At 71.3% G+C, this 41,808-nt stretch carries 37 protein-coding genes (1 of these 37 running past the window's edge); 26 read left to right on the forward strand and 11 right to left on the reverse strand.

Features of this window, described 5'->3' with window-relative positions:
• From ACIQVI_RS26235 to ACIQVI_RS26250, 4 genes are all read right to left on the reverse strand, one after another.
• Nucleotides 1–239 carry the 5' end (the start) of a glycerol-3-phosphate dehydrogenase/oxidase gene (locus ACIQVI_RS26235; RefSeq protein ID WP_161372153.1) on the reverse strand. Its footprint begins 1,366 nt before the window's first position, so only the first 239 of its 1,605 coding nucleotides appear in the window; it begins with the start codon at nt 237–239; the stop codon falls past the left edge of the window.
• A 27-nt stretch (nt 240–266) separates the two neighbouring features.
• Nucleotides 267–1,802 (reverse strand): glycerol kinase GlpK, encoded by a 1,536-nt coding sequence (glpK, locus tag ACIQVI_RS26240; protein ID WP_351970825.1) that lies wholly within the window; start codon nt 1,800–1,802, stop codon nt 267–269.
• 35 nt (nt 1,803–1,837) lie between these two features.
• Nucleotides 1,838–2,596 (reverse strand): MIP/aquaporin family protein, encoded by a 759-nt coding sequence (locus ACIQVI_RS26245; RefSeq protein WP_383408370.1) that lies wholly within the window; start codon nt 2,594–2,596, stop codon nt 1,838–1,840.
• A 266-nt stretch (nt 2,597–2,862) separates the two neighbouring features.
• The gene (locus tag ACIQVI_RS26250; protein ID WP_152369796.1) at nt 2,863–3,627 is read right to left on the reverse strand and encodes an IclR family transcriptional regulator; all 765 of its coding nucleotides are present in this window, start codon (nt 3,625–3,627) and stop codon (nt 2,863–2,865) included.
• 243 nt (nt 3,628–3,870) lie between these two features.
• Here ACIQVI_RS26250 and metH point away from each other — a divergent pair, with 243 nt between their 5' ends.
• From metH to ACIQVI_RS26270, 4 genes are all read left to right on the forward strand, one after another.
• Nucleotides 3,871–7,416 (forward strand): methionine synthase, encoded by a 3,546-nt coding sequence (metH, locus tag ACIQVI_RS26255; protein ID WP_351970824.1) that lies wholly within the window; start codon nt 3,871–3,873, stop codon nt 7,414–7,416.
• A gap of 147 nt (nt 7,417–7,563) precedes the next feature.
• Nucleotides 7,564–8,262, forward strand: coding sequence for an HAD family phosphatase (locus ACIQVI_RS26260; protein ID WP_161372154.1), 699 nt, complete (start codon nt 7,564–7,566; stop codon nt 8,260–8,262).
• A 442-nt stretch (nt 8,263–8,704) separates the two neighbouring features.
• A complete protein-coding gene (locus tag ACIQVI_RS26265) occupies nt 8,705–10,294 on the forward strand; it encodes an ABC transporter substrate-binding protein (RefSeq protein ID WP_351970823.1) in 1,590 nt (529 codons plus the stop codon).
• A 64-nt stretch (nt 10,295–10,358) separates the two neighbouring features.
• A complete protein-coding gene (locus ACIQVI_RS26270; RefSeq protein ID WP_403600111.1) occupies nt 10,359–11,942 on the forward strand; it encodes an ABC transporter substrate-binding protein in 1,584 nt (527 codons plus the stop codon).
• Between the two features lie 112 nt (nt 11,943–12,054).
• Here ACIQVI_RS26270 and ACIQVI_RS26275 read toward each other — a convergent pair whose 3' ends face one another.
• Entirely contained in the window at nt 12,055–12,729 is a 675-nt protein-coding gene (locus ACIQVI_RS26275; RefSeq protein WP_121828658.1) for a response regulator transcription factor, read from the reverse strand.
• Between the two features lie 70 nt (nt 12,730–12,799).
• Complete coding sequence (locus tag ACIQVI_RS26280; RefSeq protein WP_403600114.1) at nt 12,800–13,702, reverse strand: RecB family exonuclease; 903 nt, start codon at nt 13,700–13,702, stop codon at nt 12,800–12,802.
• 181 nt (nt 13,703–13,883) lie between these two features.
• Here ACIQVI_RS26280 and ACIQVI_RS26285 point away from each other — a divergent pair, with 181 nt between their 5' ends.
• The 3 genes from ACIQVI_RS26285 to ACIQVI_RS26295 all read left to right on the forward strand — a co-directional run bounded on the left by ACIQVI_RS26285 (nt 13,884) and on the right by ACIQVI_RS26295 (nt 16,790).
• A complete protein-coding gene (locus ACIQVI_RS26285) occupies nt 13,884–15,017 on the forward strand; it encodes a site-2 protease family protein (RefSeq protein WP_202527216.1) in 1,134 nt (377 codons plus the stop codon).
• Between the two features lie 18 nt (nt 15,018–15,035).
• Nucleotides 15,036–15,923, forward strand: a complete 888-nt coding sequence (locus ACIQVI_RS26290) for a tRNA (adenine-N1)-methyltransferase (protein ID WP_015032448.1) — start codon at nt 15,036–15,038, stop codon at nt 15,921–15,923.
• 288 nt (nt 15,924–16,211) lie between these two features.
• Nucleotides 16,212–16,790: a hypothetical protein gene (locus ACIQVI_RS26295; protein WP_351972149.1), complete on the forward strand. Its 579-nt coding sequence runs from the start codon at nt 16,212–16,214 to the stop codon at nt 16,788–16,790.
• Between the two features lie 4 nt (nt 16,791–16,794).
• Here the strand turns inward: ACIQVI_RS26295 and ACIQVI_RS26300 are convergent, their stop codons facing one another.
• Nucleotides 16,795–17,106, reverse strand: coding sequence for a ferredoxin (locus ACIQVI_RS26300; RefSeq protein ID WP_351972148.1), 312 nt, complete (start codon nt 17,104–17,106; stop codon nt 16,795–16,797).
• Nucleotides 17,107–17,346: 240 nt separating this feature from the next.
• Between ACIQVI_RS26300 and arc the strand changes: the two genes are divergently transcribed.
• The 5 genes from arc to prcA all read left to right on the forward strand — a co-directional run bounded on the left by arc (nt 17,347) and on the right by prcA (nt 22,979).
• Nucleotides 17,347–19,113, forward strand: a complete 1,767-nt coding sequence (arc, locus tag ACIQVI_RS26305) for a proteasome ATPase (protein WP_121828662.1) — start codon at nt 17,347–17,349, stop codon at nt 19,111–19,113.
• A 183-nt stretch (nt 19,114–19,296) separates the two neighbouring features.
• The gene (gene dop, locus ACIQVI_RS26310; RefSeq protein WP_351972147.1) at nt 19,297–20,808 is read left to right on the forward strand and encodes a depupylase/deamidase Dop; all 1,512 of its coding nucleotides are present in this window, start codon (nt 19,297–19,299) and stop codon (nt 20,806–20,808) included.
• A 160-nt stretch (nt 20,809–20,968) separates the two neighbouring features.
• Nucleotides 20,969–21,181, forward strand: coding sequence for a ubiquitin-like protein Pup (locus tag ACIQVI_RS26315; RefSeq protein ID WP_030213091.1), 213 nt, complete (start codon nt 20,969–20,971; stop codon nt 21,179–21,181).
• Nucleotides 21,182–21,342: 161 nt separating this feature from the next.
• Nucleotides 21,343–22,182, forward strand: a complete 840-nt coding sequence (gene prcB / locus ACIQVI_RS26320) for a proteasome subunit beta (protein ID WP_121828664.1) — start codon at nt 21,343–21,345, stop codon at nt 22,180–22,182.
• A gap of 44 nt (nt 22,183–22,226) precedes the next feature.
• Nucleotides 22,227–22,979: a proteasome subunit alpha gene (gene prcA, locus ACIQVI_RS26325; protein ID WP_121828665.1), complete on the forward strand. Its 753-nt coding sequence runs from the start codon at nt 22,227–22,229 to the stop codon at nt 22,977–22,979.
• A gap of 79 nt (nt 22,980–23,058) precedes the next feature.
• Here the strand turns inward: prcA and ACIQVI_RS26330 are convergent, their stop codons facing one another.
• Nucleotides 23,059–24,078: a LacI family DNA-binding transcriptional regulator gene (locus ACIQVI_RS26330; RefSeq protein ID WP_403600121.1), complete on the reverse strand. Its 1,020-nt coding sequence runs from the start codon at nt 24,076–24,078 to the stop codon at nt 23,059–23,061.
• A gap of 124 nt (nt 24,079–24,202) precedes the next feature.
• On the opposite strand from ACIQVI_RS26330, the gene ACIQVI_RS26335 reads away from it, so the two are divergent.
• The 13 genes from ACIQVI_RS26335 to ACIQVI_RS26395 all read left to right on the forward strand — a co-directional run bounded on the left by ACIQVI_RS26335 (nt 24,203) and on the right by ACIQVI_RS26395 (nt 38,422).
• Nucleotides 24,203–25,483 carry an MFS transporter gene (locus ACIQVI_RS26335; protein WP_403600124.1) on the forward strand — a complete coding sequence of 427 codons (1,281 nt, stop codon included), beginning with the start codon at nt 24,203–24,205 and terminating at the stop codon, nt 25,481–25,483.
• 69 nt (nt 25,484–25,552) lie between these two features.
• On the forward strand, nt 25,553–26,914 hold the full coding sequence (gene pafA, locus ACIQVI_RS26340; RefSeq protein ID WP_351972144.1) for a Pup--protein ligase: 1,362 nt from the start codon (nt 25,553–25,555) through the stop codon (nt 26,912–26,914).
• Between the two features lie 197 nt (nt 26,915–27,111).
• Complete coding sequence (locus tag ACIQVI_RS26345; RefSeq protein WP_403600127.1) at nt 27,112–28,092, forward strand: FKBP-type peptidyl-prolyl cis-trans isomerase; 981 nt, start codon at nt 27,112–27,114, stop codon at nt 28,090–28,092.
• A gap of 68 nt (nt 28,093–28,160) precedes the next feature.
• Nucleotides 28,161–28,541: an FKBP-type peptidyl-prolyl cis-trans isomerase gene (locus tag ACIQVI_RS26350; RefSeq protein ID WP_403600130.1), complete on the forward strand. Its 381-nt coding sequence runs from the start codon at nt 28,161–28,163 to the stop codon at nt 28,539–28,541.
• A gap of 151 nt (nt 28,542–28,692) precedes the next feature.
• Nucleotides 28,693–29,649 carry a YafY family protein gene (locus tag ACIQVI_RS26355; protein ID WP_121828671.1) on the forward strand — a complete coding sequence of 319 codons (957 nt, stop codon included), beginning with the start codon at nt 28,693–28,695 and terminating at the stop codon, nt 29,647–29,649.
• Nucleotides 29,650–29,665: 16 nt separating this feature from the next.
• On the forward strand, nt 29,666–30,685 hold the full coding sequence (locus ACIQVI_RS26360) for a helix-turn-helix transcriptional regulator (RefSeq protein WP_403600135.1): 1,020 nt from the start codon (nt 29,666–29,668) through the stop codon (nt 30,683–30,685).
• Nucleotides 30,686–30,772: 87 nt separating this feature from the next.
• A complete protein-coding gene (locus ACIQVI_RS26365) occupies nt 30,773–31,036 on the forward strand; it encodes a hypothetical protein (protein ID WP_403600138.1) in 264 nt (87 codons plus the stop codon).
• Nucleotides 31,037–31,071: 35 nt separating this feature from the next.
• Nucleotides 31,072–31,269, forward strand: coding sequence for a hypothetical protein (locus ACIQVI_RS26370; protein WP_053640245.1), 198 nt, complete (start codon nt 31,072–31,074; stop codon nt 31,267–31,269).
• 184 nt (nt 31,270–31,453) lie between these two features.
• A complete protein-coding gene (tatA, locus tag ACIQVI_RS26375) occupies nt 31,454–31,747 on the forward strand; it encodes a Sec-independent protein translocase subunit TatA (RefSeq protein WP_053640246.1) in 294 nt (97 codons plus the stop codon).
• Between the two features lie 105 nt (nt 31,748–31,852).
• A complete protein-coding gene (gene tatC, locus ACIQVI_RS26380) occupies nt 31,853–32,752 on the forward strand; it encodes a twin-arginine translocase subunit TatC (RefSeq protein ID WP_403600564.1) in 900 nt (299 codons plus the stop codon).
• A 40-nt stretch (nt 32,753–32,792) separates the two neighbouring features.
• The gene (locus tag ACIQVI_RS26385; protein WP_403600142.1) at nt 32,793–33,827 is read left to right on the forward strand and encodes a diacylglycerol kinase family protein; all 1,035 of its coding nucleotides are present in this window, start codon (nt 32,793–32,795) and stop codon (nt 33,825–33,827) included.
• Between the two features lie 79 nt (nt 33,828–33,906).
• Nucleotides 33,907–36,735 carry a DEAD/DEAH box helicase gene (locus ACIQVI_RS26390; protein ID WP_351974186.1) on the forward strand — a complete coding sequence of 943 codons (2,829 nt, stop codon included), beginning with the start codon at nt 33,907–33,909 and terminating at the stop codon, nt 36,733–36,735.
• Between the two features lie 184 nt (nt 36,736–36,919).
• Nucleotides 36,920–38,422 carry a cytochrome P450 gene (locus tag ACIQVI_RS26395; protein ID WP_403600146.1) on the forward strand — a complete coding sequence of 501 codons (1,503 nt, stop codon included), beginning with the start codon at nt 36,920–36,922 and terminating at the stop codon, nt 38,420–38,422.
• 16 nt (nt 38,423–38,438) lie between these two features.
• On the opposite strand, the gene ACIQVI_RS26400 is transcribed toward ACIQVI_RS26395, so the two are convergent.
• The 3 genes from ACIQVI_RS26400 to ACIQVI_RS26410 all read right to left on the reverse strand — a co-directional run bounded on the left by ACIQVI_RS26400 (nt 38,439) and on the right by ACIQVI_RS26410 (nt 40,849).
• A complete protein-coding gene (locus tag ACIQVI_RS26400; protein ID WP_403600149.1) occupies nt 38,439–39,368 on the reverse strand; it encodes an ADP-ribosylglycohydrolase family protein in 930 nt (309 codons plus the stop codon).
• Between the two features lie 69 nt (nt 39,369–39,437).
• The gene (locus tag ACIQVI_RS26405) at nt 39,438–39,899 is read right to left on the reverse strand and encodes an abscisic acid-deficient protein Aba4 family protein (RefSeq protein ID WP_403600152.1); all 462 of its coding nucleotides are present in this window, start codon (nt 39,897–39,899) and stop codon (nt 39,438–39,440) included.
• Nucleotides 39,896–40,849: a hypothetical protein gene (locus ACIQVI_RS26410; protein WP_403600566.1), complete on the reverse strand. Its 954-nt coding sequence runs from the start codon at nt 40,847–40,849 to the stop codon at nt 39,896–39,898. Before ACIQVI_RS26410 ends, ACIQVI_RS26405 begins: the two co-directional genes overlap by 4 nt.
• Before the next feature lie 189 nt (nt 40,850–41,038).
• On the opposite strand from ACIQVI_RS26410, the gene ACIQVI_RS26415 reads away from it, so the two are divergent.
• Complete coding sequence (locus tag ACIQVI_RS26415) at nt 41,039–41,671, forward strand: MerR family transcriptional regulator (RefSeq protein WP_351973723.1); 633 nt, start codon at nt 41,039–41,041, stop codon at nt 41,669–41,671.
• Nucleotides 41,672–41,808 lie beyond the last annotated feature (137 nt).

Genomic DNA, 41,808 nt, shown 5'->3' on the forward strand with positions numbered 1-41,808 from the left:
TGGAGCAGCTTGGAGGAGGCGGAGGAGGTGGCGCCGGCGAAGTCGCCGGCGTCCACCAGGGCCACCCGCAGGCCCGACTGCGCGGCGTGCCAGGCGGTGGAGATGCCCAGGATGCCGCCGCCGATCACCAGGAGGTCGTACGTCGCCTTGGAGAGCTGTTCCCGGGTCTCGGCGCGGCTCGGCAGGGAACCGGCAGCCGGGCGCGTCCCCAGGGCGGGGACGCTCTGCAGGGTGGTCATGTCGCTTACTCCTCTTACTGCTCGCTCTTACTGCTCGTCGGATTCGTCTTCGAGCCAGCCCATGGAACGCTCGACGGCCTTCAGCCAGCTCTTGTACTCGCGGTCGCGCTTGTCGGCGTCCATGCGGGGGGTCCATTCGGCGGCCCGCCGCCAGTTGGCGCGCAGCGCGTCGGTGTCGGGCCAGAAGCCGACGGCCAGGCCGGCGGCGTAGGCGGCGCCGAGGCAGGTGGTCTCGGCGACCATGGGGCGCACGACGGGCGCGTCCAGGAAGTCCGAGAGGGTCTGCATCAGCAGGTTGTTGGAGGTCATGCCGCCGTCGACCTTGAGCGCGGTCAGTTCGACGCCGGAGTCCTTCGTCATGGCGTCGGTGATCTCGCGGGTCTGCCAGGCGGTGGCCTCCAGGACGGCGCGGGCGATGTGCGCCTTGGTGACGTACCGGGTGAGGCCGGCGATGACGCCGCGCGCGTCGGAGCGCCAGTACGGGGCGAACAGGCCGGAGAAGGCCGGGACGAAGTAGGCGCCGCCGTTGTCCTCGACCGAGGACGCGAGGGTCTCGATCTCGGCGGCGGACTTGATCAGGCCCATCTGGTCGCGCATCCACTGCACCAGGGAGCCGGTGACGGCGATCGAGCCCTCCAGGGCGTAGACCGGCTTCTCGTCGCCGATCCGGTAGCCGACCGTGGTCAGCAGGCCGCTGTAGGAGTTGATGATCTTCTCGCCGGTGTTCATCAGCATGAAGGTGCCGGTGCCGTACGTGGACTTGGCCTCGCCCTCGGCGAAACACGTCTGGCCGAAGAGGGCGGCCTGCTGGTCGCCGAGCGCGGAGGCGACCGGGACGCCGTCGAGGACGCCGCCCTTGACCGTGCCGTACACCTCGGCGGAGGAGCGGATCTCCGGCAGGACGGCGGCCGGGACCTCCATGGACTGCAGGATGCGCTCGTCCCACGCCATCTCGTGGAGGTTCATCAGCATGGTGCGGGAGGCGTTGGTGACGTCGGTGACGTGCACGCCGCCGTCGACGCCGCCGGTCAGGTTCCAGATGACCCAGGAGTCCATGGTCCCGAAGAGGATGTCGCCGCGCTCGGCGCGCTCGCGCAGGCCCTCGACGTTGTCGAGCAGCCAGCGGACCTTGGGGCCGGAGAAGTACGAGGCGAGGGGGAGGCCGGTCTCGCGGCGGAAGCGGTCCTGGCCGACGTTGCGGCCGAGCTCCCGGCAGAGGGCGTCGGTGCGGGTGTCCTGCCAGACGAGGGCGTTGTGGACGGGCTCGCCGGTGTGCCTGTCCCACAGCAGCGTGGTCTCGCGCTGGTTGGTGATGCCGATGGCCTTGACGTCGGCGGCGGTGATCTCCGCCTTCTCCAGGGCGCCGGCGACGACCTCCTGGACGTTGGTCCAGATCTCGGCGGCGTCGTGCTCCACCCAGCCCGGCTTCGGGAAGATCTGCTCGTGCTCCTTCTGGTCGACGGAGACGATCCGGCCGTCCTTGTCGAAGACGATGCAGCGGGAGGAGGTGGTGCCCTGGTCGATGGCGGCGATGAAGGGGCCGGAGGTGTGTGCGTCGGTCACGGTGTGCTCCAAGGGAAGTCTGGAAGAAGGACGGCTCAGGCGAACGCGATGGTGTAGATACCCGCGGCGAGGGCGCCGCCGATCAGCGGACCGACGACCGGGATCCAGGCGTAGCCCCAGTCGGAGCCGCCCTTGTTCGGCAGCGGCAGCAGGGCGTGCACGATGCGCGGGCCCAGGTCGCGGGCCGGGTTGATGGCGTAGCCGGTCGGGCCGCCGAGCGAGAGGCCGATGGAGACCACGACGAAGGCGGTGATCAGGGCGCCCAGGACGCCGAGGCCCTTGCCGCTGTCGTTGAGGCCCTGGGTGAGCACGGCGAGCACGAGCACGACGGTGCCGATGACCTCGGTGGCCAGGTTCTGCCAGGTGTTGCGGATCTCGGGGCCGGTGGAGAAGATCCCGAGCACCGGGCCGGGGCCCTCGATCGGCTTCTCGCCGATGGTCTCCGGGTCCGTGAGGTGGGCCCGGAACTGGCCGTAGTAGGCCACCCAGACCAGCGCCGCGCCGATCATCGCGCCGAGTATCTGGCCGGCGAAGTAGACGGGCACGTCGCCCCAGGCCCCGTCCTTGATCGCGATGCCGACCGTGACGGCGGGGTTCAGATGGGCGCCGGAGAGGGAAGCCGTCATGTAGACGGCCGTCATGACGGCGAAGCCCCACCCGAAGGTGATCGCGAGCCAGCCCGCGCCGCGGGCCTTGGAGCTCTTGAGCGTGACGGCGGCGCACACGCCGCCGCCGAGCAGGATGAGTACGGCGGTACCGATGGTCTCGCCGAGGAAGATGTCGGAGCTGGACACCCGCGACTCCTTTGTCCTTCGTCCAGGGGAAGGCGAACCACGGGTCCCTCCGATGGTCCGCACCCTCGTGTTGAGGGCGTTGCCGGCCCTTGGCACTGCCACACTCTAGCGCGTATTGCCGTTAGGTGTTCGGCAATGCCGACCGATGAACGGAAGTTTTGCCCCGGGGTTAACAGCACGTCAAGGGTCTGGGAAGTGAAAAACCCGCCGATAACGCGATCGTTACCGGCGGGTCGGAAAGGGGTGCGGGGGAGGCCCCGGAGGGCTCAGAAGCGGCCCGCCCCCAGGTCGCGGGAGACCGCGCGGGCACAGTCCCGCACCGCCGCCACCAGCTCCGGACGCAGCTCGCCGTCCGGGCGGAGCCGCTCCACCGCGCCCGTCACCGCCACCGCCCCGACCGGCATCCGCCGCCGGTCGTGGATCGGCGCCGCCACCGACGCCACGCCCTCCCAGGTCTCCTCCAGGTCCGCCGCCCAGCCCCGCGCCCGCACCGTGTCGAGCAGCGTCTCGAAGTCCCCGAGCTCCGTCGTCGTCCGGGGCGTGAACGCCTCCCGCTCGACCTCGACGACCTCGCTGTGCGCCACCGGGTCGTACGCCGAGAGGACCTTGCCCAGGGCCGTGGAGTGCAGCGGCTGCATGGCCCCCACCTCCAGGACCTGGCGGCTGTCGTCCGGCCGGAAGACGTGGTGCACGATCAGCACGCCCCGCTGGTGCAGCACCCCCAGGTGCACGCTCTCGCCGCTGGACCGGGCCAGGTCGTCCGTCCAGACCAGGGCCCGCGCCCGCAGCTCGTGCACGTCCAGATAGCTGTTGCCGAGCCGCAGCAGCTCCGCGCCCAGCTGGTAGCGGCCCGAGGCCGCCTCCTGCTCCACGAAGCCCTCCGCCTGGAGGGTGCGCAGGATCCCGTGGGCCGTTCCCTTGGCGAGCCCGAGCGAGGACGCGATGTCGGACAGGCCGAGCCGGCGCTCGCCGCCCGCGAGCAGTCGCAGCATGGCCGCCGCTCTTTCAAGCGACTGGATGTTCTTAGCCATCGCCCGGCCCCTATCCCTCTCACACTGTTCGACAATGCTGAACACTATCGGTCGATGCCGACCTTGCGTCACATCCCACAGTGTCGGTCAAGGAGGGGCAGGACCGGGAGTCCCCGGACACAGGATGCCGTCCGCCCCCTGGGACGCCGTGTCCACCCCGGCCCGAGCGCGGTTACGCTGGCTCCGTGCACCCTCCACCGAGCGTGCAAAGCCGACAGCCGTCGCATCCCAGGGAGATCGCCCATGGCCCCGCTGCCGTCCCCTTCCGCCTCCGTCCCCGGAGAGAGCGCCACCGCCTCCGCAGACGCCCGGAACCGCGCCGCCGCCCTCCGCGAGGCACTCGCGACCCGGGTGGTCGTCGCCGACGGAGCCATGGGCACCATGCTCCAGGCCCAGGACCCCACCCTCGAGGACTTCCAGAACCTCGAAGGCTGCAACGAGATCCTGAACGTCACCCGGCCCGACATCGTCCGTTCGGTCCACCAGGAGTACTTCTCCGCCGGCGTCGACTGCGTCGAGACCAACACCTTCGGTGCCAACCACGCCGCCCTGGGCGAGTACGACATCCCCGAGCGCGTCCACGAGCTCTCCGAGGCGGGCGCCCGCATCGCCCGCGAGGTGGCCGACGAGTTCACCGCCTCCACCGGCCGCCAGCGCTGGGTCCTCGGCTCCGTCGGCCCCGGCACCAAGCTGCCGACCCTGGGCCACGCCCCGTACACCCTGCTGCGCGACGCCTACCAGCAGAACGCCGAGGGACTCCTGGCCGGCGGCGCCGACGCGCTGCTCGTGGAGACCACCCAGGACCTCCTCCAGACCAAGGCCTCCGTGATCGGCGCCCGCCGCGCCCTGGAGGCCCTGGGCGCCGACGTGCCGCTGATCGTGTCCGTCACCGTCGAGACCACCGGCACCATGCTCCTCGGCTCCGAGATCGGCGCCGCCCTGACGGCCCTGGAGCCGCTCGGCATCGATATGATCGGCCTGAACTGCGCCACCGGCCCCGCCGAGATGAGCGAGCACCTGCGCTACCTCGCCCGGCACTCCCGCATCCCGCTCTCCTGTATGCCCAACGCGGGCCTGCCGGTCCTGACCTCCGACGGCGCCCACTACCCCCTGTCGCCGGCCGAGCTGGCCGACGCCCAGGAGACCTTCGTCCGGGACTACGGCCTCTCCCTCATCGGCGGCTGCTGCGGTACGACCCCGGAGCACCTGCGCCAGGTCGTCGAGCGGGTCCGGGACCTCACCCCCGGCGCCCGCGAGCCGCGCCCCGAGCCCGGCGCCGCCTCGCTCTACCAGACCGTGCCGTTCCGCCAGGACACCTCCTACATGGCGATCGGCGAGCGGACCAACGCCAACGGCTCCAAGAAGTTCCGCGAGGCCATGCTGGAGGCCCGCTGGGACGACTGTGTCGAGATGGCCCGCGACCAGATCCGCGAGGGCGCGCACATGCTCGACCTCTGCGTGGACTACGTCGGCCGCGACGGCGTCGCGGACATGGAGGAGCTGGCCGGCCGCTTCGCCACCGCCTCCACCCTCCCGATCGTCCTCGACTCCACCGAGGTGGAGGTCATCCGGGCCGGCCTGGAGAAGCTCGGCGGCCGGGCCGTCATCAACTCGGTCAACTACGAGGACGGCGACGGACCCGAGTCCCGCTTCGCCAAGGTCACCCGTCTGGCCCAGGAGCACGGCGCCGCCCTCATCGCCCTGACCATCGACGAGGAGGGCCAGGCCCGCAGCGTCGAGCACAAGGTCGCCATCGCGGAACGCCTCATCGACGACCTGACCGGCAACTGGGGCATCCACGAGTCGGACATCCTCATCGACACCCTGACCTTCACGATCTGCACGGGACAGGAGGAGTCGCGCAAGGACGGCATCGCCACCATCGAGGCGATCCGCGAACTGAAGCGGCGCCACCCCGACGTCCAGACCACCCTGGGCCTGTCGAACATCTCCTTCGGCCTCAACCCGGCGGCCCGCATCCTGCTCAACTCGGTCTTCCTCGACGAGTGCGTCAAGGCCGGCCTGGACTCGGCGATCGTGCACGCGTCCAAGATCCTGCCGATCGCCCGCTTCGACGACGAGCAGGTCACCACCGCCCTCGACCTGATCTACGACCGGCGCGCGGAGGGCTACGACCCGCTGCAGAAGCTGATGGCGCTCTTCGAGGGCGTCAACACCAAGTCGATGAAGGCCGGCAAGACCGAGGAACTCCTCGCCCTGCCCCTGGACGAGCGCCTCAAGCGGCGCATCATCGACGGCGAGAAGAACGGCCTGGAGGCCGACCTCGACGAGGCCCTGACGGTCCGTCCGGCCCTGGAGATCGTCAACGACATCCTGCTCGACGGGATGAAGGTGGTCGGCGAGCTGTTCGGCTCCGGCCAGATGCAGCTGCCGTTCGTGCTCCAGTCCGCCGAGGTCATGAAGACCGCGGTGGCCCACCTGGAGCCGCACATGGAGAAGTCCGACGCCGAGGGCAAGGGCACGATCGTCCTCGCCACCGTCCGGGGCGACGTCCACGACATCGGCAAGAACCTCGTGGACATCATCCTGTCCAACAACGGCTACAACGTCGTCAACATCGGCATCAAGCAGCCCGTCTCCGCGATCCTGGAGGCCGCCGAGGAGCACAACGCCGACGTCATCGGCATGTCCGGCCTCCTGGTGAAGTCCACCGTGATCATGAAGGAGAACCTGGAGGAGCTCAACCAGCGCGAGCTGGCCGCCAAGTACCCCGTGATCCTCGGCGGCGCCGCCCTCACCCGGGCCTACGTCGAGCAGGACCTCCACGAGATCTACCAGGGCGAGGTCCGCTACGCCCGCGACGCCTTCGAGGGACTGCGCCTCATGGACGCCCTCATCGCCGTCAAGCGCGGAGTCCCGGGAGCCTCCCTCCCCGAGCTCAAGCAGCGCCGGGTCCCCAAGCGGGACGCCGAGGCGCTGCGGATCACCGAGCCGGAGCCCGGCGGCCGCTCCGACGTCGCCGTCGACAACCCGGTGCCGACCCCGCCCTTCTGGGGCACTCGCGTCGTCAAGGGCATCCCGCTCAAGGACTATGCGTCCTGGCTCGACGAGGGCGCCCTCTTCAAGGGCCAGTGGGGCCTCAAGCAGAACCGGGCCGGCGACGGACCGGCGTACGAGGAGCTGGTCGAGACCGAGGGCCGGCCCCGGCTGCGCGGCTGGCTGGAGCGCCTCCACACCGAGAACCTCCTGGAGGCGGCCGTCGTGCACGGCTACTTCCCCTGCGTCTCCAAGGGTGACGACCTGATCGTCCTCGACGAGGACGGCAACGAGCGGACCCGCTTCTCCTTCCCGCGCCAGCGCCGGGGCCGCCGCCTCTGCCTCGCGGACTTCTTCCGCCCCGAGGAGTCCGGCGAGACCGACGTTGTCGGCCTCCAGGTCGTCACCGTCGGATCGAGGATCGGCGAGGCCACCGCCAAGCTCTTCGAGTCCGACTCCTACCGCGACTACCTGGAGCTCCACGGCCTCTCCGTCCAGCTCGCCGAGGCCCTCGCCGAGTACTGGCACGCCCGCGTCCGCTCCGAGCTGGGCTTCGCCGGCGAGGACCCGGCCGACGTCGAGGACATGTTCGCGCTGAAGTACCGCGGCGCCCGCTTCTCCCTCGGCTACGGCGCCTGCCCCGACCTGGAGGACCGCGCGAAGATCGCGGACCTGCTGCGGCCGGAGCGGATCGGCGTGCACCTCTCGGAGGAGTTCCAGCTCCACCCCGAGCAGTCCACCGACGCCATCGTCATCCACCACCCGGAGGCGAAGTACTTCAACGCACGGTGACCGCGAGCTGACCCGGCGTCGTCGTCCGGCGCGTAAAAGGGCGCGTTTCCGGTGATCGGGACGTACACTTGTCCGTCCAGCAGGCCGGTCCTCCTCCCGCACGGCGAGGAAGACCGGCCTTCTCGTCCCTTCATGGAGGTGTGCCGGATGACCAGTACGGTTCCCGCGTCCCTGTTCCGTACGAACGGCAGCTCCGCCCTCCAGGCGGTCTTCCTCGACATGGACGGGACCCTCGTCGACACGGAGGGCTTCTGGTGGGACGCGGAGGTCGAGGTCTTCGCCGACCTCGGGCACCGGCTCGACGAGGCCTGGCGGGACGTGGTGGTCGGCGGGCCGATGACCCGCAGCGCCGGCTACCTCATCGAGTCCACCGGCGCCGACATCACCCTCCCCGAGCTGACCGTCCTCCTCAACGAGAAGTTCGAGCAGCGCATCGAGCGGGGCGTCCCGCTCATGCCCGGCGCCGAGCGGCTCCTCGCCGAGCTGGCCCGGCACTCCATCCCCACCGCCCTGGTCTCCGCCTCGCACCGCCGGATCATCGACCGGGTCCTCGCCTCGCTCGGCCGCGACCGCTTCTCCCTCACCGTCGCGGGCGACGAGGTCGCGCGGACCAAGCCGCACCCCGAGCCGTACCTGACGGCTGCCCGGGGAGTCGGGGCCGACCCCGCGCTCTGCGCCGTCGTCGAGGACACCGCGACCGGCGTCGCGGCGGCGGAGGCGGCGGGCTGCCGGGTCGTCGCCGTGCCCTCCGTCACCCCGATCGCGCCCTCCCCGGGCCGGGTCGTCGTGCGCTCCCTCGAAGAGGTCGACGTGCCCTTTCTCCGCACATTGATCACGGGAATCTGAGCTTTCACTGAGCTTTCCCCCGGGAAAACGATCAGGCCATTTGCCGAAAAGGGCTCTGCGTGACGTTGGTCACCCAGAGTGCCGGACGGCAGGTGGCCTGCCGTCGTTCAGCGCCCGGAATGCGGACTTTCGGCGTCCCCATGTGCCCCGATTCGCTCGCGCCCGTCCGCATCGTCCGACGCATGACTATCGAACCCCATGCATTCATGATCACTGTGCGATTACCCCCGCCCCCGGCGGTGGTCCGGCAATAGGGGCGCGGCCCACTAATCTTTCGCGAGTACTTCGCCGCATAACCGCGTACACCGGCGCACACCCAAGTCGCCGTGAACACAGGACCGATCGCAACACCCGGCCCGATCGCTCCCGCCCCGACCGGGCGGCAGGCGGCGGAGTGTCACAGACCGCTGCAATCCAGTGCCGGATGAGGAGATCGTCCCCGATGAACCGCAAGACCCTGGTGCTCCCGGCCGTGGCCGGCCTGCTCGCCCCCCTGCTCGCCGCCTGCGGCGGATCCGAGGGCGACCGGGCCATCGTGGTCGGCACCACGGACCAGTTCATCGCCACCGAGGACGCCCCGGCCCCGCTCGACCCGGCCTACGCCTACGACACCGGCGCCTGGAACGTCCTGCGGCAGACCGTCCAGACCCTGCTGCACGTGCCCCGGGAGGGCGGCGAGCCCGTCCCCGAGGCCGCCGAGAACTGCGCCTTCACCGACAAGGCCAGCGAGAGCTACCGCTGCACCCTCCGCTCCGGCCTCACCTTCGCCGACGGCACCCCCATCACCGCCGAGGACGTCAAGTACTCCATCGAGCGCGTCCTGAAGATCAAGTCGGACAACGGAACGGCCGCCCTCCTCGCGAACATCGACACCGTCGAGACCCAGGGCGCCGACGGGATCGTCTTCCACCTCAAGACCCCCGACGCCACCTTCCCGTACAAGCTCTCCACCCCGGTCGCCGGCATCCTCAGCAAGGACAAGTACGCCGCCGACTCCCTCCGCGACGGCTTCGACGTCGACGGCTCGGGCCCGTACACCATGAAGGTCGAGCGCGACGGCGACAAGGCCGGCCGCTTCGTCTTCACCAAGAACCCGCACTACAAGGGCGACATCACCACGCGCAACGACAGGGTCGAACTGCGCCCCTTCGCCGACTCGACCGCCATGGGCAAGGCCCTGGAGAGCGACGACATCGACATGATGGCCCGCTCCCTGTCGCAGAAGCAGATCAAGGACCTCACCGAGAAGCCCAAGGAGGGCATCAAGATGGTCGAGGTCCCCGGTCTGGAGATCCGCTACCTCGGCTTCAACACCAAGGCCCCCTCCGTCGAGCAGAAGGCCGTGCGCCAGGCGATGGCAGCCGTCGTCGACCGGGGCGCCCTGGTCAACCTCGTCTACGGCCCCACCGCCCAGCCGCTCTACTCGCTGATCCCCTCCAGCATCACCGGCCACGCCACCCCCTTCTTCGACGCGTACGGCGAGCCCGACGCCGACCGGGCCGCCCAGATCCTCAAGAAGGCCGGCATCAAGACCCCGGTCGAGGTCACCCTGAACTACACCACCGACCACTACGGCGCCGAGACCGCCCAGGAGTTCGAGGCGCTCGGCAAGCAGCTCACCGCCAGCGAGCTCTTCGACGTCACCGTCAAGGGCGCCGAGTGGTCCACCTTCCGCACCGCCCAGAAGCGCGGCGACTACGCCGTCTACGGTCTCGGCTGGTTCCCCGACTACCCGGACCCGGACAACTACATCGCGCCCTTCCTGGACAGCGACAACTTCCTCAACACCCCGTACGTGAACAAGGTCGTCCGCGACCAGCTCATCCCGCGCTCGCGCCGCCAGGCCGACCGCACCGCCGCGGCCCCCGTCTACGCGCAGATCCAGAAGATCGTCGCCGAGGACGTCCCCGTCCTGCCCCTGTGGCAGGGCAAGCAGTACGTTGCCGCCCGCAACGACCTCAGCGGAGTCGAGTACGCGCTCAACACCTCCTCCGACCTGCTGCTCTGGGAACTGGGTCGCGGCACCGCCTGACCCCTTCGTTGTCCCGGCCGCGCGCCCGCGCGGCCGGTCTGGCAAGAGATCAAGAGGCACGACTGTGAAGGCACACAACAAGTGGCTGACGGCCCCGCTCGCCGCGGGCCTGTCCGCCGCCCTCCTCAGCGGCTGCGGCACCGAACAGGGCGGCGGCTCCGGCGGCTCCGGTGACGGCATACGCGTCGGCATGTCCGACGAGATCCTCGCCACCGACCCGGCGGCCGGCTACGACCCCGGCTCCTGGCTGCTGTTCAACAACGTCTTCCAGTCCCTCCTCGCCTTCCCCAAGGGCGGTCTCGAACCCGAGCCCGAGGCCGCCGAGGAGTGCGCCTTCTCCGCCGGCAGCAAGGTCTACACCTGCACCCTGCGCGACGGCCTCACCTTCTCCAACGGCAACAAGCTCACCTCGGAGGACGTCAAGTACTCCTTCGAGCGGGCCATCAAGATCGCCGACCCGAACGGCCCGGCCCCCCTGCTCTCCAGCATCCGGAGCATCGAGACCCCCGACGAGAAGACCGTCGTCTTCCGCCTGAAGGTCCCCGACGCCACCTTCCCCAGCAAGATCGCCTCCGGCGCCGGCTCCATCGTCGACCACCGCGAGTACCCCGCCGACGCGCTGCGCACCGACGGCAAGGCGACCGGCTCCGGCCCGTACAAGCTGGACTCCCTCAGCGAGACCGAGGCCACCTTCTCCGCCAACTCCGGCTACCACGGCACCGCCAAGCGCAAGAGCGACGCGGTCACCCTCAAGCTCTACCGGGGCGACCGCGCCGCCCTCGCCAAGGCCCTCGCCGACGACCAGATCGACGTGGCCTACCGAGGTCTCTCCGCCGACGACATCGCCGCCCTCGAAACCTCCGAGACCACCGACGACCGGGGCATCGACGTCGTCCAGGGCAGCAGCGCCGAGGTCCAGCACCTCGTCTTCAACATGAAGGACCCGGTCGTCGGCAAGCTCGGCGTCCGGCAGGCCATCGCCCACCTCGTCGACCGCGAGGCGCTCGTCGAGGACGTCTACAAGTCGACGGCCACCCCGCTCTACTCGATCGTCCCGGCCGGCATCAACGGCCACAACACCGCCTTCTACGACACCTACGGCGCCCCCGACGCCGCCAAGGCCAAGAAGGCCCTGCGCGCGGCCGGCGTCAACGACAAGGTGAAGCTCACCCTCTGGTCCACCCCCAGCCGCTACGGCCCGGCCACCGACCAGGAGCTCAAGGCCATCGCCGGCCAGCTCAACGCCAGCGGCCTCTTCGAGGCCGACGTCAAGTCCGTCGCCTTCGACCAGTACGAGAAGGACATCGCGGCCGGCAAGTACGGCGTCTACGTCAAGGGCTGGGTCCCCGACTACCCCGACGCCGACAACTTCACCGCCCCCTTCTTCGGCGAGGGCAACGTCCTCGGCAACCACTACGAGAACGCCACCATCACCGGCGGGCTCCTCCCGAAGACGGCCGCCGCGGCCGACCGCGCCGGCACCGCCGACGAGTACGTGAAGCTCCAGAACATCGTCGCCGAGGAACTGCCCATGCTCCCGCTCTGGCAGGGCAAGCAGTACGCCGTCTCCCGCACCGGCGTCACCGGCCTCGAATGGACCCTCGACGCCTCGACCGTCTTCCGCTTCTGGGAGCTCCGCAAGAGCTGACGCGGACCGACGGCGGTCGGCGGCTACCGGCGGCTACCGGCGGAGAAACGTATCCCCCACGACGAGAGGGGCCCGGCGCATCCCGCGCCGGGCCCCTCTGTCGTACTCGCCGCTACTGGTTGCCGCCGGGCCGCACCAGACCGCTCTCGTACGCGTACACCGCCGCCTGCACCCGGTCCCGCAGCCGCAGCTTCGTCAGCACGTGCCCCACATGGGTCTTCACCGTCGTCTCGCTGACGAACAGGTCCGCCGCGATCTCCGCGTTCGACAGGCCCCGCGCCACCAGCTTCAGCACCTCCACCTCGCGGTCGGTCAAGGTGTTCAGTATGTCCGGCACCTGCTCCTCGCCCGTCGGCAGATGGGCCGAGTACTTGTCGAGCAGCCGGCGCGTGATCGACGGCGCCAGCATCGCCTCGCCCGCCGCCACCACCCGGATCGCCTGCACCAGCTCGTTCGCCGGGGCGTCCTTCAGGAGGAAGCCGCTCGCACCGGCCCGCAGCGCCTCCACCACGTACTCGTCCAGGTCGAAGGTGGTCAGGACCAGGACCTTCGCCGGACCGTCCCGGCCCGGACCCGTGATCTGCCGGGTCGCCTCCACCCCGTCCATCCGCGGCATCCGGATGTCCATGAGCACCACGTCCGGCTGGAGGGCGCGCACCTGCTCCTGCGCCTGGAGACCGTCCCCGGCCTCACCCACCACCGCGATGTCCTGCTCCGCCTCCAGAATCATCCGGAAGCCGGTGCGCAGCAGCGGCTGATCGTCGACCAGGAGGACGCGGATCGTCACAGGGGCTCCTTCACGGGGCAGGACCCACGGGGATCACGGACCGGCCCGGCCCCCGTGGTGCGGGCGGCCCCTACGGTGCGGGCGGGGCCGGGTCCATTCTGCCCTGCCCGGATCCGCCGGACTCCGGCGGCCGCACCGAAACGATCTCCAGCGGATAGACCGGGGGCGTCCCGCCGAACTCCGGACAGACCGCCTGGTGGTCGCACCAGCCGCACAGCTTCGTCGGCCGGGGCCGCCAGTCGCCCGTCTCCGTCGCCAGCCGGATCGCCTCCCACAGCGCCAGCAGCTTCCGCTCCACCCGCAGCAGGTCCGCCTCCACCGGGTCGTACGTCAGCACCTCCCCGCTGCCCAGGTACACCAGCTGGAGCCGCCTCGGGACCACCCCCTTCAGCCGCCGGACCACCAGGGCGTAGAAGGTCATCTGGAACAGCGCGCCGTCCCGGTACTCCGGCCGGGGCGCCTTGCCCGTCTTGTAGTCGACGATCCGCACGTCGCCCGAAGGGGCCACGTCGATCCGGTCGATCACCCCGCGCAGCCGCAGCCCCGAATCCAGCTCCGTCTCCACGAACAGCTCCCGCTCGGCCGGCTCCAGCCGCGTCGGGTCCTCCAGCGTGAACCACCGCTCGACCAGCCGCTCCGCCTCGCCCAGCCAGCCCGCCAGCCGCTCCCCCTCCGGATCCTCCGCGAACAGCTCGCCCAGCTCCGGCTTCGACGCGAGCAGCCGCTCCCACTGCCCCGGCACCATCGCCTTCGCCCGCGGCGCCGTCCGCTCCGCCGCCGGATCGTCGAAGAGCCGCTCCAGCACCGCGTGCACCAGCGTCCCCCGGGTCGCCGCCGGACTCGGCTTCTCCGGCAGCCGGTCGATCACCCGGAACCGGTACAGCAGCGGACACTGCATGAAATCGCTCGCCCGCGAAGGCGACAACGACATGGGTGCCCTCGGCTCCCCCGGCACCCGCTCGCTCGTACTCATGACCCCGACCCTACGACCCGCCACCGACAACCGGACGCATACCATCGACCCGGGACCCCGTCGCACTGCATGATCGAACCGTGACGCACCGACGCGGGTCACACCGGCGCGACGAAAGGAACCCGTGAACCAGGACGAGCCCAAGCCGCAGCGGACCGAGGAGCCCGGCGGAGGAATCCTCATGGGCCGGCCCTTCGGCGTGCCCGTCTACGTCGCCCCCAGCTGGTTCCTGGTCGCCGCCCTCATCACCTGGGTCTTCGGCGACCAGATCGAACGCGTCCTGCCCGACCTCGGCGCCGCCCGCTACCTCGTCTCCCTCTTCTTCGCGGTCGCCTTCTACGCCTCCGTGCTCGTCCACGAGCTGGCCCACACGATCGCCGCGCTCCGCTTCAAGCTGCCCGTGCGCCGCATCCAGCTCCAGTTCTTCGGCGGCGTCTCCGAGATCGAGAAGGAGAGCGAGACCCCCGGCCGCGAGTTCGTCCTCGCCTTCGTCGGCCCCCTCCTCTCCCTCGTCCTCGCCGGCCTCTTCTACCTCTCCCTGTATGCCGTCGAACCCGGCACCGTCCCCGGCGTCCTCCTCGCCGGCCTGATGATCTCCAACCTGATCGTCGCCGTCTTCAACCTGCTCCCCGGCCTCCCGCTCGACGGCGGCCGGATGCTCCGCGCCGTCATCTGGAAGATCACCGGCAAGCCCATGAGCGGCACCGTCGCCGCCGCCTGGGTCGGCCGCGCCCTCGCCGTCCTCGTCCTCGTCGGCCTGCCCCTGCTGACCCGCACCGGACTCCTCGGCAACTCCACCGAGGACATCAGCGGCTTCGACACCGTCACCGACGCCCTGCTCGCCGCGATCCTCGCCGCGATCATCTGGACCGGCGCCGGCAACAGCCTCCGCATGGCCCGGCTCCGCGAGCACCTCCCCGAGCTCGGCGCCCGCTCCCTCACCCGGCGCGCCATCCCCGTGGAGCCCGTCACCCCGCTCTCCGAGGCCCTGCGCCGCGCCAACGAGGCGGGCGCCCGCGCCCTCGTGGTCGTCGACGCCACCGGCGAGCCCACCGGCATCGTCCGCGAGGCCGCCATCGCCGCCGTGCCCCAGCACCGGCGCCCCTGGGTCGCCGTCAGCACCCTCTCCCAGGACCTCGCCGACGGCATGAGGGTCCCGGCCGAACTCACCGGACAGCCCCTCCTCGACCACCTCCGCGCCAGCCCGGCCACCGAGTACCTGGTCGTCGAGGAGACCGGTGAGATCTACGGCGTCCTGTCCACCGCGGACGTCGAACGGGCCTTCGTCAGGGCCATGGCACGACCCGGTTCGTAACCCCGGTATCCTGCTCGTATGTCCGAACCGACCGGTGCCGCCCGCCGACGCGGGCCCTTCAAGGTCGGGGACCAGGTTCAGCTGACCGACCCCAAGGGCCGTCACTACACGTTCACGCTCGAAGAGGGAAAGAACTTCCACACCCACAAGGGTTCTTTCCCGCACGACGAACTGATCGGCGCCCCCGAGGGCAGCGTTGTCCGCACCACCGGAAACGTCGCCTACCTCGCGCTGCGCCCCCTGCTCCCCGACTACGTCCTGTCCATGCCCCGCGGCGCCGCCGTGGTCTACCCCAAGGACGCGGGGCAGATCCTGGCCTTCGCCGACATCTTCCCCGGCGCACGCGTCGTGGAGGCCGGGGTGGGCTCGGGATCGCTGAGCAGCTTCCTCCTGCGCGCCATCGGAGACAGCGGGATGCTGCACTCCTACGAGCGCCGCGAGGACTTCGCCGAGATCGCCAAGGGCAACGTCGAGCGCTACTTCGGCGGCCCCCACCCCGCGTGGCAGCTGACCGTCGGAGACCTCCAGGACAACCTGTCCGACACCGACGTCGACCGCGTGATCCTGGACATGCTCGCCCCCTGGGAGTGCCTGGAGGCCGTCTCCAAGGCCCTCGTCCCCGGCGGCATCCTCTGCTGCTACGTGGCGACCACCACCCAGCTCGCCCGCACCGTGGAGTCCATCCGCGAGTTCGGCTGCTACGCCGAGCCGCAGCCCTGGGAATCCATGATCCGCAACTGGCACGTCGAGGGCCTCGCCGTCCGCCCCGATCACCGCATGATCGGCCACACCGGCTTCCTCGTCACCGCCCGCCGCCTCGCGGACGGGGTCGAGCCCCCGATGCGCCGCCGCCGCCCCGCCAAGGGCGCCTACGGCGAGGACTACGAAGGCCCCAACAAGGGCTGACGTCCCCACACCCGCGGCACGCCGCCGCCGAGTTCCCGCCCCCGGGCGGAACTCGGCGGCGGCGTCCTCATGTTCGAGACGTTCGAGACCTCCGAGCCCGCCAAGAACGGTCCGGGATCCCCGGAAACGGCCCGGGACCTCCGGGAACGGCCCCCCGGCTTCCGGAAAACGGCGCGGGACCGCCGGGGGGGCGCCCGCACGGCGCTCACCCCACGTGTTCCGTCCCCCTGTGACGTGTGGCACGATGCCGGAAACCCTCGCCGCACCACCCCACAGGAGACGTCTCGCGTGCAGCTGCCCGCCGCCCCGGACCTCACCGACCTCGCGCACACCCACGCCGGGCCGATGCACTGGCTGGCCACCGCCACCGCGACCGCCGCGGTCGTCGCCCTCGCGGGACTCCTCCAGCCCGGCCCTGCCGGAACCACCGCCACCGCGACCGCCGCACCCCGCCCGGCACCCGCCCCCGAGGCCGCGGCGGCCGCCTACCCCCTGGAGTGCGGGGGAGGCCCCCGTACGGTCGCCAAGCGGGTCTCGGGGGACCTCGACGGCGACGGGAACCCCGAGACCGTTGCGGTCGTGCACTGCGAAGCCGGCTCCGGCACCCCGCCGAGCGGCGTCTACGTCCTCACCCGCGGCAAGGGGACGGACGCGCCCGCGCGCGTGGTGGCCACGCTCGTCGCACCCGACCAGCACCGGAGCGTCACCGAGCTCGCCGTACGCGACGGGGCGGTCCTCGCCACCCTCCTCGGCTACTCGTCCCTCGACGTGCCCCGCTGCTGCCCGGACGAGAAGGAGCAGGTCAGCTGGCGCTGGCGGGGCGGAGCCTTCGTCCGCGCCGGCCAGCAGGAGGCGCGGAGCGCCTGACCCGTCACTCCGCGTCGGGGCCGTACACCTCGACCTTGTCCGCGACCCGGCGCACGTGGATGCAGTCGCCCGGGCACTCCTTCGCGGAGTCCACCACGTCCTGGAGCAGCGGCAGCGGCACCGGGGTGGTGGCGCCGGTGTCCTGGAGGAGCTCGTCGTCGGCGCTCTTCACATAAGCGAGCCCGTCGATGTCCAGCTCGAAGACCTCCGGAGCGTACTGCGCGCAGATCCCGTCCCCGGTGCACAGGTCCTGGTCGATCCAGACCTCCAGCGCCTCGCCGGCGCCCGTCGTCGGGGCCTCGTCCTGCACGGTCATGTCTCCTGCCGTTTCTGCTTCGCGCGATAAGTCGGGCCACCCTTGGCGGGTGTTGGCCAATGACGACGATACAACCGCCCGCTTTCAGACGGTGAAGGGTGGGTATTCCCCTGGCGAGAGGGGAAGCGCAAGGGTGAAGATCGGACACACCCCGGAGTCTTTTTGATCTAGGGGTTTCAATCACCACCCACGCAGGTAGGGTCAGGAAGCGTCCAGCTCCCCTTGGAGGAGGTGAGGACCGTGGCAGCCCACGACGACGACATCAACCGCGGCATCCGGCCGGGGCGAGGGTCTGAGGACCCCGCCGGTCAGGTTGCCTATCTCGAGCAGGAAATCGCCGTCCTGCGCCGCAAGCTCGCCGACTCTCCGCGCCATACGAGGATTCTCGAAGAGCGGATCGTCGAGCTGCAGACCAACCTGGCCGGCGTGTCCGCGCAGAACGAACGTCTGGCGAACACGCTCCGTGAGGCCCGCGACCAGATCGTGGCCCTCAAGGAGGAGGTCGACCGGCTCGCACAGCCGCCGGCCGGCTTCGGTGTCTTCCTGCAGGCCAACGAGGACGGCACGTGCGACATCTTCACCGGCGGCCGGAAGCTCCGGGTGAACGTCAGCCCGAGCATCGAGCTCGAAGAGCTCCGGCGCGGCCAGGAAGTCATGCTCAACGAAGCGCTCAACGTGGTCGAGGCCATGGAATTCGAGCGCGCCGGCGACATCGTCACCCTCAAGGAGATCCTTGAGGACGGCGAGCGCGCCCTGGTGGTCGGACACACGGACGAGGAGAGGGTGGTCAGGCTCGCCGAGCCCCTGCTGGACGTCACCATCCGCTCCGGCGACGCCCTGCTGCTCGACCCCCGTTCCGGCTACGTCTACGAGGTGGTCCCCAAGAGCGAGGTCGAAGAGCTCGTCCTCGAAGAGGTCCCGGACGTCGACTACGAGAAGATCGGCGGCCTGGGCAACCAGATCGAACTGATCCGCGACGCGGTCGAGCTCCCGTACCTCTACCCGGACCTCTTCAAGGAGCACGAACTGCGTCCGCCGAAGGGCATCCTGCTCTACGGCCCGCCCGGCTGCGGCAAGACGCTGATCGCGAAGGCCGTGGCCAACTCCCTGGCCAAGAAGGTCGCCGAGGTGACCGGCCAGCCCGCGGGGAAGTCCTACTTCCTCAACATCAAGGGCCCCGAGCTCCTCAACAAGTACGTCGGCGAGACCGAGCGGCACATCCGCCTGGTCTTCCAGCGTGCCCGGGAGAAGGCGAGCGAGGGCACCCCCGTCATCGTCTTCTTCGACGAGATGGAATCCCTCTTCCGCACCCGCGGATCCGGTGTCAGCTCGGACGTGGAGAACACCATCGTCCCGCAGCTGCTCGCCGAGATCGACGGCGTGGAGGGCCTGGAGAACGTCATCGTCATCGGCGCCTCCAACCGCGAGGACATGATCGACCCCGCGATCCTGCGGCCCGGCCGGCTCGACGTCAAGATCAAGATCGAGCGTCCGGACGCGGAGGCGGCGAAGGACATCTTCGCGAAGTACCTCACGGGCAACCTGCCGCTGCACGAGGACGACGTCTCCGAGCACGCCGGCTCGAAGGCCGCCGCCGCCCACGGAATGATCCAGTCCGTCGTCGAGCAGATGTACGCGGAGTCCGAGGAGAACCGCTTCCTCGAAGTCACGTACGCCAACGGCGACAAGGAAGTCCTGTACTTCAAGGACTTCAACTCCGGCGCGATGATCCAGAACATCGTCGACCGGGCCAAGAAGATGGCCATCAAGGCCTTCCTCGACCACAACCAGAAGGGCATCCGGGTCTCCCACCTCCTCCAGGCCTGCGTGGACGAGTTCAAGGAGAACGAGGACCTGCCCAACACCACCAACCCCGACGACTGGGCCCGCATCTCCGGAAAGAAGGGCGAGCGGATCGTGTTCATCCGCACGCTCGTCACCGGAAAGCAGGGCGCGGACACCGGACGCTCCATCGACACGGTGGCCAATACCGGTCAGTACCTGTAAAACGCCCACCGGCTGCGGATGTCCGGAAACCCGGGCATCCGCAGCCGACGCATTCCATCCGGCATTTCCCCCGGCACCACAGGGAAATACCGCAACCGATCTCCCCACCAGCGCAGAGCCGACCTAGGCTCTTCGGTACCGCCGAGTCGCGCACAGTGAGCGCCGCCGGGCAAGGAGGGCCGCATGACCGTACGGCGAGTAATGGGCATCGAGACGGAGTACGGGATCTCCGTCCCGGGACACCCGAACGCCAATGCCATGCTCACCTCGTCCCAGATCGTCAACGCCTACGCGGCGGCGATGCACCGGGCGCGCCGCGCCCGCTGGGACTTCGAGGAGGAGAACCCGCTGCGGGACGCCCGCGGCTTCGACCTCGCCCGCGAGGTGGCCGACTCCAGCCAGCTCACCGACGAGGACATCGGCCTCGCCAACGTGATCCTCACCAACGGGGCCCGCCTCTACGTGGACCACGCCCACCCGGAGTACAGCTCCCCCGAGGTCACCAACCCCCGCGACGCCGTCCTCTGGGACAAGGCCGGCGAGCGGATCATGGCCGAGGCCGCCGAGCGCGCCGCCCAGCTCCCCGGTGCCCAGCCCATCCACCTGTACAAGAACAACACCGACAACAAGGGCGCGTCCTACGGCACGCACGAGAACTACCTGATGAAGCGGGAGACCCCCTTCTCGGACATCGTGCGCCACCTGACCCCCTTCTTCGTCTCCCGCCAGGTCGTGACCGGCGCGGGACGGGTCGGCATCGGCCAGGACGGGCGGGAGCACGGCTTCCAGATCAGCCAGCGCGCCGACTACTTCGAGGTCGAGGTGGGCCTGGAGACCACCCTCAAACGGCCCATCATCAACACCCGGGACGAACCCCACGCCGACGCCGAGCGCTACCGCCGCCTGCACGTCATCATCGGCGACGCCAACCTCTCGGAGATCTCCACCTACCTCAAGCTGGGCACCACCGCGCTGGTCCTGTCGATGATCGAGGACGGCTTCATCACCGTCGACCTCGCCGTCGACCAGCCGGTCCGCACCCTCCACCAGGTCTCGCACGACCCCTCGCTCCAGTACCTGGTCACGCTCCGCAGCGGCCGGACGCTCACCGCCGTACAGCTCCAGATGGAGTACTTCGAGCTGGCCAGGAAGTACGTGGACGAGCGGTACGGCACGGACGCGGACGAGCAGACCAAGGACGTCCTCACGCGCTGGGAGGACACCCTCAACCGGCTGGAGAACGACCCCATGAGCCTGGCCGGCGAGCTGGACTGGATCGCCAAGCGGGAGCTCATGGAGGGCTACCGGCGCCGCGACGGCCTGGACTGGGACGCCGCACGGCTGCACCTGGTGGACCTCCAGTACGCGGACGTGCGCCCCGACAAGGGCCTCTACAACCGGCTGGCGGCCCGCGGGCGCATGAAGCGGCTCCTGGACGAGACCGAGGTGGAACGGGCCGAGACGGCGCCCCCGGAGGACACCCGGGCCTATTTCCGGGGCCGCTGTCTGGAGCAGTACGCGGACGACGTCGCCGCGGCCTCCTGGGACTCCGTGATCTTCGACCTGCCGGGCCGGGACTCGCTCCAGCGCGTCCCGACCCTGGAGCCCCTCCGGGGCACCAAGGCACACGTGAAATCGCTCCTGGACCGCTGCCGCACGGCGGAGGAACTGGTGCGCGTGCTCTCGGGCAACTGAACCGGGAGACCGGGACGGGCCTGAAATGCCCCGGCGCTGGGAATCATGGAACCAGTGCCCGGGCGTTGTGGAAACCACGAGGCCGAAGTCGGACCCGACCTATAGGGTCTGATCTTGTAAGGACTCAACCGAGCGGGCCGATTCGAGCGGGGTGAGGGATATGGCGACCAAGGACACCGGCGGCGGACAGCAGAAGGCGACGCGCTCCACGGAGGAGGTCGAGGAGACCACCACGGAGGCGAGTTCCGACCTCCAGGAGCGCCAGGAGAAGCTGAGCGAGGACGTGGACTCCGTCCTGGACGAGATCGACGACGTCCTGGAGGAGAACGCCGAGGACTTCGTTCGATCGTTCGTGCAGAAGGGCGGCGAGTAGCCGCCTCGCGCACCTGTCGTCCTCCGTCCCCGGAGCCCCGGAGAAAGCCGTGGGTCCGGGGACGGGTGACAGGCCGTGGCACGGGTAAGGTCCGTGCACAGCAAGCAAGATCGGCCCGCGCTCCGCACGGCGGGCCGACTCTCCCACCCGGAAGGAATCGCGTGGAAGCCAACCCTCGTAGCACCGGGCGTCTGCCGGCGGCCTTCCTGACGCCGGGCTCGTCCTCGTTCATGGACTTCCTGTCCGCGCACTCGCCGGATCTGCTCCCCGGCAACCGGAAGCTTCCGGAGGGCATCGTCGAGGCCCCCCACGGCACGACCATCGTGGCCGCCACGTTCCCCGGCGGGGTCGTCCTCGCCGGTGACCGCCGCGCCACCATGGGCAACATGATCGCGCAGCGGGACATCGAGAAGGTGTTCCCGGCCGACGAGTACTCCGCGGTCGGCATCGCCGGCACCGCCGGCCTGGCGGTGGAGATGGTCAAGCTGTTCCAGCTGGAGCTGGAGCACTTCGAGAAGGTGGAGGGCGCGACGCTCTCCCTGGAGGGCAAGGCGAACCGCCTGTCCACGATGATCCGCGGCAACCTCGGCATGGCCATGCAGGGCCTCGCCGTCGTGCCGCTCTTCGCGGGCTGGGACGAGGGCAAGGAGAAGGGCCGGATCTTCTCCTACGACGTGACCGGCGGCCGCTCCGAGGAGCACGGCTTCGCCGCCACCGGCTCGGGTTCGATCTTCGCGCGCGGCTCGATGAAGAAGCTGTACCGCGACGACCTGACCGAGCAGCAGGCCACCACGCTGGTCGTGCAGGCGCTGTACGACGCGGCGGACGACGACTCGGCGACCGGCGGCCCGGACCTGGCCCGCCGGATCTTCCCGATCGTCACCGTCATCACCGACGAGGGCTTCCGCAGGCTCACCGAGGCCGAGTCCTCCGAGCTTGCCCGGTCGATCACCGAGCGACGGCTCGAGCAGCCCGACGGGCCGCGCGCCGCCCTGCTCTGACCACTCGTCGCTCCAGAAGCCCAGAAGAAAGGGACGGACCGCCGGTGTCCACTCCGTTCTACGTCTCACCCCAGCAGGCCATGGCCGACCGGGCCGAGTACGCCCGCAAGGGCATCGCCCGCGGCCGCAGCCTCGTCGTCCTCCAGTACGCCGACGGCATCGTCTTCGTCGGCGAGAACCCGTCCCGCGCCCTCCACAAGTTCAGCGAGATCTACGACCGGATCGGCTTCGCGGCCGCCGGCAAGTACAACGAGTACGAGAACCTGCGCATCGGCGGCGTGCGCTACGCCGACCTGCGGGGCTACACCTACGACCGGGACGACGTCACCGCGCGCGGCCTGGCCAACGTCTACGCGCAGACGCTCGGCACCATCTTCTCCAGCGCGGGGGAGAAGCCGTACGAGGTGGAGCTGGTCGTCGCCGAGGTCGGCACCGAGCCGGAGGGCGACCAGATCTACCGGCTGCCCCACGACGGCTCGATCGTCGACGAGCACGGCTCGGTCGCGGTCGGCGGGAACGCGGAGCAGATCAGCTCCTTCCTCGACCAGCGGCACCGGGACGGCATGTCCCTGGCCGAGGCCCTGAAGCTGGCCGTGCAGGCGCTCTCGCGGGACACCAACGGCAGCGAGCGGGAGATCCCCGCCGAGCGCCTGGAGGTGGCGGTCCTGGACCGCACGCGCCCGCAGCAGCGCAAGTTCAAGCGGATCGTCGGCCGGCAGTTGTCGCGCCTCCTGGGCGCGGACAACGCGGCGGTGACGAAGACGGACGAGCCCTCCGACGAGGCTCCCGAGGAGTAGACGGCACCGTCCGAGGGGCCCGGCGCGCGCGAGCGGCCGGGCCCCTCGGCACGTCCGCCCGGGGAACGGGACCGGGGCCTCAGGGGGCCGGAGCTGGTCCCGAGGAGCCCCGGGGGAGCAGGGCGACGGGAAGGGTCTCCGGGCGGGGCCGTTCGCCCGCGAGGATGGCGAGGAGCGCCTCCATGCCCCGCCGGCCGAACTCCTCGGCGGGCAGCCGGACGGTGGTGAGCTCGGGCTCGACCACCGTGGCCAGGGCCATGTCGTCGAAGCCGGTGACCGACAGGTCCTCGGGGACGCGCAGACCGAGCCGGCGCGCGGCCTTGTAGACGCCGGCCGCGAGGACGTCGTCGTCGCAGACCACCGCTGTGGGGCGGGGCCCGGGGGCGGCCAGGGCGAGGGCCGCCGCCTCCCGGGCGTCCGCGACGTTCAGCGGCGACCGCACGGTGCGGACCTCCGTCCCGCGCAGGGCCCGGGCGAGCGCGTCGGCCCGGACGTCGAAGGTCCAGGACGGAGCCGCGGACGCCAGGTGCAGGAAGCGGCGGTGGCCGAGGCCGAGCAGGTGATCGGTCACCCGGCGCATCCCGTCCGCGACGTCGAGGTTCACGTGGGCGGCGGCGCCGGTGCCCGCCGGGTCGCTGTCGAGCATGACGAGCGGCAGGTCGGTGCCCCGGAAGGCCTCCAGGGCGTCGGTCGCCATGGAGGAGGCGATCACGCCGTCCAGGGCGGCCTGCGCCGAGGCGAAGGGGTCCCGGGCCGGTCCCACGCCGTCGGGGGAGGGGTAGAGGACGACCCCGAAGCCCTGCCGGGCGGCCGCGGCGGCGGCGCCCGTGTAGACGTGCGCGAAGAACTCGTTGGTGAGGGCCGGGACGACGAGCAGGGCCGTCCTGGTGCGGCCGAGCCGGAGGTTGCGCGCGGCCAGGTTGGGCCGGTAGCCGAGCTCCCCGGCGGCCTCCCGCACGGCGCCGGCGGTCCGCTCGGAGACCCGGCCGCGCCACTTCCCGCCGAGCACCAGGGAGACGGTGGCCTGCGAGACGCCCGCCGCCCGGGCGACGTCCCGGCTGGTCGGGCGCGTGCCGCCGAGCGGCTCCGGGGTCTGCACACAAGCCTCCGCGTCGGACGGTCCCAGGCACGCGGAGTGGACCCGCGCACAGCCGACATGGTACGTATGACCTCGGACGTTATACGTAAAACCTCGGGAGGATCCCGGGCGAGGGGAGACCGACATGGCCACCGAGGCACCGGCACGCGGCGGCTATCTCGACATCCTCAGGGCGCCGCACGCCGCCCGGCTCCTCGCCGGGACCCTCGTCGGACGCCTGCCCAACGGCACCGGCCCCGTCGCCCTCACCCTCTTCGTCCGCGACCAGGGCGGCAGCTACACCCTCGCCGGCGGCCTCATCGCCGCCTACGGCGTCGCCACCGCCCTCGGCCAGCCGCTCCTCGGCCGGGCCGTCGACCTCAAGGGCCAGCCCCGGGTCCAGCTGCCCGCCGCCGTCCTCTCCGCCCTCGGCATGGTCCTGCTCGCCCTCACCGGCATCGGACACCTCGGACTCGCCTACGCCGCCGTCGTCCTCGCGGGGCTCTTCACCCCGCCCCTGGAAGGCGGACTGCGGGCCCTGTGGCCGAGCGTCCTCGGCCGCGCGGACCGGGTCCACCGCGCGTACGCCCTCGACGCGGTCGCCCAGGAGGTCATGTTCACCGTCGGGCCCCTGCTGCTGACCCTCCTGGTCTCCCTGTGGTCGCCCGCCGCCGCCCTCCTCGTCATCAACGCCCTCGGCGTCCTCGGCGCCCTCGCCGTGGTCCTCTCGGAGCCCTCCCGCGCCTGGCGCTCCGCGCCCCGCGAGGCCCACTGGCTGGGCGCCCTGCGCTCGCCCGGCCTCCTCGCCCTCCTCGGCTCCTTCTTCTTCGTCGGCCTCGCCCTGGGCTCCATCACCGTCGCCGCCGTCGCCTACGCCGACGACCGGAACGCCCCCGCCGTCTACGGCTGGCTGATGGCCGCCCTCGGCCTCGGCGCGCTCCTCGGCGGCGTCGCCTACGGCGCCCGCCAGTGGGCCGGAGCGCCCGAGCGGCGCCTGCGCGTCCTCGTCCTGCTCCTCGCGGTCTGCTACCTGCCGCTGGTCCTCGTCCCGGGCCCCGTGGCCATGACGGGCCTCTCGGTCCTCTCCGGCGTCTTCCTGGCCCCCGCCCTCGCCTGCGCCTTCATCGTCGTCGACCGGCACGCGCCGCGCGGCACCGTCACCGAGGCCTTCTCCTGGCTCGTCACCACCTTCGGCGTCGGCTCGGCCCTCGGCTCCGCCGTCGCCGGACCCACCGTCGAACTCGCCGGAACGGCGTCCGGCTTCGCCGTCGCCGGAGCGGGCGGCCTCGTCGCCTTCGCCGTCCTCCTCGCCACCACCCGCGTCCTGGACGCCCCGACGGCCCCCAACACCCCCGGCACCGGGGCGCGACACGCCGCCGACACGGACGGCCCCGCCACCGCGCACGGCGAAAAGAACACGCCCTGATCGGAAAATGATCCGAACGTGAGTGTCCAACCCGGTTTCAGCACAGGCCGTCAGGCGTAATGTTCAGACATGGACCGCCGCATTTTCGGGCTGGAGAACGAGTACGGCGTCACGTGCACGTTCAGGGGACAGCGCCGACTGTCTCCTGACGAAGTGGCGCGCTACCTCTTCCGCCGTGTCGTGTCATGGGGCCGCAGCAGCAATGTCTTCCTGCGGAACGGCGCCCGCCTGTACCTCGACGTGGGTTCGCATCCGGAATACGCCACACCGGAATGCGACAACGTGACCGAACTGGTCACCCACGACAAGGCCGGCGAGCGCATTCTCGAAGGCCTGCTCGTCGACGCCGAACGCCGCCTGCACGAGGAGGGAATCGCGGGCGACGTCTACCTCTTCAAGAACAACACCGACTCGGCCGGAAACTCCTACGGCTGCCACGAGAACTATCTCGTCGCCCGCCACGGGGAGTTCTCCCGGCTCGCGGACATCCTCATTCCCTTCCTCGTCACCCGGCAGCTCATCTGCGGCGCGGGGAAGGTCCTCCAGACCCCGCGCGGCGCGGTCTACTGCGTCTCCCAGCGCGCCGAGCACATCTGGGAGGGCGTCAGCTCCGCCACCACCCGCTCCCGGCCCATCATCAACACCCGGGACGAGCCGCACGCCGACGCCGAGCGCTACCGCAGGCTCCACGTCATCGTCGGCGACTCGAACATGTCCGAGACGACCATGCTGCTCAAGGTCGGCGCCACCGACCTCGTGCTCCGCATGATCGAGGCCGGCACCGTGATGCGCGACCTGACCCTGGAGAACCCCATCCGGGCGATCCGCGAGGTCAGCCACGACATCACCGGCCAGCGCAAGGTCCGGCTCGCCAGCGGCCGCGAGGCCTCCGCCCTGGAGGTCCAGCGCGAGTACTACGAGAAGGCCGTGGACTTCGTCGACCGCCGCGGCATCCGCAGCGGCACGGTCGCCCAGGTCCTGGAGCTGTGGGGCCGCACGCTCGATGCGATCGAGGCCGAGCGCCTCGACCGCATCGAGACCGAGATCGACTGGGTCATGAAGTACAAGCTCATCGAGCGGTACCGGGCCAAGCACAACATGACCATGTCGAACCCGAGGGTCGCGCAGATAGACCTCGCCTACCACGACATCCACCGCCGCCGGGGGCTGTACTACCTGCTCCAGAAGAACGGGCAGGCGACCCGGATCTGCAACGACCTGAAGATCTTCGAGGGCAAGTCCGTGCCCCCGCAGACCACCCGGGCCCGGCTCCGCGGCGACTTCATCCGCCGCGCCCAGGAGCAGCGGCGGGACTTCACCGTCGACTGGGTCCACCTCAAGCTCAACGACCAGGCGCAGCGGACGGTCCTGTGCAAGGACCCGTTCCGCTCCGTCGACGACCGGGTGGAGAAGCTGATCGCCGGGATGTGACGGGACCACCGCAAGGGTGAAAACGCGGCACGCGCGGCCGGGCCCGGCCCTCCGGACCCGACCCCGTGCGCCCGGGGCCGTACCCCTCCGAGGGTGCGGCCTCGGTTCCGTACCTCCCGTACGGCAGAACCCCTGCGGGGCAGGGGCCGCACCGTAGAGTGTGGACGTTCCCATGGCCCCGACTCCCAGTTGGACTGATGAACTACAACACGAAGCGACGTATCGCCGCGCTCCTCGCCGTGCCCGTCCTGCTGATCACCGCCGCGTGCGGCTCGGACTCGGGGAAGGACACCGCGGAAGGCACGGTGGCCGAGGTCAAGGGGAAGTTCGGCGCGCAGCCCGACGTCGTCGTCCCCAAGGACGCCAAGGCCGCCGACAAGACGGTGATCGAGACCGTGACGGAGGGCAGCGGGGCGACGGTCAAGAAGGGCGACTTCGTCAGGCTCGACTGGACGGTCGAGAAGTGGCAGGAGGACAAGCCCCTCGGCGGCACCTGGGCCCAGCAGCAGACGCCCGACGCCAAGGGAGTGCACCCGCAGGCCGTCGAGCGCCTCGGCCAGCCGAGCCAGCAGCTCCCGGAGAAGGTCCTCAACGCGGTGGACGGCAAGAAGGTCGGCTCCCGCCTCCTCGTCCAGGGGACCGCGGGCGACCTGGTCGGCGAGAACCTGAACCCGCAGTCGGGGCTGAAGGCCACCGACACCCTGGTCTGGGTCGTCGACGTGGCGGGAGCCGCCGCCGTGGACTCCAAGGCCGAGGCCAAGGGCACCCAGGCGGCGCCCGAGGCCGGGATGCCGGAGGTGAAGGCCCCCTCCCAGGCGGCCGCCACGATCACCATCCCGAAGGGGCAGAAGGCGCCCACCGAGCTGAAGCAGCAGGTCCTGATCAAGGGCACGGGCCCGAAGGTCGAGGCCGGGCAGGGACTCGTCGCCCAGTACACCGGCGTGAAGTGGGAGGACGGCAAGAAGTTCGACTCCTCCTGGGACCACGGGGGCGCCACCGCCTTCCAGATCGGCACCGGCTCGGTCATCCAGGGCTGGGACAAGGCCCTGGTCGGCAAGAACGTCGGTGACCGCGTGCTCCTGGTGATCCCTCCGGCGCTGGGCTACGGCGCCAACCCGAGCAGCGAGCTGGCGAAGAACACGCTGGTCTTCTCCGTCGACATCCTGGGCGTCGCCTGATTCCCGTCGCGATCACCGATCTGTGAGACTGTTCCGGATCGACGCACCACAAGAAGGAGCACACAGCAGTGAGCATCGAGAAGCCCGAGGTCGACTTCCCGGGCGGCGAGCCGCCGAAGGACCTGGAGATCAAGGACGTCTGGGAGGGCGAAGGCGAGATCGCCGAGGCCGGCGACGCCGTCCAGGTCCACTACGTGGGTGTGGCCTTCTCCACCGGCGAGGAGTTCGACGCCTCCTGGAACCGCGGCACCCCGCTCGGCTTCCAGCTCGGCATCGGCCAGGTCATCCAGGGCTGGGACCAGGGCGTCCAGGGCATGAAGGTCGGCGGCCGCCGCCAGCTGATCATCCCCGCCCACCTCGCCTACGGCGACCGCGGCGCCGGCAGCGCGATCGCCCCGGGCGAGACGCTGATCTTCGTCTGCGACCTCGTGGCCGTCGCCAAGCGCTGACCCGCCGACCGGACGGGCACGGACCCGACCGACGAGGCCCCGAGGGCCCCCGCCGTCCACGGCGGGGGCCCTCCGCTTTTGTCCCGAGACTCCGGGACGGTACGGTCGGACGTCCGAGAAGTGGAACCGGCGGAAGAGGTGCAGGGCGTCGATGGCGATTGCCAAGTCCGAGCGGCTGATGAATCTCGCGCTGTGCCTGCTCGGGACGCGCCGCCCGCTCAGCAAGCGCGAACTCCGCGGCTCCATCGAGGCCTACCTCGAAGCGAGCGGCGAGGACGCCTTCAACCGCATGTTCGAGCGCGACAAGGACGACCTCCGCGAGCTCGGCCTGGTCATCGAGACCGTCGAGAACCTGGAGGGCGAGACCGGCTACCTCGCCCGCCGCGACTCCAACCGGCTGCCGCCCATCACCCTCGACGCCGAAGAGGCCGCCGCGCTCGGACTCGCCGCCAAGGTCTGGCAGCAGGCCCGCCTCGCCGGAGCCGCCAGCGGCGCCCTCCAGAAGCTCCGCGCCGCCGGGATGCCCGAGGCGGAGGACTCGTACGACGTCCAGCCCAGCGCCCTCGAACCGCGCATCCCGGTCCGCGAGGCCGCCTTCGAGCCCCTCATGCTCGCCTGCCGCGACCGGCGGCCCGTCGTCTTCGACTACCGCAAGGCCAACGCCGCCCGCCCCGGGACCCGCCACGTCGAGCCCTGGACCCTCGAATGCTGGCGCGGCCACTGGTACCTCGCGGGCTGGGACCGCGACCGCGGCGCCGAGCGCGTCTTCCGCCTCTCCCGGATCACCGGCAAGGTCCGCTCCCGGGCCGGCGCCTTCACCGCGCCCGTGCCCGACGTCGTCACCGTCCGCGAGACCGTCGAGAGCTGGGCCGGCGAGACCGCCACCCGCTCCGCCCGGATCCGCCTCCGCGCCGGCAGCGGCTACCCGCTGCGGGCCCGCGCCCAGTCCGTACGGGAGGGCGCCGACGGCTGGGACGAGCTGGAGATCCCGTACGGGCACGGCCTCGACGCCTGGCTCGTCGAATTCGGCCCCGACGTCGTCGTACTGGAACCGGCCGATCTGCGGGCCGACGTGGTGGACCGGCTGCGCGCCGTGGCCAAGGGCTGAGGGGGAAGACGGACGCATGGCTGCCAACGCGATCGACCAGACGAGGCGGATGCTCTCCCTCGTCACCTACCTCCGCGAGCGCCCCGGCGCCCACGTCGCCGACGTGGCGCGCGCCTTCGGCATCACCGAGGACGAGCTGATCTCCGACCTGGACGTGCTGCCCATGTGCGGCACCAGCTTCCGGGGCGGGGACCTCCTCGACATCGACACCGACGGCGACCGGATCTGGTGGCACAACCCCGACGACGTCGCCGCCCCGCTGCGCCTCGCCGCCGACGAGGCGACCGCCCTGCTCGTCGCAGCCCGCGCCGTCGCCACCCTGCCGGGCCTCCGCGAGAGCGACCGGGAGGCCCTGCTCCGCGCCACCGCCAAGCTGGAGGCCGCGGCCGGCGAGGCCGCCGGGGCCAGCTCCCGGCTCTCGGTCACCTTCGAGGCCGAGGGCGGGGTCTTCGCCGAGGTCGACCGGGCGATCTCCGAGCGCCGCCGCCTGTGGGTGCGCTACTACTCGCCCGCGCGCGACGAACTCACCGAACGCGAGGTCGACCCGATCCGGCTCTTCGCCGTCGGCCACACCTACATGGAGGCCTGGTGCCGCCTCTCCGAGGCGCGCCGCACCTTCCGGCTCGACCGGGTCGCGGAGATCCGCCTCCTCGACGAGCCCGCCGCGCCGCCGGAGCTGGAGCTGCGGGACCTCTCCGAGAACCTGGTCCAGCCCTCCGCCGACGATCCCGAGGTCGTGGTCGAGGTCGGCCCCGGGGGCCGCTGGGTCGCCGAGTACTACCCGCACGACCGGGCCGACGAGCTGCCCGACGGCGGTCTGCGGATCACCCTGCGGACGCCGGACCCCGCCTCGCTGCGCAGGCTCGCGCTCCGGCTCGGCAGCGACGGGCGCATCGCCGCACCGGCCGAGCTCGCCGACAGCGCCAGGACGGCCGCCGCCGCCGCGCTCGCCGCGTACGAGAACGGCGACGGGAACGGCGACGGCAACGGAAACGGCAACGGCAACGGAAACGGCGACGGGAACGAGCGGGGATGAGCCACCCGGGGCGCGAGACACGCACGGCCGGGAGCACCACGTGAATGCCCCGGACCGCGAGGGGACGGACGGGCGGGGGCGAGAGGAATGAGGGACATATCCGTGATGCACGGTCTCGCGGCGACGGTGGCTCCGGTCCTCTTCAAGGCCGCCTGCCCCGACTGCCGTTCCCGCTTCGAACTCTCGGCGAACGCCCTGCGCCTCGCCATCGGCGCCAGCCGCCGCACCACCTTCTACTCCTTCACCTGCCCCGAGTGCGGAAGCTCCGTCCGCAAGCCCGCAGGCGAACGCATCGTCGAACTCCTCACCGGCGGCGGCGTCCGCACACTGCGCCTCCACACCACCGTCTGAACGCCCCTCCACCGCCCAGCGTCTAGGCTCGCCCCATGTTCTGGCCCATGCTCGCCATCGCCCTCGGCTTCCTCGGCATCGCCGTCCTCGGCGTCCTCGCCGTCAAGGTCTTCCTGGAGGTCCAGCGCCTCGGCCGTCAAGTGGCCCACACCACCCAGCGGATCACCCGGGCCGCCGAAGAGCTCGAAGACGCCGCCGCCGACCTCGCCCGAACCGGCGAGACCCTCCGCTGAACCCGTGCCGTACGCTGCGGGAAGCGGCCCGGCCGGGGCGCACGGGACGCAATCGGGAGTACGCACGGGCATTGCCCCCCGTTTACTCCTGCGGGTTACGATCGCAGACAGCGCGGTGGCCGGACACCTGTCCGACCCGCCGGGCACGCACACCATGTCGCCTCGGTGAAGAAGGTAAACAGCTATGTTCGGAAGGCTCGGCCCCACCGAGATCATTCTCATCCTCGTCGTCGTCATCCTCCTGTTCGGCGCCAAGAAGCTCCCGGACATGGCCCGCTCGCTCGGCAAGTCGGCCCGCATCCTCAAGAGCGAGGCCAAGGCCATGAAGGCCGACGACCAGCAGAGCGCCCCCGCCGACCCGCCGCACACCGGAACCGTGACGCCGGACCAGCCCGTCGCGCGCACCATCCAGGCCGCCCCCGGCGACGTGACCAGCGCTCGCCCCGTGACCGAGCCCACGGACACCACCAAGCGCTGACCCGGTCCGCCGCGGCCGCCGCACCGGGCGGCGGCCTGCCGCACGAGATGAGGACGTGGGTTGCCCAAGTCTGCCCGCAAACAGGAGAAGGACCCCGAGGGCCGGATGCCCCTCGTGGAGCACCTCCGCGAACTCCGCAACCGCCTGGCGAAGGGTCTCCTCGCCATCGCCGCGGTGACGATCGTCGCCCTCGTGTACAGCGAGGAGCTGATGCAGTTCCTGACGAAGTCGGTGCCCACCTGCGCGCCGGACGTCACCAGCAACGGCGGAAACTGCGCGATCGTCTCCTTTAACACGCTGATGGCCCCCTTCAGCACGACGATCCAGCTGTCGCTGACGACGGGCCTCGTCGTCGCCAGCCCGATCTGGCTGTACCAGCTGTGGGCCTTCGTCGCGCCCGGACTGCACAGGAACGAGAAGAAGTACACGTACGCCTTCGTCGGCGCGGCCGTGCCGCTCTTCGCCGCCGGCGCCTACCTCGCGTACCTCATCCTCCCCATCAGCGTGAAGGTCCTCATCAGCCTCACGCCCGAGGGCTCCGCGAACATCCTCTCGCTCGGTGACGTCCTCGACTTCACCCTGCGCATGGTGCTCGTCTTCGGCCTCGCCTTCGAGCTCCCGCTCGTCCTGGTGATGCTCAACCTCACCGGCGTCCTCACCGGCCGCCGCATGGCCGGCTGGTGGCGCGGCGTGATCATGGGCGTCTTCGTCTTCGGCGCCGTCATCACCCCCACCACCGACCCCGTCGGCATGATCGCCCTTGCCGGACCCATCACCATCCTGTACTTCGGGGCCGTCGGTTTCGCCCTCCTCAACGACCGGCGGCGCAGGCGCGCGAACCCCGACGCCGAGCTGGACGACGACGAGGCCTCCGTCCTCGACCTCACCCCCGAGACGGTCGGCGCCGTCGAGGCCGTGGGCGCCCCCCGCGCCCTGCCCGAGCAGGCCACCGGGGAGCACGGCGGCGCCGTGCGCCGTCTCAACGGTTACGACGACATCACCTGATCTTGTAGGGTCCCCCCAGACTCCGTCCGGGGGGACCCCAATGACCAGCGACATCACCCTCTTCGTCAACCCCACCGCGGGCCGCGGCCGGGGCGCACAGGCCGCCCGGCCCGCCCTCGACGCGCTGCGGGACGCCGGATTCTCCGTCCGCACCGTCCTCGGACACGACGCCGCCGACGCCCTGCGCCGCGTCCGCGAGGCCGTCGCGGACGGCACCGGCGCCCTCGTCGCCGTCGGCGGCGACGGCATGGTCTCCCTCGCCCTCCGGGTCGTCGCCGGCACCTCCGTCCCCCTCGGGATCATCGCCGCGGGCACCGGCAACGACTTCGCCCGCACCCTCGGCCTGCCCGTCCGCGACCCGGCCGCCGCGGCCCGCGTCGCCGCCGGGATCCTGAAGGACGCCGGAGGCCGCTCCGTCGACCTCGGACGCGTCACGGGCGGAGACGGGGGAGCCACCGGCGGGGGCGCCGCCGCCAACGGGCACGGAGCCGAGGGCGTCGCCACCGGGCACGCCGTCGCCAGCGGGCACGGCGACGGCGCCCGCTGGTACGGGACCGTCCTCGCGTCCGGCTTCGACTCCCGGGTCAACGACCGCAGCAACCGTATGCGCGTCCCCGCGGGCCGGTTCAAGTACGACCTCGCGATCCTCGCCGAGCTCGCCACCTTCCGGCCCGTGCCCTACCGCCTCACCCTCGACGACGGACGGGTCGTGGAGGTCGACGCCACCCTCGTCGCCGTCGGCAACGGCACCTCCTACGGCGGCGGTATGCGCATCTGCGCCGACGCCCGCACCGACGACGGCCTCCTCGACGTCACGGTCGTCGGCGACTGCGACCGCACCACCCTGATCAAGGTCTTCCCTCGCGTCTACAAGGGCACACATCTCGACCACCCCAAGGTCACCACCTACCGCACCCGCACTCTCGCCCTCGACGCCCCGGACACCACCGGCTACGCCGACGGCGAGCCCCTCGGCCCGCTGCCCCTCGCCGTGGAGTGCGTACCCGGTGCCCTGCGCGTCCTCGCACCGGACGACGCGCCCGCCCCCGCCCCCGCCCCCGCGCCAGCCCGGTGACGCCCGGTGAACCGCCCCTCCACATCACGCGATAAAGATCGCGTCACTGTCAGAGGTGGCGGGTAGGCTCGACAACAAGATGACAGAGGACCTCACACCAGCCGAGGCGTACGCGGCCGCCCGCGCCCGCAACGCCGAGCGGGCCACCGCGCTGCACCCCTTCCGCGAGATGTACGACTTCGACCTGGACCCCTTCCAGATCGAGGCGTGCAAGGCCCTCGAAGCGGGCAAGGGGGTACTCGTCGCCGCGCCCACGGGCTCCGGCAAGACCATCGTCGGCGAGTTCGCCGTCCACCTCGCCCTCACCCAGGGCCGCAAGTGCTTCTACACGACCCCCATCAAGGCGCTGTCGAACCAGAAGTACGCCGACCTCGTCAAGCGGTACGGAGCCGACAAGGTCGGCCTGCTCACCGGGGACAACAGCGTCAACGGCGACGCGCCGATCGTCGTCATGACCACCGAAGTCCTCCGCAACATGCTCTACGCGGGCTCCCAGGCCCTCTCCGGCCTCGGCTACGTCGTCATGGACGAGGTGCACTACCTCTCGGACCGCTTCCGCGGCGCCGTCTGGGAGGAAGTGATCATCCACCTCCCCGAATCCGTCACCCTCGTCTCACTCTCCGCGACCGTGTCCAACGCCGAGGAGTTCGGCGACTGGCTCGACACCGTCCGCGGCGACACCGAGGTCATCGTCTCCGAGAGCCGCCCCGTGCCGCTCTGGCAGCACGTCCTCGCCGGACGCCGGATGTACGACCTCTTCGAGGAGGAGACCGACCACGGCGGCCGCGGCGCCTCCCGCCGCGAGGTCAACCCCGACCTCCTCCGCCTCGCCCGCACCGAGAACACGCGCACGTACAACCCGCGCGAGCGGCGGCGCGGCAAGATGGTCCGCGAGGCCGACCGCGAGCGCGAGCGCCGCCAGCGCTCCCGCATCTGGACCCCCGGCCGGCCCGAGGTCATCGACCGCCTCGACGCCGAGGGGCTCCTGCCCGCCATCACCTTCATCTTCAGCCGCGCCGGCTGCGAGGCCGCCGTCCAGCAGTGCCTCTACGCCGGACTCCGGCTCAACGACGACGAGGGCCGGCAGCGGGTCCGCGAGATCGTCGAGGAGCGCACCGCCTCCATCCCCACCGAGGACCTCCACGTCCTCGGCTACTACGAGTGGCTCGAAGCCCTGGAGCGGGGCATCGCCGCCCACCACGCGGGGATGCTCCCCACCTTCAAGGAAGTCGTCGAGGAGCTGTTCGTCCGCGGCCTCGTCAAGGCCGTCTTCGCCACCGAGACCCTCGCCCTCGGCATCAACATGCCCGCGCGGTCCGTCGTGCTCGAAAAGCTGGTCAAGTGGAACGGCGAACAGCACGCCGACATCACCCCCGGCGAGTACACCCAGCTCACCGGCCGCGCCGGACGCCGCGGCATCGACGTCGAGGGACACGCCGTCGTCCTCTGGCAGCGCGGCCTCGACCCCGGCCACCTCGCCGGACTCGCCGGCACGCGCACGTACCCCCTGCGCTCCAGCTTCAGGCCCTCGTACAACATGGCGGTCAACCTCGTCGACCAGTTCGGCCGGCACCGGTCCCGTGAACTCCTCGAAACCTCGTTCGCCCAGTTCCAGGCCGACCGCTCCGTCGTCGGGATCTCCCGCCAGGTCCAGAAGAACGAAGAGGGCCTGGAGGGCTACCGCGAGGGCATGACCTGCCACCTCGGAGACTTCGAGGAGTACGCGCGGCTCCGCCGCGACCTCAAGGACCGCGAGACGGAACTGGCCCGGCAGGGCGCCGCCCAGCGCCGCGCCCAGGCGGCCGGCTCCCTGGAGAAGCTGAAGCCCGGCGACGTCATCCACGTCCCCACCGGAAAGTTCGCCGGCCTCGCCCTCGTCCTCGACCCCGGCATCCCGGCGGGCCGCACCAACGGGCACCGCGGCTTCGAGCACCACGACGGGCCCCGCCCGCTCGTCCTCACCGCCGAGCGACAGGTCAAGAGGCTCGCCTCCATCGACTTCCCCGTCCCGGTCGAGGCGCTGGAGCGCATGAGGATCCCCAAGTCCTTCAACCCGCGCTCCCCGCAGTCCCGCCGCGACCTCGCCTCCGCGCTGCGCAGCAAGGCCGGCCACATCAACCCCGAGCGGCACCGCAAGAACCGCTCCGCCGCCGCCGACGACCGCGAGATCGCCCGGCTGCGCACCGAGATCCGCGCCCACCCCTGCCACGGCTGCGACGAGCGCGAGGACCACGCCCGCTGGGCCGAGCGCTACCACCGCCTCCAGCGCGACACCCGGCAGCTGGAGCGGCGCATCGAGGGCCGCACCAACACCATCGCCCGCACCTTCGACCGGATCGTCGCGCTCCTCACCGAGCTCGACTACCTGCGCGGCGACGAGGTCACGGACAACGGCAAGCGGCTCGCCCGGCTCTACGGCGAACTCGACCTGCTCGCGAGCGAATGCCTCCGCGACCGGGTCTGGGAAGGCCTCACCCCGCCCGAACTCGCCGCCTGCGTCTCCGCCCTCGTCTACGAGTCCCGCCAGGCCGACGACGCCGTCGCGCCCAAGCTGCCCACCGGCAACGCCAAGGCGGCGCTCGGCGAGATGGTCCGGATCTGGGGACGCCTCGACGCCCTCGAAGAGGAGTTCAAGATCAACCAGGCGGAGGGCGTGGGCCAGCGCGAGCCCGACCTCGGGTTCGCCTGGGCGGCCTACCAGTGGGCCTCCGACAAGGGCCTCGACGAGGTGCTCCGCGAGGCGGAGATGCCGGCCGGAGACTTCGTCCGCTGGTGCAAGCAGGTGATCGACGTCCTCGGGCAGATCGCCGCCGCCGCGCCCAAGGAGAACAGCACCGTCGCCAAGAACGCCCGCAAGGCCGTCGACTCGCTGCTGCGGGGCGTCGTCGCCTACAGCTCGGTGGGCTGACCTTCCTCACCCCAACGGGTGACTTCCGGCCGGGGCCCATGGCGATCACGCCATGGGCCCCGGCCTCTGTCGTCTTCCCGCCGCCGTTGTCCACAGGCCGTTGTCCACAGGGGTGGCGCGGACCCCGGCCCTTCCGCTTGCATGGACTCACATGCAGGGAAGGGCAGTTGGGGAGGGGAAACGGATGACCACACATGCCGGTCCGGATGCCGGGGCGCGCGACGAGGAGCGACCGGCGGAGACTCCGGAAGGGGGGACGGCGGGAGGAGCGACTCCTGGAGGGGAGGCTTTGACCGGGGAAGCGGTGCGGGAGCCGGTGGTCTTCGCGGAAGGGCCGCGCGGCGTGCCTCTCCTCGGGAACCTGCCCGCCTTCGGCAAGGACCCCCTCGCCTTCTTCGAACAGCTCCGGGACCGAGGAGACTTCGTCCGCTGGCGCTTCGGCCGCAGCCGCGCCCTCTTCATCACCCATCCCGACAACATCGGCGAACTCCTCACCGAGGTCGAGCGCACCTTCGACCAACCCGACCTCGGCATCGCCTTCCGCACCCTCCTCGGCAACGGCGTCGTCGTCGCGAAGGGCGCCGACTGGCGGCGCAAGCGCTCCCTCGTCCAGCCCTCCGTCCGCCCCAAGCAGGTCCGCTCCTACGCGGCGACCATGGCCGAATGCGCCGTCGACCTCGCCGACCGGTGGACCGACGGACAGCGGATCGACATCAAGAAGGAGATGGCCGCCCTCACCCAACTCATCGCCGTCCGCACCATCTTCGGCGTCGACACGGCCGCCGACGCCGAGTCCATCGGCCGGGCGATGGACATCGCGCAGAAGGAGATCGGCGCCGAGTTCAGCGGCATCGGAGCCCTGCTGCCCGACTGGGTCCCCACGCCCGGACGAGCCCGCATCAAGCGGGCCACGGCCGTCATCGACGCCGAGGTCTCCCGGGTCGTCTCCCGCCACCGCGACGGCGACACCGAGCGCCCCGACCTGCTGAGCCGGCTCCTCGCCGCCCGGGACGAGACCGGCGCCCGCCTCTCCGACCGGGAGATACGCGACGAGACGGTCACCCTCTACATCGGGGGCCACGAGACCACCAGCTCCACCCTCGTCTGGGCCTGGCACCTGCTCTCCCGCAATCCCCGGGTCCGCGACGCCCTCACCGAGGAACTCGACCGGGTCCTCGCCGACCACGAACCGGGCTACGACGACTACGCCTCCCTCCCCTACACCCAGGCCGTCGTCAAGGAGACCCTCCGGCTCTACCCCACCATCTGGCTCATCACCGGCCTCGCGAAGGAGGGCGCCACCATCGGAGGCACCCCCGTCCCCGTCGGCACCCGCGTCTGGTCCAGCCAGTGGGCCACCCACCGCGACCCCCGCTGGTACGGCGACCCCGAGGCCTTCCGCCCCGAACGCTGGCTGACCGGGGACCCCGGGAAAGCCAAGAATGGCGGGGAGGGGGAGGGGGGTGAACCGGCCGAGGAGATACCCGAGTACGCCTGGTTCCCGTTCGGCGGCGGACCCCGCGTGTGCCTCGGCACCCGCTTCGCCCTCGTCGAGGCCGTCCTCGTCCTCGCGGTGCTCGCCCGCCGCTTCCACCTGGACGTCACCGCCGAAGGGATACGCCCGGTCCCCAGCCTCACCCTCCAGCCGGACCGCGACGTCCTCGCGACGGTCCGCGCCCGGGACTGAGACCGGCCCGGCGCCCTCAGCCGGCCGTGGCCAGGGCCCTCGCCAACTCCCGCAGGTCGTCGGTGCGCAGGACACGGCCGCCGAAGCCGGGCAGGGGGACGTGGAGGGTGGACAGCCAGCGGGCGGGGACGGCGGCGGAGCCGTACACCGCGCCCGCGAGCGTGCCGGTCACCGCCGCCACCGTGTCGGTGTCGCCGCCCAGGTCGACCGCCGCGGCCAGGGCCTCCTCGAAGGAGGGGGTGGTGCGCAGCGCCCACACCGCCGAGGCGAGGCACGGCCAGACGGCGCCGTTGAACTCGGTCGCGTCGTCCGGGTGCCAACCGGGGGCGAGCACCGTCGCCCACCGGCCCCGGTGGGCGGGGTCCACTTCGGCGAGGGTGGCGGGCAGGGCGGCGAGCGGGTCCTCGCCGAGGAGGGCGACCCGGACCAGTTCGTGGAGGATCGCCGTGCCCTCCCAGGCCGCACCGTCGCCGTGCGTCAGGGCGGCGATGCGGCGGGCGGCGTCCATGGTCACGGTCCGTCCCCGCGCCGCGAAGTACACGGCCGAGGTGGCGGCCCGCATCAGCGAACCGTTCCCGGCGGCATACATGTTGACCTGGAAATGAAGGGAGGAGGCGAGGTCCCACGGGTCGCCGCCGAGCAACACCTGCTCGGTCTGGAGACCGATGTCCTTGGGCTCGGCCGCAGCCCAGCGGCGGAAGCGGTCGAAGACATCCGGCAGGTCGAGGCCGCCCCGTTCGAGGAGGGACTCCCCGAGCAGAACGGCCATCTGCGTGTCGTCCGTGGCCTCGCCCGGGTCCCAGCCGCCGCCTCCGCACAACTCGCCGACGCCGTCCGGAAAGCGTTCCCGGAAGACGCCGGGGAGGCCGAACTCGAAGGGCGCGCCCAGCGCGTCGCCCGCGGCGGAGCCCAGAACGGCGCCCACGGCGCGGTCGATGTCCGTCATCCGGCCACTCTAGACCGGGGGTTGTGGCCCCCCGTGCCGTGGTGGCGGGGGCACGGGGGAGCCGCCGGCTCAGGCCGGGGCGGGGGCGGCCGGGGTGCGTTCCCCGTGCCGTGCGCGTGCGGTCCAGCGGGCGCGGACCACCAGGAAGAGAGGCAGGGCGACGGGGGAGAGGAGGATCGTCAGGAGGAGCAGGGGACCCATGAGGAGGGGTGGTACGGAGAGGCGTCGGCCCTCCCGGTACATCCACTGACCGAGCAGCAGGTCCCAGGCGAGGATCTGGGCCCAGATCGCACCGGCGCCGTTCGCGAGCGCGGCGAGGTCCCGGAAGGCGTCGATGCTCGGGTTGCTGACCGCCGTCCAGAACTCGGGCAGGACCGGGGCGACCAGCACCGCCCAGAGGGTCAGGAGGGGGAGGACGGTCAGCGGCGAGGCCGCGAGGCGCTCGGTGAACCGCCACCGGGGCGCGAGGACCATCAGGAACCAGACGGGAGCCACGAGGAAGAAGGCCAGCTCGAAGAGGAATCCGGTCATGCCGCGATCTCCTCGGTGGGGGAGGCGGGGGAGGTGGGAGGGGAGGGGGAGGGGGAGGGCCCCCCGGGGGTCGGGCGGAGGGAGAGGGCGGTGGCCGCCACGCCGAGCAGCACGATCGCTCCCGCGCCGGCCAGGGTCGCGCCGTCGGGGGCGAGCAGGGCCTGGCCTCGCAGCGCCTGCCAGGTCAGCAGGGCGAAGGTCGCCGCGTAGGCCGCCGAGGCGGTGAGGGCGAGGCGCAGGCGGACCCGTTCGTCGGCGAGGCGGGCGAGACGGGCGAGACGCGGGGAGCGGGCGGAGCGGGCCGCGAGGGCGGCCAGGACGAGCAGGACCAGCGGGAGCAGTTGGAGCGCGTGCATTCCGAAGAAGTGCGCCACGCGCAGGTCGCCGCCCGTGGTGGCCCAGCCGGTCACCGGCATGGACGGGCCGCCGTCCGGGACGCCGACGCTGTGGGCGCCGACGATCGGCGGGTTGTCGGTCGCGAGCTGTTCCGGTGTCGGACTCACCATCAGGAAGCCGACGCCGGCGCCCGCCAGGGCGATCAGGGAGGAGAGGCGGACGGTCCAGGCCATGGCGCGGTCGAGGATCCGGGCACGCAGCAGGAGCAGGGCGATGACCAGGGCGCCGAGCCACAGCACGGCGACGGTGCCGCCCATGATCTGGAAGACGGTGTTGTCGAACGGGGTCGCCTGGTTGAAGTGGCTCCGGGTGCCCCGGACCACCTGGAGGGTGATGAGCACCATCTCCACCGCGCTCGCGACGGCGACCACCGTTCCGGCCCACCAGCCGGTCCGGCGGCCCCGGGGAAGCAACGAGAGCATCCAGGCGAGCGAGAGGGCGTAGGCGATGAACGAGACCGAGAACTTGAACGGTTTGGCCCAGATCGGCGCGCCGACCAGGACCCGGTCGTCCACCACTAAGCCGACGGCGGAGACGAGGGCGAGGGCGCCCATCGAGACGGCGAACCAGACCAGGGGGCGGTGCAGTTGAGGAAGTGGGTTGAGTGGATGGGGCGCAGGCATACGAATCCCCCCGTGGGAAAGTATGGATAGTGGCACTCGCCGCTATCTGATAGCGCCACTATCTATGATGTGGGTGTCGGTCGGCAAGGCCGAGGAGGGAACCGGAAAGGTGAACAGGTAGTGCGCATCGGAGAGTTGAGTCGCAGGACCGGGGTGTCCGTGCCGACGATCAAGTTCTACGTACGGGAAGGACTGCTCCCGCCCGGAGAACTGACGAGCCCGAACCAGGCCACGTACGGAGAGACGCATGTGCGGCGGCTCCGCCTGATCCGGGCGCTCCTCGATGTGGGCGGCCTGTCGGTGGCGGGGATCCGCGAGGTGATCGTGGCGATCGACGACCCGGTCCGGCCGCTGCACCTGGTGCTCGGCGAGGCGGCGGACCAGGTGGTGCCGCGGTACGAGCGCGGGGACGGGGACGGGATCGCCGAGGCGAGGAAGAAGGCCGCCGCGCTGATCGAGGCGCGCGGATGGCGCACCTATGAGGGGAGCCCCGCGGCGGAGGCGCTGGCGACGGCGATCGCCGCGCTCGACGACGTCGGCCACGGCCGGTTCGTCGAGGTCCTGGACGCGTACGCGGACGCGGCGGAACAGGTGGCGCGGGCCGACCTGGAGTACGTGGCCAAGCGGGTGGCGCGGGAGGATCTCGTGGAGAGCGTGGTCGTCGGCACGGTCATCGGCGACGCCGTCTTCGCGGCCCTGCGGCGGCTCGCCCATGTGGACGCGTCGGACCGGGTCTTCGGCGAGACGACGTGACGACCTGACGGTCTGTCCGGTCCGGCATACTGCGCCCGGTGGCCCGGTGGCCCGGTGGCCCGGTGGCCCGGTGGCCCGGTGGCCCGGTGGCCCGGTGGCCCGGTGGCCCGGTGGCCCGGTGGCCCGGTGGCCCGGTG

This window comes from Streptomyces sp. NPDC098101, assembly GCF_044760185.1.
Classification (GTDB): Bacteria; Actinomycetota; Actinomycetes; order Streptomycetales; family Streptomycetaceae; genus Streptomyces.

Bases quoted from the DNA above. Each gene is read 5' to 3' on its own strand.
- ACIQVI_RS26250 (WP_152369796.1), bottom strand. From the start codon at position 3,627: ATGGCTAAGAACATCCAGTCGCTTGAAAGAGCGGCGGCCATGCTGCGA.
- metH (WP_351970824.1), top strand. From the start codon at position 3,871: ATGGCCCCGCTGCCGTCCCCTTCCGCCTCCGTCCCCGGAGAGAGCGCC.
- ACIQVI_RS26260 (WP_161372154.1), top strand. From the start codon at position 7,564: ATGACCAGTACGGTTCCCGCGTCCCTGTTCCGTACGAACGGCAGCTCC.
- ACIQVI_RS26265 (WP_351970823.1), top strand. From the start codon at position 8,705: ATGAACCGCAAGACCCTGGTGCTCCCGGCCGTGGCCGGCCTGCTCGCC.
- ACIQVI_RS26280 (WP_403600114.1), bottom strand. From the start codon at position 13,702: ATGAGTACGAGCGAGCGGGTGCCGGGGGAGCCGAGGGCACCCATGTCG.
- ACIQVI_RS26285 (WP_202527216.1), top strand. From the start codon at position 13,884: ATGGGCCGGCCCTTCGGCGTGCCCGTCTACGTCGCCCCCAGCTGGTTC.
- ACIQVI_RS26290 (WP_015032448.1), top strand. From the start codon at position 15,036: ATGTCCGAACCGACCGGTGCCGCCCGCCGACGCGGGCCCTTCAAGGTC.
- ACIQVI_RS26300 (WP_351972148.1), bottom strand. From the start codon at position 17,106: ATGACCGTGCAGGACGAGGCCCCGACGACGGGCGCCGGCGAGGCGCTG.
- dop (WP_351972147.1), top strand. From the start codon at position 19,297: ATGACCGTACGGCGAGTAATGGGCATCGAGACGGAGTACGGGATCTCC.
- ACIQVI_RS26315 (WP_030213091.1), top strand. From the start codon at position 20,969: ATGGCGACCAAGGACACCGGCGGCGGACAGCAGAAGGCGACGCGCTCC.
- ACIQVI_RS26335 (WP_403600124.1), top strand. From the start codon at position 24,203: ATGGCCACCGAGGCACCGGCACGCGGCGGCTATCTCGACATCCTCAGG.
- pafA (WP_351972144.1), top strand. From the start codon at position 25,553: ATGGACCGCCGCATTTTCGGGCTGGAGAACGAGTACGGCGTCACGTGC.
- ACIQVI_RS26345 (WP_403600127.1), top strand. From the start codon at position 27,112: ATGAACTACAACACGAAGCGACGTATCGCCGCGCTCCTCGCCGTGCCC.
- ACIQVI_RS26355 (WP_121828671.1), top strand. From the start codon at position 28,693: ATGGCGATTGCCAAGTCCGAGCGGCTGATGAATCTCGCGCTGTGCCTG.
- ACIQVI_RS26360 (WP_403600135.1), top strand. From the start codon at position 29,666: ATGGCTGCCAACGCGATCGACCAGACGAGGCGGATGCTCTCCCTCGTC.
- ACIQVI_RS26365 (WP_403600138.1), top strand. From the start codon at position 30,773: ATGAGGGACATATCCGTGATGCACGGTCTCGCGGCGACGGTGGCTCCG.
- ACIQVI_RS26370 (WP_053640245.1), top strand. From the start codon at position 31,072: ATGTTCTGGCCCATGCTCGCCATCGCCCTCGGCTTCCTCGGCATCGCC.
- tatA (WP_053640246.1), top strand. From the start codon at position 31,454: ATGTTCGGAAGGCTCGGCCCCACCGAGATCATTCTCATCCTCGTCGTC.
- tatC (WP_403600564.1), top strand. From the start codon at position 31,853: ATGCCCCTCGTGGAGCACCTCCGCGAACTCCGCAACCGCCTGGCGAAG.
- ACIQVI_RS26385 (WP_403600142.1), top strand. From the start codon at position 32,793: ATGACCAGCGACATCACCCTCTTCGTCAACCCCACCGCGGGCCGCGGC.
- ACIQVI_RS26390 (WP_351974186.1), top strand. From the start codon at position 33,907: ATGACAGAGGACCTCACACCAGCCGAGGCGTACGCGGCCGCCCGCGCC.
- ACIQVI_RS26395 (WP_403600146.1), top strand. From the start codon at position 36,920: ATGACCACACATGCCGGTCCGGATGCCGGGGCGCGCGACGAGGAGCGA.
- ACIQVI_RS26400 (WP_403600149.1), bottom strand. From the start codon at position 39,368: ATGACGGACATCGACCGCGCCGTGGGCGCCGTTCTGGGCTCCGCCGCG.
- ACIQVI_RS26405 (WP_403600152.1), bottom strand. From the start codon at position 39,899: ATGACCGGATTCCTCTTCGAGCTGGCCTTCTTCCTCGTGGCTCCCGTC.
- ACIQVI_RS26410 (WP_403600566.1), bottom strand. From the start codon at position 40,849: ATGGGCGCCCTCGCCCTCGTCTCCGCCGTCGGCTTAGTGGTGGACGAC.